Here is a 57,671-nt window from a genome sequence, read left to right as displayed (position 1 = left end):
TCAACTGTACAGTTATTGGAGAATTGGAAGTATAATCCCCATGAAGATCCGTCAAGCACATTGTTTTTAAATGCTAAATTGTTTGCGTTCATTGCATATACTAAAGCATTTGAATAGGTTGCGGAACTGTTTGCTCCACCGGCAATTGTTAAGCCGTTAATCACGACATTATCTGCTTTGACAATGTATAATGTAGCAAGGTTTCCAATTGCATATCCTCCATCTGCTGTTGCTTTAGTAATTATTTCAGGAGTATTATCTTTTGAAGGATTGTCATATCCTATTAATTTAGCTCCATTACCGTTTATTGTTATGCTTTTGTTAACATAGATACAGATGTCTGTATATGTTCCATCTTCGAAGTTTAAAGTATCTCCATCGTTCATACTATTAATTGTATCTTGGATAGTTTTACTATCAGACCCTGCCTTAATAGTATGTTGTGAAGAAGTTTGAATATCATTTGAAGCATCTGCTTTTGAAATTGCTATATTGTCTGTTTCTTGTATAGTTGCATCATCTGCATCTGCTGCAAGGTTATTATTTATGTCTTGAGCAAATGAAGAACTTGAACCTAAGAAAACTACAAAAACTAGGAATATAGCTAATATAAAACTCTTTTTATTCATTATTTCACTCTTTTTTTAATTTTTATCATTGCTATGTTATTTTTGTAAATATAATAATCATCGATAAGCAACTTATTTTATATTGTGTTTTTCATCATATTTAAATTAAAATGTCTTAATTATTACATATAACATTGTTAATATTATTAAAAACTAATTTAATGGATTAATAATCGTTTATTTCGTTATTTTTTGATAAAGTTTATATATTCAGAGGTAGTAAATATTAAATTGTAAAATCAATATAAATGTTAATTTAACTCGTTGTTTTTAAAGGACAACAAATGTTTTTTTAATATTAAATTTTAATCAATAGTTAAATTAGTTCATATTAATTATTCTAAAAATTAATTGCGGCTGTTTGGCTGATAAAAATTTATTGTATTGATTTAAAGTACATATCGGAGAGATAATATGAATAAATTTGCGAATATTTTATTCATATGCTTAGTCGCTTTGTTCGCAGTATCATCTGTCAGTGCTGCAGAAAATGATACTGATATCCTAATGAGTTCAAACTACCAAATATCATCAAATACATCAAATGATGATATTCAAGTCATACTTGACAATGCGCAAGATGGAGATACATTTGAATTCACTGATAAGGAGTATAAGAACATTTCTTTGGTAGTGGATAGGAAAGTAAATATCATATCCAAAGAGAAATCGGTAATTTATACTTCAAGTCAAATAAGTGATAAAGCAAAAAGTCTTAATATGGACAATTCTTTCGGATTTTACTTTACATCCAATAGTTGTGGAAGCATATTATCAGGAATAAAATTGATTGCTTCTAATAGTGATTATGGGATTGTTGCGGATTCAGCGGATAATATAACAATAAAAAATTGCGTTATAACTGGTGGAAAGGATTGTGTATTTGTAAATAATTCAGATGGAATTAAACTACTAAATAACAATATTTCAAAAGCTAAAGAGAATGGGCTTAAAATCAATAATGTAAGCAATTCTTTAATATCAAAGAATACCATGTCTTACAATGGAAGATCTGGAATTGAAACATCCAATATTTATTATTGTAATATAACCAACAATACGGTTCACCACAATAAGTTCAATGGAATTTCTCTATTCAATAAATCCATGGGAAATAAGATCAAATTTAATTTGGCTTATGATAATCCAAATGGTATTTATATCAATTCACAATCCAGCAATGATGTGATAAATTCCAATACATTCACTAAAAATCGTCGGGATACTGACTATGAATTGGGAGCATTCGAATCAGGTAATGGGTTGTTGTTTGGTGCGGACTTTAGAACATCAAAAGAGGGTAATCCTTCAAGACTCGAAGTTAAATATAATGTTTTAACCCACAATGAAGGTTACCAGGCTAAAAACAATCCTGATTTGCCAACATTTAAGCTTGGAGACAATTGGTTCGATTCCACTGATGATGCAGATACTTTTGTTTGCCCAATGCTTCTTGCAGGCATTATGAAAATGGGTACAATATCAGTTAAAAACGGTATTGGTCTTCAAATGTATGATACTGAAGGCAATGAAGTTAAGGAATTTGGAACCTTTGATACAAAGGTCAATGTTGATGGAAATCAGTATACTGCAAAATTTGTCAATGGAAAGGCGACAATTGATGCAAACTTGGATCCTGATAAAGAATATGACATTGAAGTGATGATTGGGGATAAGCCGGTTAAATATACTTATAAGATGGCATCCGGTGAAAAAGATGATAATCAGGATGCTCAAACATCCCAAAATCAAGACGGCGAAAGGGGACTGGATGGATCTAGTTCACAAACCCAAGCGGATTCTGCAGCTGGCGGTTCGTCAAAAGGTAGTGGAAATTTACAAAATGGAACTTCAAATAGTGCTCATTTTGCCAATTCGGATAAATCAGGAGTTTATGGAACAAATGCTTCCGGAAATTACATGGATTCATCTGATAATGGTGAAAGTGCCCTGACTAATGGAGACATTGAAGCTGGCGATGCAAGTGATGGTGAAGTATCTGAAGAGGGAAAAGCATATGAAATTGTTCCTCCAAGCAAAATTTCAAAAGAAATCACCGATACATCAGGACTTGTAGTATTAAGCATTGTCTCCGTAATGGGGATGCTTATTTATGGGTACTGGCGTAAATCTGAGTTTGAATAAAATTTTCCTTTCTCTTTTTTTTCTTTTATTTTTATTAAGTGGTTTTTACAAATTATTAATTGATGACAGTTAAAATTCATTCTCTTAAAATCAATACGTCAAAAAACTTTGAGATTATTGACATCACTTCCAGAATCAACGAATTGATTGAAATTGATAAAGGAATAGTTTCTATATTTTCTAAACATTCCACTTCAGCTATTGTCGTTAATGAAAATGAAAGGGGATTGCTGAGGGATTTTGAAGCAGCAATGGATAACCTAATCACAGATAAATTTAGCTATCAGCATGACAGAATCGACAATAATGCAAGATCACATCTGAAGTCCTTTTTGCTTTCATCAAGCGAATGTTTGCCGATTAAAAATGGGAGATTGGATTTGGGCACTTGGCAATCAGTATTTTTCGTTGAATTAGATGGACCAAGAGCCAACAGAACAGTAACTTTGACAATGGTTGGTGAATAATTGAATAAATTAACAATAATTCTAATAGTTATAATTCTTATTTTGATAATTTTGATACTTGTTTTCAATAATTATGACAGTGTTCCTCAGTTGAGTAATTACTCCCAAATGGAAATAGATATGAGGAGACTGTGGTATTAAAAAATGAGTAAATGAGTTTAATTGTTATTAAACTCGATTTCAAAAGCAATTACTGGATATTCTAAAGTAAAGTTGGTAATGACTTCAGGTGACACTTCACCAAAGAATCCTTTAATTGTACCTTTTTGGGCTTCACCGGTTACATCGGCGGCTCTGCCTTCAATGAAGGTTTTATTTTCGCTGTCAGCTATTTCCATTGAATAACCTAAGTTTGATAAGACGCTTGTTACAATGGACTTGATTTCAGTAAAGTTAGCGGTTGAGTGACAGACCAATGCAGCTAATTTTTTGGAAGCTACGGTTTTGTTTTCTTTTGAGTCATCAAGATATAAGACATCCCCGATTTCAAATATTTTTTGAGGCAAATCTTCATGCTTGTTGTCTTCCAAGAATTCCATTAATGAGTTGATTAAGCTGGTTCTGATCATGGTTCTGTCAATTGTAATAGGTCTTGCAACTTGAACATGTGGTTCTTCAGGCTGGTTCATTTTTTCATAATGTGCTTCCTCATTTGTAAGCATTAAACTCATGACCTCCTGGAAACCGAGTGCAATCATCACTTCACGGATTGTAGATTCAGCCTTAAACCAATTGTTTTCATAAGCAACAGTATTAATGTCTGGAAGTTCTGCCACCACATCGTTGATGTGGTATTGGACAGCAATATTTTCAACAATATCAACTTCATGCAATATGTCTACTCTGTATGCTGGAATGATGGCTTTGACTTCATTGTCATCAATAATTTCAGCATCAAAACGTGCTTTCAGCAATAATCCTTTGATGTCTTCAGCGGTAAGGCTGGTTCCACCAATCAATTCATTTGCAGTATCAACATGCACGTTCATCTCCTGCGGAGTTAAATCAGGAGTTAAGATGGTTTTATCTTCGTATCTCACTTCCATGGATTTGATTTGTCCTCCGACTTCTGCAAAGGATGAGCAAATGATATTCAATGCCTGGTTGACTGCTCTTTCGTCAGTACCGGTAACATCAACAATAATGTTTTTGGTATCTTCCTTAAGTTTTGTCAACTCTCCGTTAATGATTGGAGGCATTGATAAAACATTATCGTCTTTGTCTAAAATCAAAGGATATTTATCAAAGTTTTCAATTAAATGAGCATAATCCTTACCTTTGTCATGTTCGGTTAGGATTTCATCAGGAGTCATTTCTGTGTCTTTTTCCAATGGAACAAATGAATTGGCATCTTTTGGTGTTGCAATGTATTTGAATGGTCCTTCAACCACGTCCGCATTGTGAATACCGATAGCTACTTTCTTCCTGTCTCTTCCAATAACCCAGTGGAGGTTTTCTTGGAAATCCATCACATATTTTAGTTTATCGCCAGTAAAATCAACATTATCAATTTTTGCAAAGCCAATAAATGGCCTTATTTCTGCAACGTCCTTGTCTACAGTAACATATTCGCCGGATTCCTCAACCTTATAATCTGGAAAACCAACTTCCTGACCTATAAAACCTTTAAAAGATCTAGCCACTCCTTCAACAGACAGGTTGTCCGGTCTGTTCGGGAAGAATTCCACTTTGATTTCTTCATCATCAAAGTCTTCAATATCACTAGACATCATAGGTAAAGTGTCTATCAGTTCATCTTTATCCATATCTATTCCTAAATCTTTTAAATCTTGGTATTTGAATGTTATAACTGGCATTTAATAACTCCATTAAATATTTTTTTAAAATCCAAAGAGTAAAATGAAAAATATAGACTCTACAGCAAAGTGAAGAGCTCTATGTTCTAATTCACCCATATCCCGTATGAATACAGTATGGGTTACATCTATTACAAAATGAATTAGGGCCGCTAGAATTCCAATGGTTGGATTTAAGAAAACTATTGAAACGACAACAAAATGGAATCCTGCTTCCATTATTTCATGCACCACCCAAGTCTGCCATGTGGAATGTGTGGATTGTTGGATTAGGCCACCTAACAATATGTAAAAGTTATTTAAAACTTTCCACATTAGTGTGGTGTGCAATAAATCGCTTATAGCTAATACAATAGCAACATAAAACCATAGTAAATTCATTTTTCAACAGTCCTTTTAATAAATTGATAATATTAATAATTTGATTTTATTATATAATATACTTATCTATATTTGATATTTTTACTTAATATTTTTAAATAAGAAACTACATATCTAATAATATTATTTTTACTTATACTTATTAGGAGAAAATATATGTCAAACCAAGAAATTCCTAAAGACTATGATTTTAAAAAAGAAAAAGAATGGGAGAAGAAATGGGAAGATGAAAACGTCTACAAATACATTGGAGACGGATCTCGTCCTAGATATGTTATCGATACTCCCCCACCATATCCAACAGGAGCAATTCATTTAGGACATGTCTTAAATTGGGTTTATATGGATATGGATGCAAGATACAGAAGACAAAAAGGATTTGACGTGTTGTTCCCACAAGGATGGGACTGCCACGGTCTTCCGACTGAAGTAAAAGTTGAAGAAACTTATAATATTAATAAAAATGATGTTTCAAGAGCCCAATTCAGACAATACTGTATTGATTTAACAGGCAAGAACATTGCAAGCATGAAAAAGGACATGAAGGCAATGGGTTATTCACAGGACTGGACTCGTGAGTTCGTTACAATGACTCCTGAGTACATGAGAAGAACACAATATTCATTTTTAAAAATGTACGAAGATGGATTGATTTATCAGGGAATCCACCCTGTAAACTGGTGTCCTCGTTGTCAAACAGCTATTGCTTTTGCAGAAGTTGAATACGGTGACAACACAACATTCTTAAATTATGTTAACTTCCCTCCTGCTGTGGAAGATTCATATGATGACATCGCATCATCACAGGCATCCGGCAAGCAAGCTGACCCTAAAACCGAAGGAATATTGATTGCAACAACCCGTCCTGAATTGATGTCTGCATGTGTTGCTGTAGTAATTCACCCTGAAGATGAAAGATACACTCACCTTTTAGGCAAATATGTGGAAGTTCCATTATCACATCAAAAAGTAAAAATCATTGCAGATGAGGAAGTGGACCCTGAATTCGGTACAGGTGCAGTAATGATTTGTACCTTCGGGGACAAGACTGACGTAAGCTGGGTTCAAAAATATGATTTGGAAATCATCAATGCAATTGATGAGACAGGTACATTAACATCTGCCGCAGGAAGATATGAAGGAATGGACTTGCAAACCTGTAAAAAACAGACAATTGAAGATTTGGACAGTGAAGGTTACCTCTTAAAACAGGAAGAGGTTGACCAAAATGTAGGGCAATGCTGGAGATGTAAAACCCCTATTGAGATTCTTGTTAAAAAGCAATGGTTTGTAGCGGTAAGGGACTTAATCGATAAGACCAAAGTCGCAGCAGATGAAATGAAATGGGTGCCTGACCACATGAAATCCCGTATGCTAAACTGGGCAGATTCCATGGAATGGGACTGGTGTATATCAAGACAAAGAATATTTGCAACTCCAATTCCAGTGTGGTACTGTAAAGACTGTGGAAAGGTAATTTTGCCTGACGCAGAAGATTTGCCTATTGATCCAACTGTAGATAAGCCAAAACATGCATGTGAATGCGGATGTGAAGAATTTATCCCAGAAGAAGATGTGCTTGATACTTGGATGGATTCATCAATTTCACCATTGTCCATTGCAGGTTGGCCTGATGAAGATTATGTAAATCATTTCCCATCCAATCTCCGTCCACAAGGACACGATATCATCCGTACATGGGCATTCTATACTACTCTCAGATGTATAGCATTGACCGGCCAAAAGCCATTTGACGACATTGTAATCAATGGTATGGTATTCGGTGAAGATGGAAACAAGATGAGTAAATCAAGACCAGAATTCGTAGTAGGTCCTGAAGAGGTAATTGAAAAGTACGGTGCTGACCCGTTAAGAACTTGGGCAGCCAACAGCGTACCTGGATCTGATGTAATATTTGATTGGAAAGACATCAAACATGGATTCAGATTCCTGAGGAAATTCTGGAATGCATTCAGGTTCATTAGCATGCAAATCTTTGATGAAGAAGTATCATATGATGACGTTAAAGATAATTTGGGACCAATCGATTTATGGATTTTATCAAAGCTTAACAATTTGAATGTCACTGTTGATAAGGCGTTTGCTGATTATAACTTTGCAGAAACTATTACTTCCATTGAAAGGTTCTTCTGGCACGATTTCTGTGATGAATATATTGAAGCTGTAAAATACAGATTATACACAGACGTATCCGACGAATCAAGAAGAGCTGCAAAATACACCTTAAGAACCGTTGTTGAAACATCCCTTAAATTATTAGCTCCAATTGCTCCATTCTTTACAGAAGAAGTATACCAATACTTCTCAGATGAGTCAATCCACAAAACTTCATGGCCTGAAGTTTATGATGAGCTAATCAGCGAAGAGATGGAAGTTAAAGGTGAAACTGCTGTTGAATTGATTGATGAAGTAAGAAGATTCAAGTCAGCTTCAAAAATCCCATTAAATGCGGAACTGGCTGAAGTAAATGTATTTACTTCCGATGATTCATTAGTTGATATATTTAATGAATTCGGAGACGATATTAAAGGTACTTTAAAAATCAATGATTTAGCAATCAGCCAAGGAAAACCTGAAGTTCATGAAAAAATCATTGAGGTTGAACCGGACATGTCCCAAATCGGACCAACATTCAAAAAGGATGCCGGTAAAATCATAGGCTATTTGAAATCAACCGACATTGATGAGATAGGTTCCGTTTTAGAAGAGAACCATGAACTTACAATTGGTGAAATTGTAGTGCCTGAAGATATGTTAAATATCAAAAAGGAGATTGTTGGAGCATCCGGTAAAAAAGTGGATATCTTACAATCCGAAAACTTAGACATGATTGTTGAAGTAATTAGATAATTACTTCCCCTATTTTCTTTTTTTAAAAAAATAAGTTAAAAGCTATTAATGGATAATAGCTATTTTTAATTTTTCTGGTTAAATGGTATGAATATTTACTGCATTCATTTTAACTTCATTTTTAGCCTTATCGAAGCCTTCTTCAAGATAGAAGCTGACGCTTGTCATTTCATGGAGTTCATCATTGCTTCCTTTAAATTCATATTTTTTAAAGTAGTATGACTTGCCGTCTTCAGCTTGGATGAATCCTGCCTTTCCATGAGGCAAGATCTTGCTGATTATACCGTATTGGATTTCCTGATTTTTGTATTTCAAATCATTCCAGAATCCTTTAAGTTCCTTTTCGATTTTCCAATATTGGGTATTTTCCGTGTCAAGGCCTGCATTTTCTATTTCCTCGGTTAGTCTATCATCAATGTTCCATTCTTTGTTGAGTCTGATGCTGTATTCTAAATATCTATGTTTTAAAGCCTCTTCAGGATACTCATCTTCAATCAAATCAGCAATCAAGGAATATACATTCACTTTGCTTTCGCTTGGAGCTGGTGTCAGAACCCCATCAATTGCATAATTTAGGGAATTTTCAAAGTCCCCTTTGAAATAATAGCTGTTGGCTATTTCAGCCTTCATGTACCAATCAGGTTTTTTGGCAATCATTTTCTTAAGGTAATCGATTGCTTCATCATATTCCCCAAGTTCGTTAGCGCATTTGGCCAATCTCCAATTAAACCAGGTATCGTCAGTCAATTCTTCTAATTCGAGAGCCTCTTTTGATAATTCATAGCAGGTATCGATATCATCAAGCTTCAAAAGTGCCTTTGTTAATTGGCTGTAGTATTTTTCCTTGTTTGAAGGATATTTTCTTCCGTTAAAGTCGCTGGCCTTTTCGCTTAAATAATCTGGATTGATTTTTTCTGCCCACATTACAACTTCTTCAAAGTCGTTGTTTTTGTTTAATAGTTCAAGAACTTTTAAAACAGTTAATGTATATGGACAAGGATATTTACTGTCTTTGGACTGATTTTGCTGTTTTTTAACTTCAGTGATTAACTCGGCATTTTCTGTTATTTCATCAAGATCATCATTATTCTTAATGTATTTGTTGTATAAAAGCCAGCTAAAAGAAGTCTTGTCAAATTCAGAGAAACCTTCTGGTGTTTTTTCCCAAAATTCCCTATAGATTTCTTCCGCTTCGTCAATTTTGTTTTCCTTTTTGAATCTTTGTGCTAATTTCAATTTTTCTTTGGTAACGGCATCCATAATAACACAACCTAAGTAATATATAATTTGTTATTATATTATTTACACTTTCAGTTTTCAGGTGGGTTGGTTGGTGATGGTTAGATTAATCGGTTAGATTATTGTTATTCTAACTTTCTTGGTAGCTTTTGCATAGTATTTGCTTCCTTTGTAGGTTACTGAAGCATTAAACTTGCCTTTTTTGGTTAATTTTTTGATTTTGAATGTTGCTTTTCCTTTGCTGCTTGTTTTTGCATAATATGTTTTTCCTTTAACTTTTAGGCTGACGCTCACTTTTTTAACCGGTTTTCCTTTGCTGTTCTTTAAGATCACTGTATATTTTTTGGTTTTCAATGATTTTTTGAATTTTTTTGCTTTAGCTGTGATTTTTGTTTTTTCCTTGCTGATTGTTATCTTAACTGTTTTGCTGACAGTGTAGTAGTTTGAGTTGCTGGCCTTAATGACAAGGTTCCTTTTACCAGCCTTTGCGGTTTTAAGCATTTTTGCAGTCAATGTAATTGTGGCAACACCTTTGGATTTTGTAGTGGCTTTTCCTATGGTTTTGCCATTCAATATGAATGTTACTTTTGCCCCGGAAACTAAGTTGTTTTTAATGTCCTTAACGGTAACGGAGTATTTGCCACCATAGTTGATTACATAAGCTTTGTTGCTTGCAGCAACTTTTATATTGTCTGAAACAGAGATTGGACCAATTTTTTCTGGAGAAACATTTTTCAATTTGATTGTAGCATTTTCCTTTAAACTTATATGATTTGTTTTTAAAGTTGCTGTATTGCCTTTAAATTGTGAATTGTTGATTTCTAAATTTCCGCAGGAGTATATCGCTCCGCCTTCATAAGCATTATTGTTTTTAAAAGAGGATTTGTTGACTGTTCCGGTTTCATTAAAGTAAACTGATCCGCCCATGAGTAAGGCCTTGTTGTTGGTGAAATTACAGTTTGTTATTGTCCCGTTACTGTCGAAATAAATTGCTCCACCGCTTATTTCAGCAAGATTGCCAATAAATGAAACGTTTTCAATTTTTCCGTTTTTAATGGCTATTGCACCACCATAAAGGGCATGATTGCCTACAAAGTCACCGTTAAATGATACATTTTCAAAACTTTCAAAGAAGTTTACTCCTCCTCCGATATTTGCATTGTTGTTGATGAAATTACAATTCAATGTTATATTGCAAGGAGTTTGCCTATAGTTTATGCCGCCTCCGTTTTTAGCTGCAGTATTGTTAATAAACTCACAGGTTAATATGCAATTGCTTGATATGTCCTTGAATGTTATTCCTCCGCCATTGCCGTTTATTTCATCAACCTGTCCTAAAGCGGTGTTGTTGATGAAGCAGCCTGTGAAGTTATTGTTGTTTGTGGTGTTGTGGAAAAAGATTGCACCTCCACATGATTTGGCTACATTAAATCTGAAATCACAATTGAATTTATTGTTGTTTGCTTTGTTGTAAAAGAAGATTCCTGCACCATAGATTCCGTAATTGTATCTGAAAATGCTTTCAAATTGATTGTTTTCGGCCAGATTATAGAAAAATATTGCTCCGCCGCTGGCTTTGTTTGCACGGTTGTCATAAAACTCGGATGCAATTGTGTTGTTGGAAGATTTTCCTTTGACATATATTGCACCACCTGCCCTTTCAGCAACATTGCCTTCAAAGTATCCATTTATTGTGTTATTGGAGGTTTGACTATTAAGATATATCGCGCCGCCGTTATATGCGCTGTTATTAATGAATGTTGAATTGATTTTGCAATTTGAAACGGAATTTTCGATGAATACTGCCCCACCTGATTTATTTGCACTATTATTATAAAATGTGGAATTTAATATGTTTAAATTGTTAAGTGAGGATATTGCTCCCCCAGTTCCATTTGAATATCCATTTATGAAATTTATGTTTTTCATGGTGATGTTGTTTGAGGTTATATTGAATATTCGGGCTTGTCCCGCTCCGTCAATTGTGTGTCCTGCTCCGTCAATTACAATATTGTCTTTAGTGATTTGTATTCCATCTTTGTAATCTGAATCGTTGGAATTGTATTTATAATCCTTTTGCAATGTTAAGTTTCCGCCAGTTGTGATTTTGCCAATCTCATCATTCAGATCTGTGAAATCACAGATTTCGACGCTATTTTCTAATGTTAAATGATTTTGATTATCATAAACGCCAGTATCATTTGTAATGTTGTCGTGTGCATTTGCTGCCGAAATGGACATTATAAGAAAGAACATTAAAACCAATAAAAATTTTTTATTCAACATATCCTCCCCTTTAAGAATATAATATACTTTTTGTTTCAAAGCATATTAAAATAATGAATAGTTTGCAAAGCTAATAAGTTTGAAGTTAAGAGAGCGAATTTGGATATTGAAATTCGCTGTCGTTTACAGTTCATGTTAACAGTTATTATTGTTAAATGGTCTGAATAATCATTTTGAATTAAATAATTAGTATAATAAGACTCCAAATAAAAGTAATGAGCTGATTAATAAGAATAGAATATTTTTCAAGTACATATTTTCTCTAGCGTGCATATTATCACCTAATTTATCAATGATTTTTTTAAATTCAAAGTATAGGTTATAATATGAAACCCTCAATATATAAAGATTCTCGAATGTAAGTGCTCACTTACATCTTTAATCAACAAAAAAAGAAAAAATAAAAGTTTATTTAAAAAAATAATTAAAATTAAGCTTTAATTCCATTATATAATATGTCCAAGAAATGATTGCCGTATTGGTCTGTTTCAACGCTAGGCTTCATGTCATATATTTTCCATAAGATAATGGATTGAAATGTTATACTGAAACACATTCCCGCCAACACTCTGCAATCTACGGGCCTGATTTTTCCTTTTTCAACCTGTGATAGGAAAAACTCTTCTAATTTATCGATTACAGTCGTGGTGATTCTTGAAATCAATTGTTTTCTCTCAGGAGTGTCTCTAACTTCTTCCATGGCTATTCTGATAATGCTGAAATCACTTTCTGAAAGGTCCAAAAGGCCAATGAAATTGCTTTGAAGGTATCCTTCGATTTCATCCTCATCATTAAATTCAAAAATCTCCGCTAATTTCTCAAGAAATATTTCAAGATAGTGCTCCTTTGTAATTTCAACCAGATTGTTTTTGTTTTGAAACTTTCTAAAAATTGTTACTTCATTCACGCCCGCTTCGGCAGCTATTTTTTTGGTAGTTGCTTTGGTCAAACCCTCTTCTTGAAGGATAGTGAATGTTGCCTGTATAATTTTTTCATCAGTGCTGTTGAAATCGTTCATTGTTACAACTCCCATTATTGCAATAAAGGTATAAATGCAAAATTAAATTAGTTATTTAATAATCTATTTTAAATATATTAAAAATATATGGTAATGTTTTTACTTTCTCAATTTTTTTATAATATTGTTGGATTCAGTCAATATCATTTTCAATTTTTCTAATAACTTTTGCAGGGACTCCAAGAGCCAGTGAATTGTCGGGAATGTCTTTAGTAACCACTGCACCTGCACCAACAACCACATTATTGCCGATGTTTACTCCGGGAAGAATTGTCACGTTGGCACCCAACCAAACGTCATTGCCGATTCTGATTTCCGATGCATGGCCCAAATGCTCACGCCTTTTTTTAGGGGATAAAGGATGGCCAACGGTTGTTATTGTAGTATTCGGACCAATCATCACGTTATCTCCAATGTATACTTCTTTTATATCAAGGATTGTCAGATTGAAGTTTCCAGTAAAATTGTTGCCTATGAAAATGTTTTTGCCGTTGTCGAAGCAGAATCGTTTAGCAATCCATACTTTTTCACCTACTGCACCCAAAATCTCGCTCAACACTTCATGCTGCTTTTCCAGGTCATCTTCATCAAGTGAATTGAAGATATTGGCATTTTCGATTGCATGTAGTTTCATTAGAGATATCTCTTCATCATCATAGCAGTATTCAAGTCCGGCTTGCATTTTTTCCATTTCGTTCATAGTTAAATATATTATAATTTAAATTAAAAATATTATTTGATAAAATGATTCTTAAAGTAAAAAATATTTCAGAAATCGGAGGAACCGTAAAGGCACCTCCTTCCAAAAGCTATTCACACAGGGCAGTTATTTTAGCTTCTCTTGCAAAAGGTAAATCAAAGCTTTATGATATGCTTTACTCTGAAGACACATTATCTTCAATTAGGGTTTGTGAAGCTTTAGGTGCTCAAATAACAAAAAATGGAGATTATTTGGAGATAGTAGGAACAGGCGGTAACTTGCATAACTCTTCATCTGAACCAATCGATTTGGCGAATTCTGGAACTACTTTAAGATTGATGACTTCAGTAGCCGCTTTGAGCGATAATGAAGTCATATTGACAGGTGATGATTCCCTCAAGACCCGGCCAATGGGATTGCTTATGGGTGCATTGTATTCATTGGGTGTTGAAACGGAATCATTGAATGATAATGACAAGGCACCGATTTTAATTAAGCCGGGCTACCTTGGAGGTGAGACCAATATTTATGGAAATGTCAGTTCCCAATTCATTTCTTCAATTCTAATTTCCGCTCCTTTGTCTGAATTGGGAGTTTCATTGTATGTTTTGCCCGAATTCAAATCAAAACCTTATGTGAATATGACATTGGACATTATGAGGAAATTCGGTGTCAGGCCTATAAAAATTTATTATTTAAAGCATGACAACTGCGATAAAGAGGTCAAAAGCTGCAAAATTGATGAATTTAAAGTAATGAAACAGGATTATGTTGCCTGTGATTACACCGTTGAAGGAGATTACTCTTCAGCATCTTATTTACTTTCATTGATTGCCATCAATGGTGGAAAGGCTAAAATCAAAAATTTATTTAGGGATTCCAAGCAAGGAGATAAGGTAATTCTAGATATTCTCCAGCAGATGGGCGCCACTATTGTAAGGGGTGATGACTATGTTGAAATCGCATCAAACGGAAATCTGAAAGCTATTGATGTTGATTTGTCAAATGCTCCTGATTTATTGATTACCGTCGCTGTTTTGGCGGCTATGGCTGAAGGAACAACAAATATCACTGGTGTTGCCCATGCGAGAGTTAAGGAAACTGATAGGATTGATACGACTTGCCGTGAACTTGAAAAGTTAGGCTGCAAATTAACAGAATATGAGGATGGAATGAGCATAACTGGAGGAGTAGGTTCAGGAGTTGTTGATTCCCATGGAGACCACAGGCTAGCCATGGCATTTTCCCTGATCGGATTGAAGCATGATATTCAAATTACAAATGGGGAAGTATTTGATGTTTCCTTCCCGAATTTTATTGAATCTATGTCTGAACTCGGATTTGAATTGGAGTTGGTTGAATGAATAAAGAGGAACGTGTAATTAAGCTGGTTGAAATTTTAGACGATACATTTGAAATTAGAACATTTTTAGACCATGATCCATACCAAGTTTTAATCAGGACAATTCTCTCTCAAAGAACTAGGGATGAAAATACCGATCAGGCCACAAATAATTTGTTTTCTAAATATAAGGATATTTATGAAGTTGTTGAAGCTCCAATTGATGATATTAAGGAATTGATTAGGCCTGCAGGTTTTTATAATGTTAAAGCTGCCAGAATTGTTGAAGTTTCACAGATTTTGATTGACCAGTATGGAGGGGAAGTTCCAGATACTGTCGAAGAGCTGGTAAAGCTTCCTGGTGTTGGCAGAAAAACAGCCAACTGCGTAATGGTTTTTGCCTTTGAGCTTCCTGCAATTCCTGTTGATACTCATGTTCACAGGATTTCAAATAGACTAGGTTTGGTTGATACCAAAGACCCTGAAGATACCGAGGTTGAATTGTGCAAAATCGCTCCGGAAGAATTATGGATTAAATTAAATGATTTGATGGTTCAGTTTGGCCAGAATATCTGCAAGCCAATCGGTCCTCAGTGTGAAATTTGTCCATGCACTGACATTTGCGACTATTTTGAAAATAATGTTTAATAATTTTTTAGTCATACCAAAACATTTATAAACTAAAACAATGTTATATAACAATAGTTATAATAACATGTGTTATAACTTTAAAATAAGCTTTTTTAATATTAAAATATAAAATAAATAAATTAGTTAAGGAGATAAAAATATGGCGAAAGTTCCAGAATTAAAAAGAGGAGTATATGATAGTATTACTGATGCTATTGGAAACACTCCAATTGTAAGATTAAATAATCTAACAGAAGGATTAGAAGCGGAAGTTGATGTAAAAATTGAATCATTCAACCCAACTGGAAGTGTAAAAGACCGTGTTGCTGTTGCAATGATTGAAGATGCGGAAGAGAAGGGCTTGCTCAAACCAGGTGCTACAATCATCGAACCGACAAGTGGAAACACAGGTATTGGCCTTGCATTTGCGGCAGCTGCTAAAGGTTACAAGTTAATATTGACCATGCCTGAAACCATGTCCATTGAAAGAAGGAAATTCTTAAGTGTTTTAGGTGCTGAAATTGTATTGACTCCTGGTTCAGAAGGAATGGGTGGAGCTATTGCAAAAGCAAATGAATTAAATGAAGAGACTCCTGATTCCATTATATTGGGTCAATTTGACAATCCTGCTAATGTAAAAATCCATGAGGAAACTACTGCTCAGGAAATATTAAGAGATACTGAAGGAAAAGTTGACATTGTTATCGGCGGTGTAGGTACTGGTGGAACAATAACCGGAATTGGAAAAGTCTTAAAAGAAGAAGTTCCAGGTGTTAAAATTGTAGCAGTGGAACCTAAAGACTCACAGACATTAGGTAAAGGTGAAAAAGGACCTCATAAAATTCAAGGAATCGGTGCAGGTTTTGTCCCATCAATATATGATGAAAGCGTAATTGATGAGATTATTCCAGTTGCAAATGAGGATGCTGGAAACACCTTAATTGCACTTGCTAAAAAAGAAGGTATCTTTTCAGGTATTTCATCTGGAGCTGCAACTTGGGCTGCTTTAGATTTGGCTAAAAAAGAAGAAAATAAAGGTAAAAGAATTATAGCAATTTTACCAGATAACGGTGAAAGATATCTCTCCGTAGATTGGTTATTTGAATAAGAATAAGTATATATACCATATGTTATATAAAATTAAAGTATAAAATAATTGAGGTTTATCGATGTTCAATGATTTAAGGGCTGAAATCCAAGCTATTAAAGATAAAGATCCTGCGGCCCGTAGCACTCTGGAGATTTTTTTGTGCTACCCTGGATTTTATGGATTATTGATGCATAGAGTTAGCCATTGGTTGTGGAATCATTCTTTAAAGCTGCTTGCACGTATGAACTCTAATTTAGCTAGATTTATTACAGGCATTGAGATCCACCCTGGTGCAACATTCGGTAAACGAGTATTTATTGACCATGGTATGGGAGTTGTTGTTGGAGAAACTGCAATTGTTGGTGATGATGTATTGATTTATCAAGGAGTAATTCTTGGTGGAACAAGTACAGAAAAAACTAAAAGACACCCTACTATTGAAAGAGGAGTTATCATAGGTGCCGGTGCTAAAGTGATGGGTAATATTACAATCGGTGAATATTCTAAAATTGGGACCGGTGCAGTTGTTTTAAAGGATGTTCCTCCTGAATCAACATGTGTTGGTGTTCCTGGACGTATTGTTAAATGTAAAGGCGTATCTCACGATAAAGTTGATTTAGATCACAATAAACTTCCAGACCCTGTTGCAAAAGCAATTAGAACCCTTGAACAACATCTCGAAGAAACTGATAAGCACATCCAAATTTTATATGATAAGAATGAAATTTGTTTTGCGAGAGATATTAGAGATGAACAAGAAGAGTTAGAAGATTTATTCAAATGAAGTGATGAAAAATGAAACCACCTTGCGAAATTGTAGTTTGGTATGTTATACCGGCTATTAGGTCAGAATTAGCTAAAGAGCTTTTGAACTTAGGAATGAAACAAAAAGATGTTTCTGAACTTATGGATATAACTCAACCTGCTGTATCACAGTACATTACTGACAAACGTGGTAGTGGAATTAAACTTAACGATGATGTTCGTGGAATGATTCATGAATTTGCTCGTGAGTTATCTGTTGGCGAAGCCACAAAAGCGCAATTAATTCCAAGAACCTGCAATATTTGCCATCATGTTGAGATATCCGACGTTTTGAAACAACTTAATATTGACAAATCTGACCTTGGTGAGGATTGTCAATCTTGTTTAGGTTCTGAAGTAAATTAAAAAATATTGGAAATAATAGTAAACTATTTAAACTATCAATTACCAATATTTTATTATACTTTAATTTTAAGTGGCAAGTTTACCGAGTGGCTAGGTGTGTGGCTGCAGACCATAATACGGGGGTTCAAGTCCCTCACTTGCCTTTTTTAATTACTATTTTTTGAGGTTATTTTTTATGGACGTCTATTCAACTTTAACTCGCAGTAAAGAGAATTTTGTGACTATTAATAAAAATAGAGTTAACTTATTTGTTTGCGGTCCAACAGTTTATGATGATGCTCATATTGGACATGGAAGAACATACATTTCTTTCGATACTATAAAAAGATATTTGGAATACAAAGGATATGCTGTATTCTACATTCAAAATATCACTGATATTGATGACAAGATTATCAACAGATCAAAAGAAAGCGGAATTCCAGCAAATGAATTAGCTCGCAAGTTTGAAAAAAGATACATTGAAGACATGAATAAATTAAATGTAAACGGCGTTAATTTATTTGCAAGAGCAACCGATCACGTTGATGAAATCTTAGACCAAATTCAAAGATTAATTGATAAGGGTTTCGCTTATGAAACCGAAGACGGAGTCTATTTTGAAATAGATAAATTCCCTGAATTCGGTAAATTATCCAACAGAAATGTTGAAGAATTGGAATCTCACAGAGACATTGCAGAGACCACTAAAAAGAATCCACAGGACTTTGCGCTCTGGAAAAAACGTGAAGGTGTGGATGAACCAACTTGGCCATCCCCATGGGGTGACGGAAGACCTGGATGGCACATTGAGGATACTGCAATTACCGAATACTACTTCGGACCTCAATATGATGCTCACGGTGGCGGACTCGATTTGATTTTCCCGCACCACGAAGCGGAAATTACACAGATGGAGGCTGTTTCAGGCAAAGCTCCAATGGTAAAATTCTGGTTGCACACTGGATTTTTAAATGTTAATGGAGAAAAAATGTCAAAATCCTTAAATAACTTCATTACAATCCGTGAATTATTAAAAGATTATGCTGCCGAAACATTCAGATTCTTTGTACTTTCAACTCACTATAGAAGCCCAATTGACTTTTCCAAAGATTCACTCCACCAATCTGAAAAAAGTTTGGATAGGATTAGAAAATATTATGAGCTTTTGGATGTTGAAGTGGGTGAGGAAATTAATGAAAGTGATGTGTTGGCTCCTCATAAAAAAGAATTCTTTGACAGTATGGATGATGACTTTAATACTCCAAAGGCTATTGCGGCAATCTTTGGATTAATCAATGATACTAAAAATGATTTAGATTCATATTCTGATGAAGATAAAGTAGCTATTAAAGCATTCTTAGATGATGCGGCACATATTTTTGGTGTTAGCTTTGAAGTTGAAGAGGTAAATGCCGGGTCTGATGATTTACTTGATTTAATTTCTGATGTTAGATCTGAACTAAGAGCTAACAAACAATATGATTTATCTGATAAAATTCGTGAAAACCTACAGTCCTTAGGTTATGAGATAAACGATTAAGGAGATTTTTCTCCTCTTTTTTTTTAATTTTTTTTTGAATTTAATAAATTTTTCAATGACAATCTTTAAATACTAAAAATAACATATGTTATGTTGGTATAACATAAGTTATAATTAATTTTACTGTTCTTTTTTTAGGTATACCAAAACATTTATATATAAAAAATAACTATTGTTATATAGTGAATATAACACGTGATATATTTTACTGAAATTCATATGTATTTAAAGACTCAGATGAGGCTGCAAGAAGATTCGCCCTTCAAGAATTTGGACAAATTTACTCCAGATTAACTAACCCTACCAGTGATGTTTTCGAAGCAAGAATTGCTGCTATTGAAGGTGGTAACTCAGGTATTTCAACATCAAGTGGTCTTGCAGCAATTTCATATGCAATATTAAATGTAACCGAACCTGGAGACAACATCGTATCTGCAGACAACCTTTACGGAGGAACATACCAATTATTCAATTACACCTTCAGAGATCTTGCAAGAGAAGTAAAATTCGTCAACTCACAGGACTTACAAGCATTTGAAGATGCAATTGATGAAAAGACCAAGGCAATATATGTGGAATCTATCGGAAATCCAAAATTGGATGTTCCTGATTTTGAAGCTCTTGCGGAAATCGCACATTCACATGACATTCCATTAATAGTTGACAATACTGTTGGTGTAGGATTAGTAAGGCCACTGGAACATGGTGCTGATGTTATTGCAGCATCTGCAACCAAATATGTCGGGGGTCATGGTACTGCAGTTGGAGGATATATTGTGGATTCAGGTAAATTCAACTGGGGAAACGGTAAATTTGCAAACTTCACTGAACCGGACCCAAGTTACCATGGAATCGTATTTTGGGATTCCTTTGGAGATGTGCCTGAACTTGGAAACCTTGCATTTACCGTAAGGATAAGAGCAAGACTTTTAAGGGATCTCGGTGCAACCCAAGCTCCAGTTCATAGTTTCATATTCTTACAAGGACTTGAAAGTCTTGATGTTAGGGTAAAAAGACACTCAGAAAATGCACTTAAAGTGGCAAAATTCTTGGAAGCTCATCCGAAAGTTAAATGGGTAAACTATCCAGGTTTAGAATCTCATCCAACTTATGAAATCAATAAAAAATACTTGAAAGACAATTTTGCAGGTATTTTAGGATTTGGTGTTGAAGGTGGGGAAGAAGCAGGTAGAAAGGTCATTGAAAAATTAGAATTATTCTCAATTCTTGCAAATATCGGAGATGCAAAAAGTCTTGCAATTCACCCTGCAAGTACAACACATCAGCAATTAACTCCAGAAGAGCAAGAAGCAACAGGTGTTACACCGGACTTTATCAGATTATCCATAGGTTTAGAGGATGTTAATGATCTAATTGATGATTTAAGTCAAGCACTTGACAGTCTTGACTAAACTTACATTTTTGTTAATTAAAAATAATAGAAAAATTTAAAAAAAGACAATTGGGAGATGGAGAATGTATTTAGATAATTCAGCAACTACACAGGTTAGCAAAGAAGTTTTTGAAGAAATGAAACCATATTTCATGGAAGAGTTCGGTAACCCCTCAACCCTTTATAAATATGGTCGTGAATCAAAAAAGGCATTGGATTTGGCTCGTCAAAGAGTGGCTGATGCACTTAACGCTAAACCAGAAGAGATTATCTTCACAAGCGGAGGTTCAGAATCAGATAATATGGCCCTTAAAGGTATTGCTTTCAAATATCTTAATCAAGGTAAACATATCATTACCACTGAAATTGAACATCCCGCTATAAAAGATACCTTAAAATTTTTAGAAGGATTTGACTTCAGAGTCACTTATTTGCCAGTATATGAAAATGGAATCATCAAAGTTGAAGATTTAGAGGAAGCAATAACCGATGATACAATTTTAATTACAATTATGCATGGTAACAATGAGATTGGAACCATTCAACCAATTGAAGAAATCGGTAAGATTGCACGTGAGAAAGGCATCATATTCCACACTGATGCAGTTCAAACTTTTGGTAAAATTGAAGTGGATGTTGAAAAACTAAATGTAGACTTGCTATCTTTATCTTCCCATAAGATTAATGGTCCAAAAGGTGTTGGAGCAATATACATCAAGAAAGGGGTTCGCCTTATACCTCTTATACACGGCGGAGGTCAGGAAAAAGGAATCCGATCAGGAACTGAAAATGTGCCTGGAATTGTCGGATTTGGAAAAGCATGCGAATTGGCAGCAAATCAATTGGAAGAACACCAAGAAAAATTGTCTTCCATTAGAGATGAGCTAATCGACAAGGTGTTATCCACAATCCCTGAAGCGCATGTTAATGGAGACATGGAAAACAGATTGCCAAATCTTGTCAACTTCAGATTTAAAGCTATTGAAGGAGAATCCTTAATTCTTTTATTGGATGCAAAAGGCTATCAGGCGTCAACTGGTTCTGCTTGTTCATCAAACAAATTAGAAGCATCTCCTGTTCTAACAGCTTTAGGCCTTGATCCTGTTGATGTTCATGGTTCTTTAAGAATTTCTTTAGCACCTGAAAGCGATAAGTTTGATGTTGATGAATTTGTAGATACTGTCGCACAATCCGTTTCAAGATTAAGACAAATGTCTCCTTTATGGAATCAGGATATAGATTATGACGGAGTAATGTGTAAAAAACACGGCGATGACTGTAGGATGTGTTAAAAATGGATTATTCAGAAAAAGTAATGGATCACTTTGCAAACCCTAGAAACTGTAGAAAAATGGAAGATGCAAATGGTGTCGGCACTGTCGGAAACCCGACCTGTGGAGATTTAATGACAATTTACATTAAAGTTGAAGATGATGTAATTCAGGATATTTCCTTCCAGACATTTGGTTGCGGTGCAGCTATTGCAACAAGCAGTATGATTACTGAAATTGCAGTTGGAAAAACAATTGATGAAGCTTTACAAATATCTAGAAACGATGTTGCAGACGAATTAGACGGTCTTCCACCTGTAAAGATGCATTGTTCAAACCTTGCAGCAGACGGTCTTCAGGCAGCTATTGAAAATTATCAAGAAAATAATCAATAGTAATAAATACTTTGTCAAATAAAATAACTTTAACTTAATAAGGAGATGTTTTATTATGGTAAAAATTTTAAAATGTAATGACTGTGGAAGTATTGTCCAACTTTTAGCTAAAGGTGATGAAAAAGCATGTTCTGAACATATGCTCGCATTCCCTATACAAACTGAAGGTGAAAAATCACCTAAACACAAACCAGTAGTCGAACTCGACGGCAACAAAGTAACCGTTAAAGTCGGTGAAGCTGCTCACCCAATGGATGACGACCATTACATTCAATTTGTACTAGTTGAATCCAATTGTGAACAATACATCAAACACTTTAAACCTGGTGATGCTCCAGAAGCAACTTTCACTATAAACTGCACTGAAGACATGAAAGTATTAGCATTCTGTAATTTACACGGTCTTTGGTCTGCAGAATAAGTTTAAAATTCATTTTTAAACTTCTCTTTTTTTATTTATTTTTGTCATGAAAAATTTTAATAACATCTTTTTACACAAATAATATCGTGTCTAGTTATAGCAAATTAATAATTTTTGTTGCAGTTTTACTGATTATTTCGGCAGCGGTCGTGCTGATTGACAGTTCAGTAGACAGTATAAATAAAACCATGCCAGATATTAGCGATTCAATTGTTAATGGTGACAATGATTATAATGAAGCCGTTATTTTAGTGAACAGTAGAAGTTTCGATGAATCAAGGAATAAGGCGATATCTGCAGGCAATAATTACAATGATAGTTTGGATAAGCTAAATGATATTAAGAATAATTTTTCATCTGATGTAAACGATATTCAAGATGAGTATATTGATACTGTCATTCGTGAATTGGAGTTAAAGCTCCAGGCCGTTGATAAATTAAAAGAGTCAATAGATTGTTTTGAAGTTAATTCAAATTATACTGGAACAAATTATGCTTCAGAGGCAAATGATTTAATTTATGAAGCAACTAAGTATCAAGATCAGCGTGATACATTAGTTAAAGAAAATCCAAAATTATTTAAGGGAAATTCATTATTTTGATAAGGGGTTTTAAATTGAAGACTAAATGTCCAAAATGTAAAGGAATAGGATCAGTTGTAGTGGACTATAAGGAATGCGAAGCCTGTGGAGGAACTGGTTTTGAAGAAGATGCTTTCGATATAGGAAATCATTTTAAAGGTGTTAACAGCAATGCCCGGGCAAAATTTGACCTAGGCGGTGAAGAGGATATTCCATGTGAAGCATGCAATGGTAAAGGGCAAGTCGAAGTTTTTGAGGAATGCCCTCAATGTCATGGAACAGGTCAAATCAATGTTTGCAGAGATTGCGGCAAGCTACTCAGCGAAGAACATGATTTGTGTGAGGACTGCAAGGAGAAAAGGAAGGTTGAAAAAATGAAACATGATGAGTTTGAAGCTCGCCGTAGAGCTGCCCGCGATGTATACGTTTTAGATTCAATGTGTCAAATGAAAGATATTGATAAGGATAGATTATACAGGGGAAAAATTACAAGAATAGAACGCTATGGTGCTTTTGTTTCATTGAACAATAATGTATGGGGACTGATGAGAGGTGAAGTTGACCATTATCATGTCGGTGATGAGATTATCGTATTCATAACCTCAATCAAATCAAGAGAAGGAAAGATTGATTTTGCACCGGCTCATGTTGAAGAGTATAACCTTAAGAGAATGACAATTTCAGTTCCAAGAACCCTAATCAATAAGCTTGAAGAGAAAAAGGGAAAAATTGTTAGAATTGATGGTGAAGTGCAGCAAATTCAACAGACTTCAGGCCCTACAATATTCATAATTAGTGATGAAAGCGGAACCGCTGAAATTGCAGCTTTTGATAAGGCTGGCGAGAGGTCATATCCTGAAATAGAACTTGGAGATGCGGTTCAGGTTATAGGTGAAGTCAACGAACATGGTGGAAAAACACAGATTGAGTCATCTTCAATGATAAAGCTTAGTCAGGAAAACTCCATCAAGCTACATAAATTAATTGACGATGCATTAAATAAGAAAGCCGAACCACAACATGTTGATTTCTTGGTCAAAAGTGATGTTTTAAACAGACTTAAACCAAAAATGAGAGAGGCTGCACAAAAGATTAGAAGAGCAATACTCGATGGCAGGACTATATTAATTAGACATCATAATGATGCTGATGGAATCTGTTCTGGAGTTGCAATGGAAAAAGCAATTATTCCATTAATAGAAAAGGAAAATCCAAGCAATGATGCTCAATATTATTATTTCAAAAGGTCTCCAAGTAAAGCTCCGTTTTATGAATTGGAAGATGTTGTTAAGGATTTGTCATTCGCTCTTGAGGACCAGGAAAGGCATGGCCAGAAATTACCTCTTATTGTACTTTTAGACAACGGATCCACTGAAGAGGATATAGTTGCATTAATGCAGGCCAAAATTTATGATATTGAAGTGGTTGTAATAGACCACCATTCACCTGGCGACTTATTAACAAAAGATGAAAGGGATGGCGAAATATATGGAGCCACAGTTGCAGTTGATGAATATGTTGACACACATGTCAATCCATATTTGGTTGGAGGAGATTCACAGTTAACTGCAGGATGTCTTGCAACAGAAGTTGCACATCTCATAAACCCTAATGTAAAAGATTTAATTAAGCATTTGCCAGCAATTGCTGCATTGGGAGACCGTGCTGAATGCGGTGAGGTCTATCAATATTTAAAACTTGCAGAAGAAAAAGGATTTAGCAGAGAACATTTGGCAAAAGTGGCTGAATGTGTCGATTTTGAAGCTTATTTCTTAAGATTTATGAATGGTAGAGGAATAATGGACACCATTTTAGCTGTAGATAACTTGGATAAACATCCTAAAATGATTGATGCTTTATATAAGGAATATCAAAGACGTGTCGATACTCAACTTAAAGCAGCTCTTCCGAACATTAAAAGAACCCAACTTGAAAACGGAATTTACTTCAATCTTATCGATGTTGAAAAATACGCACATAAATTCACATTCCCTGCTCCAGGTAAAACCTGCGGTTTTGTCCATGATAGGATAATTAAAGAATTGGGCGAGGATAAACCGATTGTAACATTGGGCCATGGTCCTGATTTTGGAGTATTCAGAGCAACCGACGCTGTCAATGAGCAATACGGTTTCAATGTAAACGAGATTGTAACTACCATGATTGAAAGGGTTCCTCAAGCAGGCATTGACGGAGGAGGCCATGAATGTGCGGGGTCCATTAAATATATTGAAGGGCTTGGAGAAGAAGTTTTATACAAAGTTGTAGAGGAAGTTCAATCTTTATCTAAAAAGTGAAATCTAGATTCAAATGGTTTTAGAGAATTATTGTAAAAAGTGCGGTCATAGAATACTTCCAAATGAACCTTACTGTTCCAAATGTGGGTCAAAAACAATTTATCCCGCAACCAATGACGATTGTGTATTCATACCGCCGATTCATGATATCGGATTTTTTGATTTTGATATTGATTTTTCTCCATATATATTATCAAAGAGGGATGATTTCAAGTATGAAATATGTTCCTGCGGCTATTTGAATCATGTTGATAATGAATATTGTTATATGTGCGGAGCTAAAAGAGCTCCAAGTAAACTATCCAGGATTTTAAAAAAGAAATCCAAACCTCAATTTTCCATAGACAACATACTGTGCGAATGTGGAACAGTGAATCCTAAAGACAACATATTTTGTGAGATGTGCGGTAGAAAATTACGCAATGAAAATGTGGATTCAGACAATTACAGCAATTTTAATTTGGAATTCAAAGACTCAAAATTCTGTTTTTGCGGTGAAGAAAATGAGAAATTCGCTCAATTTTGCCGTAACTGCGGATTGCCGTTGCAGAACTATGGTCAGTTAAACGACTCCGCAATATTGTGCACATGCTCCACATTGAATGAGATAACTTCATCCTTTTGTACAGAGTGTGGAGCCAATTTAAACAATGAGAATTCACTTATCGTCTGTGTTTGCGGATATAAAAATCCCCTAAGTTCTAAATTCTGCAGAAATTGTCAAAGGCCACTTAATCCTCAAAGGATAATAAAATCAAAAATTGTTTGTTCCTGTGGTGAAATTTTGGATTGGGATACTGAATTTTGTCCAAATTGCGGCAATAATGTTAAGAATAGAAAGTTGTTAAGAAAATCAGTTAAAAACATTAAAAATATTCTTAGGCAGTGATTCAATTGAAAACATGTGACATTTGCGGTACTTTAAATCTCAAAGAAAATAATTATTGCACTCATTGCGGCAATAAATTCATAACAGAGCATATTTGTCCTTTCTGTGGTGAAGTTAATCTTGATTATGCTACCCACTGCATCAAATGTTTAAAGCAGATCAATCCCCTCTCCATAGATGATTTTGACGTTTTGTTCAGTGAATTTAATGAAAATCTATTACTGAATGCCGAAATAAGTGATGAAAAGTACAATGAGCTATTGTCCAATTTGTTTTTAAGAGCGGAATATGTTTATGTTTATGGGGATTCCGTAAAAGAGAAAATCTTCAATTTAGCTGAGATATTTACCCCCTGCAAACCTAAGGCAAGAGGTCCGGAAAGGGGATTCGTATTTTTAGGAAATTGCATTTATTATGATGACAGGCTCGATGATTCGGTTCAAATTGCAACTGTCATTCATGAACTGGCCCATTATCTTTTATTCAGCATAGTTGAATCATTGTTATGCGATATTTTCAAGGTCAACACATCAACAACCTTGCAAAGTTTTGTCTGGTATTTTTTAACTTTGCATGAATTCAAAATAATGAATGAATACTGTGCACATACCGTCGAAGGCAGATTTATACCATACGGATATCAGAATTACGGTTCATTCAACGAATTGGTTAAGCAAACAAATTTGGACAAAGATTCAATCAATACTATGATGATGTTTGGAAACAATTTCGCTAATGAAATCATTGTTTATCTTGAAAAATACATTGATGAAGGATTAAGGCAAGAAATAAAGCTACAATATAAGATGGATTTGAAGTCTCCAAGTTATGATTCAATTTATATTGAAACAAGTGAATGTTTCCCATTAAATGTTAAAAATAGTATTATTTTAAAAATGATGTATGATGTTTTAAAAGAATCGTCAGGCCCAGAAAATAGGGAAGAACTAGAATTAATAAAAGAGGGTATTGAAAGTAATTAATCAATATCTTTTTCCTCTTTCTCTTTAATGGTTTCCAATACTTCTTTTCCAGTATCGGTCAATCTGTATAACCTTCCTTTACGAGCTTCTTCATTAATACATTCAACAATCTCTTTACTTTTCAATTCGCTAAGAACTTTTGAAATATGATTAGTCCTAATTCCACTGTCTTTTGCGATGTTTGTTGGTATTTTAACTTCATCTCCAATGGATTTCAAAGTCTTTTCTCTATATTTGGAGATTAGTACATATGAGGTTAATTTCAAAAGCTCATCGTTTTGTTTACTCATAATAAAATATTATATTTATTATACTATAAAATGTTTTATAACAAATTATACACTTTTTAAATCAATTTATCTACATAATAAATTTATTATATGATGTTTTATAAAGTATTTAAATAACTGAATAGATTTTTAGATATTATGAGATGTAATCAATGTGGGTTTGAAAATAAGAAAGGTGCAAAATTTTGCACTAAATGTGGAAGTTCTTTGGGTGGTGTAATCGTCGACCCACCTGTTGAAAAATCTAATGACTCTTCAAAATACATAATTATTGCTTTAATTGCTATAATTATTTTATTGGCAGCGGTCATTGGCTATTTTGCATTATCTGGAAATGGTAATTCAAATCAAGCTACTGATGTAGCTTCTCCACAAAGTAACGTTTCCCAACCGGTTCAATCAGTTGAAAGTGAGGAGGAAAGTGCTCCTGCCAAAACTCAAACAGTCTCTTCGAATCAGGCAAGTGAAGCAAAGTCATGGGTGTCCATTGGAAGTTATTCAGGTTCCGGATCAGGTTCCAAGACCATTAGTGTTCCTAGCGGTAAAATAATGGTAAAGCTTTCAGCGTATCCTATCAAAAACTATGCTACAAATCATTTATATGTTTCAGGTTCAAACGGTGAATCTGGAGGTGTTGATTGGGGTTCAAAAAGTGCTGTTGAAACAAGGTCTGACTCTTTTACATATACTTCATCTTCTAGTGAGACATTTACAATTGATTATTATGAAACTGTGAGCTGGAACGTTGAATTCTATAGTTATCAATAGGGTGATTCCTTCACCTATTTCTTTTTTTTAAAAAATTATTAATATATAGAATAATAAAGTATTTACTATGTTTTTTGATTTGAATATTAAGGGAAGTAGCTTGGAAAATAATATTAAGCTTGCTAAGGAAGCTTCCAAATATGGATGGGATCATATTAATTTCTCATATAATCAAAACGAATTTTCAGACGGACTGAATTTTAGAGATGAACTAAATGAAAATTTAGAGGATATAATCGATTTTGACTATACTTTGGAAATCAAGTCAACAAACATTAACGAAATTAGGAAAATAACCAATAAATATAGAAACAAGGCATCCTGCATTTCAGTTGTCGGAGGAGATTTAAAGGTTAATAGGGCAGTAGTAGAAACAGTAAAGATTGATGTCTTATCAAGGCCTTATTTAAAGAGATTTGATGCGGGCTTAAATCATGTGCTTGCAAAGGAAGCTCTAAACAACAATGTCGCCATCGAACTTTGTTTCAAGGATGTTTTGAAAACTTACCTGTCCCATAGGTCAAAAACTCTTTCTAATTTTAGGGACATCTATGTGCTGTATAGGAAGTTTGGATTCCCATTAATCCTATCTTCAAGAGCGGAATCCGTTTTTGATATCAAAACCACTCACGACTTCATTGCTTTTTTTAAACAGAGCGGTTTGACTGATGATGAAATCAACATGTCCTTTGAAACTGCAGGAAATATCTTGGAATTTAATAAGAATAGGGATAAAATGATTTTTAAAGGTGTTAGGAGGGTAACTGATGAAGCTTAAAGTTTTACCGCCTACACTCAGGAAAAATAATAGATATCTGACAGTTGAGATTAAGGTGAAATCTTCCATTTCCAAGGATGATCTCGTTGCAATCGTATGGGATGGATGCGTTCGCTTTCAGGGTGAACTGAATACATCAAACTTTAATTTATGGGTTATGAGATTCTTTGAAATGGGAAAAACTGATGATTATTATTTGTATAAAGCCATTATCAGATGTCAAAGAGGTTTTGTTGATGATGTAAGGTCATCACTTGCTTTGATAAACAAGTACAATAATGATAGCATCTCCATTACTACCATAGGTTTGTCAGGTACAATCAAATCCTCTCAAAAATACATTTAATTACTTTTTGTTAGTTAAAAATAGAAAACTTTATAAATAATTTATTTATATAAATAACAATTGGATTTATGGAAAAAAGAATAAAAAAATATTTTAATTTTCTACAATGTAGTTATTAAAATTAAAATTTGCCTTTTCATGGAGATTTGGTTTTATTTTTTTATGTAGTCGAATTTGAAATTTATAAATATTTATAAAAATGTGAGGTATTATTTATGCAACCTTTACAAAACGCAGGATACGATAGGGCTATTACTGTATTTAGCCCAGACGGAAGACTATTCCAAGTAGAATATGCAAGAGAAGCTGTTAAAAGAGGAACTACATCTATTGGTGTTAAAAGTTCTGAAGGTATTGTTTTAGCTGTAGATAAAAGAACCACTTCAAAATTGGTTGAAGCATCATCTATTGAAAAAATCTTTAAAATAGATGAACATATTGGAGCAGCTACTTCAGGGCTTGTTGCTGATGCTAGAGCTTTAGTTGAAAGAGCAAGAGTTGAAGCACAGATAAATAAAATCACTTATAGTGAACCTATTCGCGTAACCAGTTTATCTAAAAAGTTATGCGACATGTTGCAGTTATACACTCAAAATGGTGGAGTAAGGCCATTTGGTTCTGCTTTAATCATTGGTGGAGTATATAACGGTAAATGCAAATTGTTCGAAACTGACCCAAGTGGTGCATTAATTGAATACAAAGCAACTGCTATTGGTTCAGGAAGAGCTGCTGCTATGGAAATATTTGAAGAAAAATATGAAGATGATTTAACTTTAGAAGGAGCTATTGAATTAGCATTAACCGCTATCAGTCAAGCTACAGATCATGAAACTACTTCAAATAATGTCGAAATAGCTGTTATTAAAATTGATGATGAAAAATATGTAAAACTCTCCAAAGACGAAGTGCAAAAATACATTGATGAAGTACTTGTCGTTGAAGAAGAGGAAGAAGAGGAAGAAGAAGTAGTAGAAGAATCAGAAGAAGCGGAAGAATCTGCAGATGATTCTGAAAAAGAAAATGAAGAATAATTCTTTTCTTTATTATTAGTTTAGGGGATGTTTCAATGGTAAATGTTGATGAAGCTATCATAGCTAAATATGAATACTGTGGTGAACACTTTGAGATATTGGTTGACCCTGATTTGGCAGCTGATTTTAGAAATCCTGATGGTCCAGATGTTGCCATTGAAGATCTTTTAGCTGTTGAAGAAATTTTCAAAGACTCCAAAAAAGGAGACAAGGCTTCTGATGAAGCCATGAATAAAATATTTGAAACTACTGATCCTATCGAAGTTTCTAAAATCATACTTGAAAAGGGAACCGTTCAGTTAACTGCCGATCAAAAAAGAAAAATGCAAGAAGATAAAAGAAGGCTAGTCATTAATAAAATAGCTAAAGAGGCAGTTAATCCGCAAAATGGTTTACCTCATCCGGTTCAAAGAATTGAAAATGCGTGCGATGAGGCAAAGGTCAAATTCGATCCTTTCACTTCTGTTGACCAGCAAGTTCAATCAGCACTAAAAGCCATCAAGCCGCTTATTCCAATCAGATTTGAAAAGGTTAAAGTTGCTGTTAGGCTTCCAGGAGCTGCTGCCGGAAAAGCTTACACTGCTATTCATGGATTTGGTGAAATAATCAATGAAGAATGGCAACAGGATGGCTCATGGATAGGCATTATTGAAATGCCTGGGGGTCTTCAAAACTCTTTCGCTTCAAAAATGGCGGAAATTTCAGGTGGAGAAGCAGAAACTCGAACTATCAAATAATTAAGTTTATGGGATTATTATGATATATGTGGAAAATAAAGATTTAGTTATTCCTGGTCAGATATTGGCTGATGAGGAATACTATTCAGGAAGAGGTACCTTTAAAGAGAATGGTAAAATTTGTTCTTCTTTAATGGGACTTGTTTCTTTGAGGAATAAGAAACTCAGAGTTATTCCTCTTAAAAGTAAATATGTTCCTAAGAAAGGAGATGTTGTAATAGGTAAAATCAATGATGTTAGATTCTCAATGTGGGATGTTGACATTAATTCACCTTATTCAGGAATTTTACCAGCATTTGAAGTGTTTGGTCGTGAGAAAAAAGAACTCAACAAAGTTTATGATGTTGGGGATGTTCTATTTTTAAGAGTTGTCGATGTTGATGAAATCAAAAAGGCAAAACTCGGTTTAAAAGGAAGAGGAATGGGCAAATTCAAAGGAGGAATCATTGTCGATATTGCTCCTACCAAAGTTCCTAGGTTAATCGGTAAAAAAGGTTCCATGATTAACATGATTAAAGATAAAACAAATTGTAAAATCGTTGTTGGTCAAAATGGTCTCGTCTGGGTAAAAGGTGACGAAGACATGGAACAACTTACTAAAAATATAATTCACTTGATTGAAGCTGAAGCTCATACTTCTGGTTTAACTAATAAAATTAAAAACAAATTATACTTAGCTATTGATGGTGAATTGCCACCTGAAGAAGTGGATGAAGTTGAGGAAACTGAAGAAGAATTTGTTTTAGAAAAACCTAAACTTCAAAATTTTAAAGAAGAATTAGAACAAGAAGAAAGAGAAGCAGAAGAGAAAAAAGAAAAAGAGGATAAACCTAATATTGCTGAGGTTATAGAAGAATTAAAAAGAAAAAATAAGAATAAGAAAGATAACTCATTATCCTATGGTGATAACTCAAATAATTCTTTTATATTAAATAATAAATAATTCTTCGCAGATTAAGAGGTTGATATGATGTCAGAATTTATAAGAAAGGATGGTAGGAAATTTGATGAATTACGTCCTATTAAAATTGAAGCAGGTGTGCTTGAACGTGCAGATGGTTCAGCTTATTTAGAAGTTGGCGGAAATAAAATTTTAGTAGCTGTTTATGGTCCTAGAGAATCATATATCAGAAGATTGCTCGAACCGAATACTGGTGTTATTAGATGCAGATACAACATGGCGCCATTTTCAGTAGATGACAGAAAAAGACCAGGGCCTGATAGAAGATCCTCTGAAATCTCTAAAATTACAGCTGATGCATTAAGGCCAGCTTTAATGTTAGAAAATTATCCTCGTTCAATGATTGATATTTATATAGAAGTGATAGAAGCTGAAGGAGGAACCCGTTGTGCTGGAATTACAGCAGCTTCTGTTGCACTTGTTGATGCAGGAGTGCCTATGAAAGATATTGTTGTAGGTTGCGCTGCAGGTAAAGTTAATGATGAAATCGTACTTGATTTATCTGAATATGAAGATAAAGAAGGTCAAGCTGATGTTCCAATAGCTATGATGCCAAGAACCGGTGAAATTACATTATTACAAAGTGACGGTAATTTAACCGAAGAAGAATTCGCAAAAGCAATTGACTTAGCTATGGAAGGATGTCTTAAAGTTAGTGAACTTCAAAAAGAAGCTTTAATGAAAAAGTATTCTACAGAATAGTGAGTGGATAGTATGGATATAGTACCGGAAATTACAAGACAAAGTATTACAAACCTTGTCAAAAACGATAAAAGAGAAGATGGCAGGGCTTTAACTGAATATAGGGACATTTCTATTGAAACTAATGTTATTTCTAAAGCTGAAGGTTCTGCTCGCGTAAAACTTGGTGGAACTCAAGTGATGGTTGGTATTAAACCACAACTTGGAAGTCCATTTCCAGATACTCCTGATTTAGGAGTTTTAATGACTAATTGTGAAATGCTGCCAATGGCTGATCCAACCTTTGAACCAGGACCACCTAGTGATGATTCAATTGAACTTGCACGTGTAGTCGATAGGGGTATTCGTGAAAGTGAATTGGTTGAATTGGACAAATTATGTGTTGAAGAAGGAAAACATGTTTGGATGTTATTCATTGACTTGCACATTATCGACAACTGTGGAAACCTTTTCGATGCATGTGAATTGGCTGTAATGGCTGCTCTTAAATCTACCAAATTGCCTGTTGCAACTATTGTGGATGAAGAAGTGGTCCTTAGTGAAGATGAAACCTTTGATTTACCAATTAATAATGAATTAGCTTTATGTACTTTTGTTAAAATTGGTGATAAGATGGTTATTGACCCAACTTTAGATGAAGAAAGAGTAGCTAGTGCTCGTTTAAATGTTGGTGTTACAAAAGACGGTCACATCTGTTCCATGCAAAAAGGTGGAAAAGAACCATTAACTAAAGATGAAATTCTCTACTGTGTAAATACGGCAGTAGTAAAAGTAAAAGAGTTAATAGAAAATCTTTAAATGTCTTCTGGACGATTAAGATTTCTAAATTCTTTTTTTTCTATTTTTTTATTATCAATTAAAACAAATTTTGCATCTATTTTTTCTATTAGTCCTTTAATATGCAAAACATCTTCGTTGACTAATTTTTCAATTTTTGGAATCACATTTTTGTTATATATTGAATGAAGTGGCTCTGATGTCTTTAATTTGTTGTTTTCATCGTGATAAGGCACAATAGCTTGATAATTTTCTTCAATTTCTGAAAAAATTGTTTGTATATAATTTTTGGAAACGTACGGGCTGTCACAAGGCAATACTAATGCATAGTCGCTTTTGATTTTGGAAAGTCCGGTCATGATTCCAGGCATCGGCCCCTTATTTTTGATTTCGTCTTCTAGAAATGTGATGGCATAGGAGTAATCCTGCGGATTGATAAATTTCCCATATTTGTCAATCCGATCTTTATCATTTAAAACAATTATAGCTTCATTTATTTGGTGGTTTAGGGTGGAAAGAATGTGTTTAATCATAGGTTCATTTTGAATAATCATTGAACCTTTGTCACGACCCATTCTTCTGCTTTGCCCTCCACATAAAATAATGCAAGATTTAATATTTTCATTATTTTCAATTTCACTACTCATATTAAATCTCCATGCTGTTCATTCTTTTACATAGACATCCGCATTTTCATCAAATGGATTGGTACGAATAATCAATGCAATCATGTAAGGGTAATTTTTATGCAAGTATTTAAGATAGTATACCCATTCATAGACTAGTTTGTCATATACCCTTTGCATATCTCCGTTCAAGTGTCCGAAGTCAGTTTCATTGACTAAAGCCAAATCTTTCCTGTGCTCCAATTCTTCATCCAAATGAAGAATTGCATTAATCAAGCTGGTGAATTCCTCTTTTTCAAGTAAATTCGGGTTGTTGATTAGGTTAATGATGAATTCCCTTTTATTGACAAGCAAGTCTCTTAGGTTTTCCAGGAATTCTTCTCTTTCTTCTGGAGGCACATCTGCTCTGAAGTCAGTGCTTGTGCCTTTAAGTTCGGCCAATTTGTTTTCAAAATCTTTTTGATCCCAATTTTTGATTGACTTTAGGTTTTCGGTATTCACATTGTATTTGTTCACGGCACTTAGCTGGCTTATCAATTCATTTCCAACTTCAGAGAAAAAGGTGCTCATAAGCATATCAAGCTTCTCAAGCATGGCTTCTTTTTCTTTTCTTTCAATAATCTCATCAAGTAAGAATGCTACAACAAGTATATCAACAGGAATGAAACCTAAATGGGTCCAGATGTATGATATGATATGTTCAGCATCACCCAATACAAGGTAATTTGAGCCATAAATGATAATTATTAAAACAACCATCAATAATGAAAATTTAATTTTCCAACGTTTATGTTCATCCATTTTTAATCTCCAATTTTTTTATCTTTTTTTAGCGGTAATAATAGCTATTGGATTTTCACTAATCATCAAAATTCCACGATCAAGGACTCTGCCATGGGAAACATTTACTTCCATTATTTTTGGGTTATATCCTAAATCTTTAAGTTTATTAATCGCTTCGACTTTAGTGTCAACTAAAATAGCTGTAATAATGATTCTACCTTTTGAATTTAATTTTTCATGAACTATGTCCAGGATATTTTCAAGCTGTCTGCCACTGCCCCCGACAACGGCAATATCAATGTCATCAATATCCTTGAGGGCATTTGCCCCATCATCGTTAATTAATGTGACGTTATCTCCAAGACCAAACTTCTGAAGGTTTTTTGTGGTTATTTCAATAGCTTCTGGATTGGTATCGATGGATATTACTTCACGAGCTCTCTGTGAAAATTCACAGGTGATTCCTCCAGTTCCACATCCACAATCAACAACCTTATCCTCAGGAGTCACTCCTGACTTATAGACGATTATAGCTCTTATTGCTTCTTTTGTAGGTCCAGGCACATCACAGGATTTGATAAAATCCCCATCTTCTAACATTTATTCCCACCTTTTGTATATGTCGTTTTCAATTTTAAGAGAATCCAATATTTTTCCAACGATGAAATTGATTTGGTCGTCAACGGTATCATGGGTTGAATAGAAACCCGGCATCGCAGGCAATATTATGGCTCCCTCTTGTGATAATGTTAACATGTTTTGTATATGTATGCTTCTAAGTGGAGTTTCACGAGGAACAATAACAACTGACCTTCTTTCTTTTAAGCTAACGTCAGCAACTCTTGTAATGGTATTTGCACCATATCCATTTGCTATTGATGAGAGTGTTTTCATTGAACACGGCACGATTGCCAATGCATCAGCCTTAAATGATCCGCTGTTTATTGATGCAGTCAAGTCATTAAAATCATAATATGTATCTGCAAGATTAATCACATCCTCCACTTTGTAATCTGTTTCCGATTCAATTACAACTTTTGCGGCGTCACTGATGACCAATGAGCTTTCAATTTTCAATTCATTCAGAGCTTCAAGGAGCCTTATTCCATATATCACTCCGCTTGCCCCTGTAATTCCAACAACTATCATATTATCTCCTAAAATAGCTTAATTTGATCATAATGAATTCCATGGAATTTTTCCCTGTCGATTTCAGGTAAATCCAAGTAGTTTTCTAATTTGAATTTCTTAAATTTGGACCTTTCATCCTCATCCACATAAACGCTTATATCTGGAATGTTGAATCTGGCTTTGCTTAAAGCCCCTATAATATTTGATATTTCAGTTAAAGGGTATAACTTGCCATCAACGTTTACCTGTGTTTTCATTTCATCAAAACGAGGATATTCAGCAATATTGATGAACACGTAATCCTTGTCAATGTCATAGTCTTCAGCTATCTCTTCTTCAGCTTTTCTAAGGGCTTCTGGCTTGATTTTATACATCTTTTCAGGATATTTGAAATTGTCCAATCTGATGGTTTTTACTCTTTTCATGATGCGTCTTGTATCCAGCCTGTTCATTATGTCATTTACATAATTATTGTCGCAGTGTCTGAATATTCCGATTAAATCAGCATCATCATACTTGTAGATTTCATTTTCATTTATTATGCTTTCGTCAAATACCTTCTTAAGCGCTCTTCTAAACATTGAATTCACGATTCTTGTTGTGTGATGTTGATATACGCTCGGATACATGAAATATCTTGAAACAAGAGCTCCTTCGGCAGCTTGAACACCTTTGATATCTAAAATCAATCCGTCTTCAAGTTTCAGATTGGATATTATTCTTTCATAATCGATAATTCCATAGGCCACACCGGTATTATGGGAATCTCTTAATAGATAATCCATCCTGTCAACATCAAGTTCGCCTGAAACTATAGGGCCAAGGTATCCTTTTCCGTTTATGATGTCTACAATTTCTGAAACGTCAAATTTTTCCTCAAGCAGATCACGCATTGAGGTTTGAGTAACTACAAATTTGGTTAATTCTTCATGAGGTACGGATAAAACTCCTTCTGAGACATGTGAAAATGGACCGTGTCCAATATCGTGCAATAATGCTGAAGCTCTGATTAATTCGATTTCATCCTGTTCCAATTCAAGTTCTTCAGATAATTTTGAACCTAGATTCATGGTTCCGACAGAATGTTCAAATCTGGTATGGGTAGCTCCAGGATAGATTAAGCCTATTAGTCCTAACTGCTTTATTCTTCTTAAACGCTGGAATTGTGGCATGTCCATAATTCTTACTTCAAAAGGGTTTAAGTTAATATCTCCATAGACACTATCTCTGATAAATTTTTTCTTTTCACTCATTTTACCAGTCCTCATATTCCTCGAAGGTTTCATTTAAATGGTTATACGTATAATTAATATCTCCTATATCATCATCTATTGTTGTGTTTACGGTTGTGTTATTATTTGTGTAGTTCTTTTCAACTTTTGGTATTATTGTTGGAACTTTGTTAATGTAATTCGGTTCAAAAGAATCATTTTTAATTGGAATCAATTTGTATGAATCATTATCTTCAGTAATTGTTAGACTAGCAAAAGCACTGCTGACACCAAAGGAGATTAATGCAATAATGAAAAATACTATTAATTTTGCTTTAACTGAGTCTTTCATAATAACACCTTTTTTATTTTTATTAAAAATTTAACTATATTATTATTATTTATTTTAAAAGCTATTATTTAATTGTTTCTTAATTAATTGGATTTTGAAGTACTTTTTTTAGTTATTTTGAATAAAACTATATTATTTTTTCAAATTAGATATTGTTGGTTTAGCTTTTTATCAAATTGTTACTTTTTGTACATTGATTTTAGATTAACAAAAGATTTATATACAATGTTGTCAAATTAGTATATATCGGAATACTACTTCCGACAATAATTGCCGACTATTTCCGGCAAAATTAAAATGTATATTTGATAATTAAAATTAATGAGAAGATATAATGGTTGTTTTTAGTGCTGGTGACACTGCTTGGATTCTTATTTGTACTCTTTTAGTATTGTTAATGAGTATTCCAGCTGTCGCATTTTTCTATGGAGGATTAAGTAAACGTAAAAATGTTTTGAATACAATTTTTTTAACTTTTATTGCATTTTCAATAATAAGTGTAATATGGGTAATCTTCGGTTACCAATTTGCATTTGGAACAGATGTAAGTGGATTGATCGGTTCACCAACAAATTTCTTTTTACAGGGAATGGCTTTGGATGACCTTTCCGGTTCAATTCCAACATTATTGTTTGTAATGTTCCAATGTGCATTTGCAGGTTTGACCTGTGCAATAATGTCCGGAGCTTTAGTTGGAAGGATGAAAACAAAAGCTTGGGTTATTTTTGTACCATTATGGGCATGCCTTGTTTATGTTCCTATCGCCCACTGGGTATGGGGAGGAGGATGGCTGATGCAAATGGGAGCGCTCGACTTTGCAGGAGGCGCAGTAGTCCACATTAATTCAGGTATTTCTGCATTGGCTGTCGCATTAGTTTTAGGAAAAAGAAGAGACCCTTCATTAATTCCACATAATCTTGGTTATGCTGTTTTAGGTGCAGCACTTCTCTGGTTTGGATGGATGGGTTTCAATGGAGGATCAGGTCTTGCTGCAGATGGACTTGCAGCAAATGCAATCATAGTTTCCAATGTTGCAGCGGCAATGGGACTTGTTGTATGGACAATAATTGATACTTATGTTGTAGGAAAACCAACAGTACTGGGTGCAATATCCGGTGCGGTAGCAGGTCTTGTGGGAATCACACCTGCAGCAGGTTTTGTTGATGTCTTTGGAGCATTGGTTATTGGTGCCGTAGCTCCTATTATCTCTTACTTTGCAATCTATTATTTAAAACCTAAATTCGGTTACGATGACGCTTTGGATGTATGGGGAATACATGGTATGTCAGGAGTATGGGGAGCAATTGCAACAGGAATATTCGCTGTTCCAGCAATAAACGGTGCTGCAGGATTGATTGCAGGAAACCCAAATCAGGTTGTAATACAAATTATAAGTGTAATAGCCACCATAATATATTCATTCACAATTAGCTTTATCCTTGCTAAAATATTAGATAAGGCCATGAATGGTATAAGAGTAGAGGAATATGAAGAGATTGGAGGATTGGATTCAAATCTTCACGAAGAATCTGCATATAACTTTAGTTAGGTGATTAGATGAAAAGTATTGTTGCGATTATAAGACAAGAAAAATATATTGATGTTAAAAATGCCCTTCTGGCAGTGGGGTGTGAAGGTATGAATGTATCTGAAGTGAAAGGGAGAGGGAGTCAAAGAGGCATTAAGGAATCCTATAGGGGATCTAGTTATTGCATTGATTTGATTCCAAAAACACGTATTGAAATTGTCGTAAAGGATGATGATGTGGATGCGATTGTGGAAACAATTAAAAAGGCAGCGCATACCGGAAATATTGGGGATGGAAAAATATTCATTTATCCGATAGATAACGTAATCAGAATAAGAACTGGTGAAGAGGGGGACAGCGCTGTGTAGTCTCCTGTATGGCAAAAATAAAAAAGAATATCAATTCTTTATATCTCCCTAAGGAAATAGTGCGAATGCATTATTTCCTTCTTTTTTTTAAATTAATATCCTATAACCACTCCGCCGATATCTGAAATGTCGACCCATGTGGTTATGCCTTTTACTTCGTAAAGGTCACCATTAATGTACTCATATGAAATCTCTTTGTTGTCACTTATCAAATGAACATCATTGCCTCTAATATCATCAACTCTTTTAATAATTCCACCATATTCATCGGATTCAGCCACAACAATGTCTCCAACTTTAATATCATGGGTTTTATTCAAAAGGACTGGTTGTCCATCCTGCAATGTTGGAAGCATTGAAGTCCCGTCAACATATGCAATTATTGGAATCTGGTCAGGTCCAATACTTGAATCCACATTAATTTCAACATTTTCAAGCCCATAATGGTTGCAGATATCCTTAATCCCCGCCTTATATTCATTTATATCAGTTGTTGTGTCATTCATAACGTTTATGGTGTAATCGCATATGTTCTCATTTAATGCATTTACATCAATGTCTGAAATAGTATGTGTCTCTACACTAACGTTTTCACCATCATTGTAAATGTCAACAGTATCATTGATTAAAAAAAGCATTGCAAAAACAATCATTATAATGGCTATAACTAATGCCAGAATAATCTTTTTAGCCATGAAATCACTCATCCATGATGTTCAAATCCATATTCAAAAGAGCTTTCATTGTTTCAATATCGATTTGACCTGGAGCTGTCACATCTGTTCCTGAAGCAAAAGTAATCGGCGAATCAAATTTTGATGCCATAACTCTTGTGTAGCTTCCCAAATCACCCATTGAAATAGCAATTGTATCTTTGCAATGTGAAAGAACGGCGAGTATGGTTAACGTATCTTCCAGATTCTGAGGCATGAAAGCGACTTTTGCAATATCTCCCAACTCATGCTCCTTTTCAACGATATAAAGTATTTCATTCAAATCGGGTGTTTTTTCAAAATCATGATAAGAAACAATGGTTTTTACGCCACTGTCATGGATTTTGTTTATGTATTCATCATTACTTTGAAGTTCAATATCAACATAATCAACTAAGTCACAGCATTCAAAAAGAATATTGACTCTTTCCTCTTCGCTTCCCTTGAAAGATCCTCCTTCTGTGTTGATTCTATTGGTGGCTATCATAGGAAAATTAATTTCTTTGATTGTTTTTTTTATTTCATCGATATTAGGGTTTTTCAATGCATCAATTCTGAACTCAAGAATATCAGCACCTTTATCGATGCAATCGTTTGCCACTTCAATAACATCTTCATATTTTTTTTGAAAAATAGGAATTGCAATTTTAGTTTGAGAATACATTACTTATTATATTTAATATGCGTTATTTATTAAACTTTCTTAATATTTAAATAAATTAAATAACAAATAATATATCAATAAAATATGTATATTTTATTATTTGACTAATTAATTATTCAAGGTGTTAATTTGAAAATTACAGCAATTGGAGCCGACATATCCAAAAATGATGTGTCTTGTAGCTCAATGCTAGTAGAAACTATTGAAAAAAACCTTTATAAAGTTAAAGAATTAGGCGCAAGGGATGTTGCTTTGACAAATGTCACAGGTGATGATGTTGTTATCAGCGCATTTGTTGAAGACGAGCATCTTGAAGCCGTAAATGAAGGCATAGTTAATGTTTTAAAGATTAGTGCAGAAAATCAGGGGGATTTATCCGGAATTTCTGAAACTCCCGAAGGAGCTGGTGAAGGAATTTCTTATGCAGAAGCAAATATTAGGCCAGACAGATATCCTGATGCAATTGTCTTAGGTTTTGATACATATGGAGGCGAACCATTTGTGGCTGATGTTGCAAATTCAGCTATTGATGCTGCAAAGGGCATGAAAAATCTGACCGACATATCCGATTATATCGAGCCTAAAATAAGAGAAATACCTGGTGTTGGTTATGTCTCACCTGAAACCGATGACCCTGTTGTTGTAGCCACAATTGAAAATATTGAATCTGTTGGAGTAGTGGCTAGTGCAATGATAGGTGCTGCACTTGGAAATAAAAATGTTTATTTAGTTAAAAGAGGAACAACTTGCAATGTATTGCCTGGAAGCGTAATATTTTCAGCTACTGCATTTATGAATGGAAATGTAATAGACTTAGCTGTTCCATTTGAAAATAAAACAAGAATATTAAGATAGGAGTAGAATAGAATGATTTTATTAAACAAAGATACAAAATGTTTAGTTCAAGGAATTACCGGTAAACAAGGTTCATTCCACACAGAACAAATGTTAAATTACAATACTAATATTGTTGCAGGTATCACTCCCGGTAAAGGGGGACAAATGTTTTTAGATCAAGTTCCAATTTTTAATTCAATAGAAGAAGCAAAAGAAGATGTTGATATCAATGCTTCAATCATATTTGTACCTGCAAAATTTGCAAAAGATGCTGCATTTGAAGCAATAAGACATTTGGATTTAGTTGTCATCATATCTGAGCATATTCCTGTCCATGACAGTATGAAAATCATGGCATATGCAAAAGAAATGAATACAACAATTATTGGTCCGAATACTCCAGGAATCATATCTCCGGGCGTTGGAAAATTAGGTATCATGCCAACACACATATTTAAAGAAGGTAATGTTGGTGTAATTTCAAGAAGTGGTACCCTAACTTATGAAATTGCTAGTGAACTTACAAATGCAGGAATAGGTCAAAGTACTGCTGTTGGTATTGGAGGAGACCCTGTTACAGGGGATAATTACGTTGATATTCTTAAAAGATTTGAAAAAGACGATGATACTGATGCCGTTGTTTTAATTGGTGAAATCGGAGGAACTGCAGAAGAAAGGGCCGGTAAATATATTGCAGAAGAAATGTCAAAACCAGTTGTTTCATATATTGCAGGAAGAACCGCACCACCAGGTAAAAGAATGGGGCATGCTGGAGCAATTATTCAAGGAAGTTCCGGTACTGTTGCAAGTAAAACAAAAGCTTTGAATGAAGCTGGCGTTGATGTAGCAATCAAACCATCTGAAATCGTAGAGTTACTTAAAAAGGTTATGTAATGTCAAATCAAGAAATTATTGATAAACTATTAAACGGTGAAATGAAACTTTATCAGGTTGATAAAGAAGTTTCCGCCAAAGAGGCAACTGATATTAGAAGAGAATTTTTAGAGCAAAAATATGATTTGGAGTTACCGAATATCTCCAATTACACTCTTGATATGGAAAGGGCATCTGCCCGTAATATTGAAAACTCCATTGGAGTATTGCAACTTCCTATGGGTATTGCGGGACCATTAAAAATTAATGGAGAATACTGCAAAAGAGAAGTATTTGTTCCATTGGCCACTTCCGAAGGAGCGCTTGTAGCTTCAATTAATAGGGGAGCATCAACAATTACAGCTTCTGGAGGAGCAAATGCAAGAGTGGTGTCTGATATTATGACCCGTGCACCAGCAATCAAATGCGAAGGTGTTAGTGATGCTTTAAAAATCAGACAGTGGTTTATTGACAATTTCGATGAATTAAAAGACATTGCTGAAAGCACAACCTCTCATGGTAAATTAGTAAAAATTGACCCTATCTTAATTGTTGGAAGCTATGTTTATCCAAGATTCGTATTCTCAACAGGCGATAGTATGGGAATGAATATGGTTACAATAGCTTCTGAAAAAATCCTAGAAAAATTGGCACAGGAAACTAGTGCAATTCACATTGCATTAAGCGGAAATGTTTGTGTTGATAAAAAACCAGCTGCTATTAACATTGTTGAAGGAAGAGGAAAAAGTGTTGTAGCAGACATATTGATTCCAAAGGATATTGTATCTAAAAAACTTAAAACCACAGCAGAAGCAATCGTTGAGGTAAACACTGCTAAAAACCTAATAGGTTCAGCAGCCAGTGGAAGCATGGCATTCAATGCCCATTATGCAAATATGGTTGCAGCCATCTTTTTGGCAACAGGTCAGGATCCTGCGCATGTTGTTGAAGGATCATTAGGTATCACAACCGCAGAAAACAGAAATGGTGATTTATATTTCTCAGTAAACCTTCCTGATTTGCCTGTAGCTACTGTTGGTGGAGGAACTGGTCTTGGAGTTGCTCATGAAGGATTGGAAATCCTTGGTGTTGCAGGTTCAGGCAAAGCTCGTGAATTTGCAGAAATTGTCGCATGTACTGTTTTGGCAGGGGAATTGTCTCTTGTCGGCGCTTTGGCTGCAGGACACCTTGCAAGAGCTCATCAAGAACTTGGAAGAGGATAATATGGATGAGTTTCTAGATTCATTATATCCTGATTTAACTCTTGAGGATGATGATTTGCTAGATTCGTTGTATCCGGAATTAACTCTTGAAACTGATGATATAATAATGTCAATATCTGTAAAGAAAGATTATTCTCAGATTGAAGATTTGGATATGAGAAAAAAAGAGTTTATAAAAGACTTGCATGATTTTATAAACGAATTTGATGAAACTCCCGAATCTTTAGAATTTATGAGATATTTTGATGATTAGTATTTGGAATCTATCTTTTCAAATACTTTTTTTACATTTACTTTTGTTTCAAAACATCCTGTTTTTTCAAGCAAGACTCCTTGCGGACAGAAATCTGATAATAACATCATCATTTGATTCAAATCTTCATGGCAGGCAACACCTATGACTGCTTGGAATTTGTTTTCCATAACTATTTTTTTAACAAAGCTTGATCCAGGAACAATATACAATTTATATCCTAATGGTTCGGCCTTTTTCTTTATAGCTCCTATTGAACACAATCCGCATTCGGTACAGTTCAGACCTTCTTTTTGAAGTGTTGCAGGACAATCCTTGTGTCTTAAGCAGTGAGGCAGGAATATCAATGTTTTTTCAGTAGGAATCTGTCTGAATTTTTCTTTGTTGATTTCATCCCTAACCTTTATGGCAATATCGTCAATCAGATGGTCATCAAGCTTTAAAAAATGAGCTATTGTTTTAAATGGGGAATATAATAAATCCACTATATACAATAGGAATCTAGGAAATTTTATCTGATTTTTACGGGCTATTAAATAACCTAAAATAAGCACGATAATAAATAGAATCAAAATCAGGATAGCTAGAAAAACCACTAACTGACCTAAAAACATGTAGAATGAATCAAGAAATAACATTGTTTAACCTAAAATTCTTCAATTGTATAATTATCAAATTCTCTATTTAATTTAACTCCAGTCGGTGTTTTTACTATTTCAAGTCCGGATAAACTGTCACATGAACACAAAACATTTTGTTCGGGATGTGTTCCTGGAGTGATATTGCAATTAAGATTTACTTCATCGCCAATTGAAATAACTGTCTCTAAGCGTTTGGTTGATGGGTGGTCTTTGTTTAATATTACAAGTGGTGAAGATTCTTCACGACTAAGATAAGCTTGTGACCTTATTGCTCTTTTGTCTTTCTTAAAGTTTGACACCGCTATTATGTCATCGGATTCTAAAAATTGGACTATCTCTTCATTATCCTGTGTTGCAATGAATAACATTTTGTCTTCATATGCTACCTTGACAACACCAACCATTCCGGTTTCGCCTTCAAGAAAGAGTATTTCGTCATTTTTAAAATCAATATTCATAGTATCATTAAAAATAAAAAAAGAGAGTAAATAAATTTACTCTACAAGATCTACGTTGTCACTTTGACAGGATGGACAAACGACTTTTTTTCCAAGACCTTTAAAGGTATTTCCACAGTCTTTACAATGGTATTTTTTTGTTTTTAGTTTTTTTAAATCAATGTCGGCCATTGGCCCTCCGCTAGAACACATTTGAAATCACCTAACATATATTATATATTATATATTATTTAATTGTTTATTGCAATTGTTAATTTTTTCCAATATTTTTTCATCTTTAGTTAAATTATATATTAAATTATAAAAATACAAAGCCTGGCTGAATAATTTGTTGTCTTCATACTCTTTTGACAACTTGTCCATATTTTCCATGATGAACGGATTCGGGCCGATTTGGATATTCTTACCTTTAATTGTATCCAAACATTCTTCTAATGTCAAATCAAGAGTTTTGTCTTTTGATTGAATGTAGATGATTTCCCTATATGCAAGGGGACTCAAATCATATTCCATGCTGTACTTATACAATGCCAATGCAGTTTCCAGATTGTCTTCCTGAAGATAGTAATTGCCCAGGTTCCTATAGCATCTTGCAATATCCTGAGGATAATATGCGTATTTGAGAGCATCGGTAACGAACATGAAATACTTGTTTAATGTATAGGTATGTATTTTGTAGATTTCACTCAATTCAAGAATTATCCTTGATGAGACTGGATTTATCTTAATGGCTTTCTTAAGGTACTGTTCTGACTTTTCATATTGCTTGTCTTCAAGCAACAGGAATCCGTAAATGTAGTACAGGTCAAGCAAAGGATGGTTGTCAGGTATGATTCTAACTTCTTTTTTGGCACCTACATATGTATTGAACAGTATCTCTTCCAGGGGGTTTGTAAAAAAGTGATATTCACTTACTTTATCATCTTCAAACATGGGATAGAAGTTTGCCATGAAATCATCTAATTTGGATAATGCGATTTCATAGTTTCCGCTTTCAATATCATAGGATACGTCATTTAAAATATCCATTATGGGATTTTCTTTGTCTGAAAGTTCAATAAATTCATTTTTTTCATCTTCACTTAAGCAATCCCACATCATTCTGGAGATTTCCTTAATTATTTCCTTGTTATATGGATGATCTTTATATTTTTCAATTTGCCCGGACAAGTATCGTCGATTCAAATCATTATTTTCCCCCAAATTCAATCGGATTTCATTTATTATGTCTTCGTACATTAACACACCTGATTTAGTTCTATAAGTAATATTTTTATATAACTTCTAATCCATATTATATATGTATAAAAACTTAGTTTTATATTATTTTATTTAAAAATTTTAAAGGTGATTATGAAATGGCAAATCAACCAATTTTCATCCTTCCTGAAGGGACTGAAAGATATTCAAAAAGAGATGCTTTAAGAATGAATATCACTGCCGGTAAAGTTTTAGCAGGCATTGTAAGAACTACTTTAGGTCCTAAAGGTATGGATAAAATGTTAGTTAATTCATTAGGAGATGTGACTGTCACTAATGATGGTGCAACTATCATGGGAGACATGGAAATTGCACAACCTGCAGCAAGAATGCTTGTAGAAACAGCTAAAAAACAAGAAGAGATTGTTGGAGACGGAACCACTTCTGTTGTTGTTATCGCTGGTGAATTATTGGCAAAAGCTGAAGAGTTATTAGAAGATGGAATTGCAACTTCTATTGTAGTTAAAGGATATAGAAATGCAACCGCTAAAGCAGTTGAAATTTTAAATGAGATAGCAATTGATGCTGACGATGAAGAAACTCTTAAAAAAGTTGCTACCACTGCAATGAGTGGTAAAGGTTCAGACTATGCAAAAGAACACTTAGCAGACATTGTCGTCAAAGCAGCATTAAGAATTAAAGAAGATGGAAAATCTGACATTGATAATATCAATATCCAAAGAGTTTCCGGCGATTCTGTAGAAGACTCATTCTTAGCTGAAGGTGTTGTTATTGATAAGGCTCCTGTATCTAAAAACATGCCTAAAGATGTTAAAGATGCAAAAATAGCTATCATGAAATATCCTATTGAATTAAAAGACATGACTACATCCACTAAAATTGACATTACTTCTCCTGAACAGTTCGAATTATTCTTAAACAATGAAGAACAAATGGTTAAGGACTTAGTTCAAAAAGTCATAGATTCCGGTGCTAATGTATTGTTCTGTCAAAAAGGTATTGATGACTTAGCAGAACATTACTTGAAAAAAGCAGGCATCATGACCTTTAAAAGAGTTAAAAAATCAGATATGGAAAGAATCGAAAAGGCTACTGGTGCTAAATTAGTCACTGATATCGAAGACTTGTCTGAAGATAAGTTAGGTAATGCCGGTCACGTATATCTTGATAAAATATTTGATCATGAATTGACTTTCATTGAAGAATGTGAAAATCCAAAAGCTTCTTCCATTGTTCTTAGAGGAAGTACCCGTTACGTAACTGAGCAAATTTCAAGAGCTATTGATGACGCTTTGGGTGTTGTTGCAGCTACTATTGAAGAAGGAAAAGTTCTCATTGGTGGTGGAGCTTGTGAAATTGATTTAGTAAAACAGTTAAGGGAATACGGTGAAACCGTAAGTGGAAGAGAACAATTAGCTATTTTAAAATATGCTGAAGCTTTAGAAGTCATTCCAAGAACCTTAATTGAAAACGCTGGTTTAGATACCATTAACTTGATTGCTGATTTAAAAGCTGCTCATGAAGAAAACAAATTCATTGGTATCAATGTATTCGATGGTAAGGTAGTTGACATGAAAGAAGCAGGTGTAATTGAACCTTTAAGAGTTAAAATACAAGCTCTTCAATCTGCTGGTGAAGCTACTGAAATGATTTTAAGAATCGACGATATGATTGCAGCAAGAAATGCACTTAACTCTACCGGGCCTGATGAATCCGGTAATGACGATAGTGGTATGCCACCTATGCCAGGTATGGGCGGAATGCCTCCAATGTAAAATTTTTAATTTTACATTTTTTTATTTTTTTAATATTTTTTTGTAATATATTATACTCATTTTTTTAAACTTAAAGTAACATTTTTCAATACTTGATTAAAGGATAATTTTAGGGTTTTATCAAAAAAACACAATTGTTATCTTTTTTTGTTTATTCGTGCTTATTTTTCCATATTCTTTATTAAATGCGTTGTTTTTTCTTATAACTTATATTAATTCTATGTTTTTTAATTAGATAAGTTTTAATTATATGTTATTTTATATTATAATCCCTACAATTACTGTTTTAATTTTAGTAAATTAAAGTTTCTTTAAAAATTATTTCATATCTTTAAACGCTATTATAAATGAATTCAACCATATTTTTACTTAACTTTTAATTTTCATTAAGTTTTAAGCTTATTTTTTAAAATTAAACTTATTTAATCGGTTTTAGTAAATAAAAAGGTTTATATAAGGTATTTGCATATACATATTGTTGAAGTGAGATTGTTATCTCATGGACTGTTTAAAAAAATGTTATGGAGGTAAAATATTTTGAACAAACAATTATTACTCACTGTGCTTTTGCTACTCACTGTCGTATTATCAGTCAGTGCAATTTCAGCAAGTGAAGTAAATGTTACAGATTCGTATGCTACTAACTTAGTAGATGACACATCAGATGTATCAGGTCCTGTGGACAATGCTGCTGATTCATCAGTACTTTCTGTATCTAGTGATTCAAATGTTGATAATGATCCATCTAAAGTTTCTCTATCAAGTGAAGAAGTTTTAGAATCTGAAAATTCAAATACTTTATCAACTAACTCGGGTAGTAACTCTGTAAGTAGTGATGGTCAAGGCAATGCCGCTGGATCTCCAGAGGATAGCCAAGACAAGTTACAGGCATCCAATGCTACTGTTGACGTATCAAAGACTATTACTTCAAAAGATGTTACTAAATATTATAAAGGAAGTGCTCAATATTCCGCAACCTTTTTAGATAAAAACGGTAATCCATTAACCAATACCAATGTAAAGATCACTGTTAATAAGGTTACTTACACTAAAAAGACTAATGCGAAGGGGGTTGCTTCTTTAGCGGTTAATCTTAAACCTGGTACTTATAAAGTCGAAGCGGTCAATCCCGTTACAGGCTATAAGTTGATCAATAATTTCAAGATTTTGTCCACCATTACTGCAAATGATGTAACAAAAGTTTATACTGATGGCAGGAAGTTTTATGCAACTTTCCTAAATAGTAATGGAAAGGCTTTAGCTAATAAAAATATTAAGTTTAAGATTAACGGAAAGACTTATACTAAGACAACCAATGCTAAAGGTGTAGCTAGCCTTACAATGTACAACCTTAAAAAAGGAACATATAAGATGATTTCTTATAATGTTGACGGTTTAACAAAAACCAACACTGTTAAGGTAGTTACTTATACCACTTCTGAACTTACTACTAGCGCATACACTTTCCTTAAAAGTGATAGTAAAACTATTAAAGTTACTTTACATAATGGTTTAGGATATGCTCCTGGTGCAGGTAAAATTATCAAGTTCACTGTCAATGGTAAAACATACAGTGCGAAAACCAACAGTAAAGGTGTAGCATCACTCATATTACCATCTTTGAATGCAGGCACTTATACTGTAAAATATAGTTTCGCTGGAAATAATTTCTATAAGGCATCAAGTGCTTCTAATAAATTATATATTCTTCCAAGCAAAACTGCAAAATTTACAGTAAAGAGCACTACAACTTTTGGTAAAGGTGCAAATACACCATTCAAGGTTGCCTTAACATCAGGCACCGTTCCATTAGTAAAGAAAACTGTAACCCTTACTATTAAAGGCAAATCATATACTAAAACCACAGATAGTAACGGTATTGTATCATTGCCTATAGATTTAGCTGTTGGTAAATACACCATTAGTTATTCATTCAAGGGTGATTCTAAAGTAAATTCAAAGACTGAATCTTCTTCAATTACTGTGAAAGAAAGAGCAGCAACTAAACTTACTTGGAAAAGTGGAACTTCATTTTATCAAGGTGCTCAAACTTATAAAGTGTTATTGCAAGATGCTAACAGTAAAGCTTTAGCAAACAAGGTTGTTAAATTAACCGTAAACTCAAAAACTTATTCAGCTACCACAGCATCCAATGGATATGCTACATTTAATGTAAATGTAGCTCCGGGAGACTACACAGTTTCCTTTAGTTATTCTGCTGATGGTGATAATGTCAATGCACCAAGTTCTAAAACTGCAAAGATTAGTGTTGAGAAAAAATCAACCACTGGATATGGATATTGGGTTTATGGAGACGATATGAAGAGCGTTAGCTTGAAAAATTTGGCATCTCAAGGTGCAACAGATTTATTCTTAAACTATGCAGCAATTTCTAAACATGGTCAATCAGCTGTCGAATCATGGATTTCTAGTGCTAACAAGTTAGGAATGAATGTTCACATTTGGATGCAGGCCTTTTATCAAGGTGGATCTTGGACTAATCCTGTAAAAAGCGGATCTCCAAATACTGCATTCTTTGAGAAAAAGATATCTGAAGCTAAAACCTATGCAAAAATCAAAGGTGTTTCAGGTATTCATTTCGATTACTTAAGGTATCCTGGTACTGCATATAAAACTACAGGTGGTACTGCGGCTATAAGTCAATTTGTAAAACAAGCAACTGAAGCTATTCATAAAATTAATTCAAACCTTATTGTTTCATGTGCATTGATGCCTGAAACAACAAGTAATGCATATTATTATGGTCAAGATTATTCTGCAATAAGCCAATATATGGATGTAGTTATTCCGATGATTTATAAAGGAAATTATGGAAAAACTTCAACCTGGATTACTACAACTACCAAATGGTTTGTGGATAATTCCAAAGGCGCTCAAGTATGGGCGGGTCTTCAAGGATATAAATCTGACAGTTCCGTTGTAAAATTAACTTCAAGCGAAATTAAAAAAGATTCTCAGGCGGCTTTAGATGGTAATGCTCCAGGTGTAATTATATTTAGGTATGGTGTAACCAATTTAGTGGATTTCAACTCTTTATCTGATAAATCCTCATCTCCATCCACAACTGGATCAATATCTCTTGCAAATATTGTTGCGGCCGCTAATTCCTTGAAAACCACAATAGATTCTAAAAATTCAATTCCAACTACTGTAAGTGTTGGCGGAGTAAGCTATTCTACTGCTCAATTCTTATATATGATGACTAAGGCTGTTGAAAACATCAAGTCAGGTAAAACTTCAACTCAAATTTTACCTGTAGCATCTGAAGTTCCTTCAAATCCTTCAGGTTCAGCCAAATCAGGTAATTTAACTACTAGTGATTTTGTTGATCTAGCAAAAAGAGTAAGCAATTATATTGCCAATAATGGTCAAGCTCCAAATTATGCTTCCTCTTCATTGGGAAATATTAAATATGACTCATTGGTGGATGCATTTGCTAGAATCTTGTCTTACTACAAAACCAATAGTAAATTACCGTCTTATGTAACTATTGGTGAAGATTCAAAAACAACTTCCGCTAAAACAATATCCATCAAGAATGTTATCACTGGTGCTTCCAATTTGAAAACATATTATACTAACAATAAGAAGTTGCCATCTACCGTAACAGCTGGTGGAATTACATTTACTTTACCGGAATTTTTATATGTAATGAGTCAGGCAATTTGTCAGATAGGCAATTCCAATACTAAGGATATTGATGTTATTAGTGGAGTTTCAGCTCCGGGCAATCCTTCCGGAGACTCAATCAGCTCTGCACAATTAACTGATGACAAGTTCTTAATTGTTGCAAAGAATGTTGCAAGTTACATTACCACTAATAAAAGAGCTCCAAATTATGCTTCCTCAGCAGTAGGTAAGATAATTTATTCTGAACTTGTTGATTCATTCTCACGCATATTGGCATTTTATGGTACAGATAATCGTTTACCTAGTTATGTGACAATTAGTACTTCATCTTCATCTTCATCAAGTGCAGTCACCGCAAGTGGTTCAGGTCTAAATGAGAAAAACACCATTTCTGATCTTACTGCATACTTGAAAGCATCTACCAATTGTCAAGTGGATAACTCTAAGATCAAATCTCTTGTTGATAAATTAACAAAAGGTTTGACTACAGCTACACAAAAGGCTACTGCGATATATAATTATGTAAGGGATAGTATATCCTATAGTTTCTATTATGATACTAAATATGGTGCAGTAGGTACCTTAGACGCTAAAAGAGGTAACTGTGTAGACCAAGCACATTTAGTGGTAGCAATGTTTAGAACTGCGGACCTTCCGGCAAGATATGTTCACGGAACCTGCAGATTCTCAAGTGGAAGCACTTATGGTCACGTATGGGCACAAGTTTTAGTTGATGGTAAGTGGACTGTTGCTGATGCAACTAGTTCTAGAAATTCTCTTGGAAAAGTAGCGAATTGGAATACTAATTCATTTACTCTTAAAAGTATTACATCAAGTATTTCATTCTAATTCTACTTTTTTTTATTTATTTTTTGTAAATTTTTTTTGGCTTTTTTGTTAAATTTAATCCTCTCCTATTTAGGTGTACCAAAACTTTTTTATACTTTAACCTATAAAAGTTAAAATGATTATTTTATATTAGGTGAATTTCATGGCGGAGGATAAAATAAGTGAAAATATTGAGGAATATCTCGAAGTTCTCTATCGTAATGGAAACAATGGAGAACAGGTATCTACTACTCAATTATCAAAAGAGTTAGGCATTGCACCGGGCAGTGTAACACAAATGCTTAAAAAATTAGAAAATCTAGGTTATATCGGATACACTCCATATAAAGGAGCTACCTTAACAGATGAGGGTATGAAAATTGCTCAAAAAATTACAAGAAAACACAGAATCCTGGAAAAATTCTTGATTGATGTTTTAAAAATCAAAGAGGAAAATGTTCATGACCAAGCTTGTGAAATGGAACATACCTTGTCTGATGAAGCTGAAAGAGCATTGTGCACAATGTTGAATAATCCTGATGTTTGCCCTGACAACAATATTATCCCTGCTTGTAATTTTGATTTTGAAAGTTGTAATCAATGTTACTCTCAAAAAGACTTTGATCAAGTCATTGATAGGAAATTCAATTTGTTATCTATCTCAGAATTAACTTCAAATTCAGAAGGAATTGTCTCATTCATCCGTGGAAGCAATGAACTTTTAGAGGACATTTCCGAAATGGGTATTTCAGTCGGTTGCACTTTAAAATATGAAGCTAATGATAACGGTGCAAGCGATTATTATGTAGTTACATTAGACGATAAAGAGTTAAATATTCCAATAGAAATGGCTAATAATATTTTTATTAGACTTTAACTTTTATTCTCCTTTTTTTTACAAAAATTTATATAATATTTTCTTCAAACTATAAGCATTAAATATAACTTATTTCTTTTTACGGTGTTTTAATGCGTGGAAATTTATCCAATGATATAGTATCTATTAAAATTGAAGAGGGAAGCAAAAGGCCAATAGCCTTACATGAAAAAAGTTTGTTCGGTAAAATTGAAGCTGATACATTGAACCTTTCTTTAATTGAAGCTTGTTATTTGTTGGAGAAGGGTCGCTTGGATATTTATGAGGATGATATTGAATGCACTGTCGGTTATCTTATTGATATTTTAAAAGAGCAGGGCCTTTATGGAAAATATATTGTTTACCGTGATTTAAAGGACCGTGGTTTTGTCATCAAAACCGGTTTTAAGTATGGAGCCGAATTCAGATTGTATAATCGTGGAGGCGGTCCGGGTCAAAGTCACTCAGATTATCTGGTTAAGGTAATGTTTGAAAATTATGAAATTGATTCCCTTGACTTTGCAAGTTATATAAGGGTAGCTCACGGTGTTAATAAGAAATTTTTATTGGCAATTGTTGATGATGATTTTGACATTACATACTATAATGTCGAATGGACAAGACCTTAATTTAAACAAAGGAATAGTTTATATTTTCATGTAAATCTTAATTATTATAATAATTCTTAATCATGAATGTAATTTAACGTGTTTGTTGGTGATAGTATGGCAGATTTAATTGATCCATGGGCATCATTTAGCCTAGATTATGATAAATTAGTTAATCAGTTTGGTATTGGAAAAATTTCAGATATACTGGATGATATTGAAAATCCCCAAAGATTGATGAAAAGGGGAGTAATATTTGGACATAGGGAATTCGATGAAATTAATAAGTTAATCAATCAGGATAAGGATTTTGCAGTTGTAACCGGTATGATGCCAAGTGGCCAAATGCACATTGGCCATAAGATGGTTGTCGATCAACTTAAATGGTACCAGCAAAAGGGTGCAATGTTGTCACTTCCGATTGCTGATCTTGAATCCTATGCTGCTCGCGGAATGAGTTTTGAAAAAGGCCGTGAAATTGCTGTAAATGAATACCTGACAAACTGGATTGCATTGGGCCTTGACCTTGAAAAGGACAATGTCAATGTTTATCTTCAGTCTCAGAATAAGCTATTGCAGGATTTAGCATTTAAGGCATCAAGCAAAACTAATTTCAATCAGCTTAAAGCTATTTACGGATTCACTCCGTCTACAAATATTGCACATGTTCAGGCACCTCTTGTTCAAGTTGCAGATATTCTGCTTCCGCAAATAGAAGAGTTTGGAGGTCCGAAAAAGGTTGTTGTTCCTGTAGGGATTGACCAGGACCCTCATATCAGATTGACTAGGGATATTGCACAAAAGCTTCATGAAGATTTAGGATTTTTAACTCCTGCTTCTACATATCATAGGTTTTTGACCGGTTTGACTGGAGATAAGATGAGCAGTTCCAAACCGAATACTGCAATTTATCTCAATGATGAAACAAAAGACGCTGTCAAAAAGGTTAAGTCAGCAAAAACCGGTGGAAGAGAATCACTTAAGGAGCAACAGGAATTAGGTGGTGAAGTCGATAAGTGTGTTATTTACGAGATGCTGCTGTACCACTTTATTGATGATGATAATGAACTTGAAAAGATAAGGCAAGATTGCTTAAATGGAACTTTACGCTGCGGTGACTGTAAAGTCAGAACAGCTGAGTTAATGGAAGAGTTTATGGATGATTTAAAAGAAAAGCAAGTTGAAGCAAGAGAAATTGCTAAAACCTTAATTTAGTTAACTTTTATAAGATATGATTTAAAAAGATATAAAACGTGATTTTATGATAAGATGTGTTTCATGTGGAGAAGAATACGATGATGATGAAGTAATCTACACTTGTGAAAAGTGTGGGTCAGTACTCGAACTCGTCAATGAAATTGATGTTTCTAAAGACATTTTTGACGGTAGAAGAGATAATTTATGGAAATTTAAAGAATGCATTCCTGTAGATGAAACTAAAATCGTTTCCCTTGATGAAGGAGGAACACCATTCTGCAAATGTGATAAACTAGGTGATGAACTTGGTGTAAACTTATATGTTAAGGTGGAAGGTTCAAATCCTACCGGAAGTTTCAAAGACAGGGGTATGACAGTTGGTATGACCAAAGCGATGGAACTTGGTGTTGATACTGTAGGTTGCGCTTCAACCGGAAATACCTCAGCATCATTGTCTGCTTATGCTGCCCGTGCAGGATTAAGATGCATTGTATTCTTGCCTTCAGGTAAAGTTGCATTGGGAAAATTAGCCCAGGCAATGTTCCATGGTGCTGAAGTAATGTCCATAAATGGAAACTTCGATGAAGCTTTAGAAGCAATGACTGCTCTTGCATTAGAAAAACATCTTTATTTGTTAAATTCAATTAACCCATACAGATTAGAAGGACAAAAAACAATAGGATATGAAATTGTCCGTGATTTAGGATGGCAAGCTCCTGACAGAATCATTTTGCCTGTAGGTAATGCAGGAAACATTTCAGCCATCTGGAAAGGGGTTAAGGAATTCTATGATGCAGGATTCATTAAGGATCTTCCAATGATGACTGGTATTCAAGCTGAAGGAGCATGCCCAGTTACCAATGCATTTAAAAAAGGAGATAAAAGAGTTGTCCCTGTTGAAAATCCAGAAACAATCGCTACAGCTATCCGTATTGGAGCTCCTGTAAGTGATATCAAAGCGTTAAACGCAATTTATGATTCAAACGGATATTCTGAAACAGTAACCGACGAAGAAATACTCGATGCACAGAAGTTGCTTGCAAGAACTGAGGGTATTGGTGTTGAACCAGCTTCTGCGGCTTCAATTGCAGGTCTTAAAAAACTTGTTGATGAAGGTGTCGTTGATAAAGGTGAAACCATTACCTGCGTTGTTACAGGACACTTGTTAAAGGATCCTAATACGGCTATTGATGCATGCACTCAACCTACTGAGGTTGATGCCGATATTGACACATTAAGAAAAATCTTAATGAATAAATAATTTGAGCTTAAAATCTCATTTTATTTTAATTTTTTCTTTTAATTCGTATTTATTCGAATTTATATTACAGTTTTTTTGATTAAGCTAATGAATGAAAAACATTTGCGAAGATATTACTGTCACTTTATATGTTATGAAATTTTAGTTTTTTTTGTTGATATAATCAAAAATCAACACGAATAAACCAATATATTTATATATAAGCAAATAAAAACTATTATTATCAAATAAATGAGGTGTATAATTATGAGTGAATTACCAATTGCTCCTGTAGGAAGAATATTAAAAAATGCTGGTGCACAAAGAGTAAGTGATGACGCAAAAGTTGCTTTAACTGAAGCTATCGAAGATTACGGAAACGAAATCGCAGCAAAAGCTGTAGGATTTGCTCGTCACGCTGGTAGAAAAACTGTAAAAGCTGAAGATGTAAAATTAGCAATTAAATAGATTTGCTATTTCTCGAAGATAGTAAATTTATTTTACTATCTCTTTTACACTTTTTTTTAATCTAATTTTTTATTTATCAAATTTACTTATTTCTGCTTATTTTTAAAAACATTTATATACTATGTAAACCTATTTAATACTGTCTAGTTCTCTAGAATTATTTCATTAATTACTAAATTTTTATTTTTAGTTTTGCTAAAAATTATATGAAATTCAGAAGTATTTGTATTGAAAGTCTA

Annotated in this window: 57 protein-coding genes, 1 tRNA gene and 1 pseudogene (1 of these 59 running past the window's edge); 39 read left to right on the top strand and 20 right to left on the bottom strand. The window is 34.1% G+C overall.

Annotated elements, in window-relative coordinates; all coding sequences use genetic code 11:
* On the bottom strand, positions 1-629 hold the 5' end (the start) of the coding sequence (locus tag QZU81_RS06680; RefSeq protein WP_295590563.1) for a NosD domain-containing protein. The gene continues 2,344 nt to the left of window position 1, outside the view; the window shows 629 of its 2,973 coding nt (coding positions 1-629); its start codon is at positions 627-629; its stop codon lies off the left edge, out of view.
* A gap of 414 nt (positions 630-1,043) precedes the next feature.
* Between QZU81_RS06680 and QZU81_RS06675 the strand changes: the two genes are divergently transcribed.
* Both QZU81_RS06675 and QZU81_RS06670 read left to right on the top strand, forming a co-directional pair.
* Positions 1,044-2,774, top strand: coding sequence for a nitrous oxide reductase family maturation protein NosD (locus QZU81_RS06675; RefSeq protein WP_295590561.1), 1,731 nt, complete (start codon positions 1,044-1,046; stop codon positions 2,772-2,774).
* A gap of 62 nt (positions 2,775-2,836) precedes the next feature.
* Positions 2,837-3,241, top strand: coding sequence for a secondary thiamine-phosphate synthase enzyme YjbQ (locus QZU81_RS06670; RefSeq protein ID WP_295590560.1), 405 nt, complete (start codon positions 2,837-2,839; stop codon positions 3,239-3,241).
* 158 nt (positions 3,242-3,399) lie between these two features.
* Here the strand turns inward: QZU81_RS06670 and pheT are convergent, their stop codons facing one another.
* Together pheT and QZU81_RS06660 are read right to left on the bottom strand one after the other, a co-directional pair.
* Positions 3,400-5,058, bottom strand: a complete 1,659-nt coding sequence (gene pheT / locus QZU81_RS06665; protein WP_295590557.1) for a phenylalanine--tRNA ligase subunit beta — start codon at positions 5,056-5,058, stop codon at positions 3,400-3,402.
* A 24-nt stretch (positions 5,059-5,082) separates the two neighbouring features.
* Positions 5,083-5,439, bottom strand: coding sequence for a hypothetical protein (locus tag QZU81_RS06660; RefSeq protein WP_292823275.1), 357 nt, complete (start codon positions 5,437-5,439; stop codon positions 5,083-5,085).
* Between the two features lie 156 nt (positions 5,440-5,595).
* On the opposite strand from QZU81_RS06660, the gene QZU81_RS06655 reads away from it, so the two are divergent.
* Positions 5,596-8,310, top strand: coding sequence for a valine--tRNA ligase (locus QZU81_RS06655; protein WP_295590554.1), 2,715 nt, complete (start codon positions 5,596-5,598; stop codon positions 8,308-8,310).
* 78 nt (positions 8,311-8,388) lie between these two features.
* Here QZU81_RS06655 and QZU81_RS06650 read toward each other — a convergent pair whose 3' ends face one another.
* The 4 genes from QZU81_RS06650 to QZU81_RS06635 form a co-directional block, all read right to left on the bottom strand.
* The gene (locus QZU81_RS06650; RefSeq protein ID WP_295590551.1) at positions 8,389-9,570 is read right to left on the bottom strand and encodes a tetratricopeptide repeat protein; all 1,182 of its coding nucleotides are present in this window, start codon (positions 9,568-9,570) and stop codon (positions 8,389-8,391) included.
* A 93-nt stretch (positions 9,571-9,663) separates the two neighbouring features.
* A complete protein-coding gene (locus QZU81_RS06645) occupies positions 9,664-11,835 on the bottom strand; it encodes a hypothetical protein (RefSeq protein WP_295590548.1) in 2,172 nt (723 codons plus the stop codon).
* 430 nt (positions 11,836-12,265) lie between these two features.
* Positions 12,266-12,853, bottom strand: coding sequence for a TetR/AcrR family transcriptional regulator (locus QZU81_RS06640; protein ID WP_295590546.1), 588 nt, complete (start codon positions 12,851-12,853; stop codon positions 12,266-12,268).
* Positions 12,854-12,986: 133 nt separating this feature from the next.
* The gene (locus tag QZU81_RS06635; RefSeq protein WP_295590544.1) at positions 12,987-13,553 is read right to left on the bottom strand and encodes a sugar O-acetyltransferase; all 567 of its coding nucleotides are present in this window, start codon (positions 13,551-13,553) and stop codon (positions 12,987-12,989) included.
* Positions 13,554-13,597: 44 nt separating this feature from the next.
* Here QZU81_RS06635 and aroA point away from each other — a divergent pair, with 44 nt between their 5' ends.
* From aroA to QZU81_RS06560, 15 genes and pseudogenes are all read left to right on the top strand, one after another.
* Positions 13,598-14,917 (top strand): 3-phosphoshikimate 1-carboxyvinyltransferase, encoded by a 1,320-nt coding sequence (gene aroA / locus QZU81_RS06630; RefSeq protein ID WP_295590542.1) that lies wholly within the window; start codon positions 13,598-13,600, stop codon positions 14,915-14,917.
* On the top strand, positions 14,914-15,543 hold the full coding sequence (gene nth, locus QZU81_RS06625) for an endonuclease III (protein WP_295590539.1): 630 nt from the start codon (positions 14,914-14,916) through the stop codon (positions 15,541-15,543). The genes aroA and nth overlap by 4 nt, the downstream gene beginning before the upstream one ends.
* Before the next feature lie 142 nt (positions 15,544-15,685).
* Positions 15,686-16,633, top strand: a complete 948-nt coding sequence (gene cysK, locus QZU81_RS06620; protein ID WP_292851504.1) for a cysteine synthase A — start codon at positions 15,686-15,688, stop codon at positions 16,631-16,633.
* Between the two features lie 61 nt (positions 16,634-16,694).
* A complete protein-coding gene (cysE, locus tag QZU81_RS06615; RefSeq protein WP_292851507.1) occupies positions 16,695-17,399 on the top strand; it encodes a serine O-acetyltransferase in 705 nt (234 codons plus the stop codon).
* An 11-nt stretch (positions 17,400-17,410) separates the two neighbouring features.
* The gene (locus QZU81_RS06610) at positions 17,411-17,785 is read left to right on the top strand and encodes a transcriptional regulator (protein WP_295590535.1); all 375 of its coding nucleotides are present in this window, start codon (positions 17,411-17,413) and stop codon (positions 17,783-17,785) included.
* Positions 17,786-17,857: 72 nt separating this feature from the next.
* Positions 17,858-17,928, top strand: a tRNA-Cys gene (locus tag QZU81_RS06605).
* 32 nt (positions 17,929-17,960) lie between these two features.
* On the top strand, positions 17,961-19,307 hold the full coding sequence (gene cysS, locus QZU81_RS06600) for a cysteine--tRNA ligase (RefSeq protein ID WP_292823257.1): 1,347 nt from the start codon (positions 17,961-17,963) through the stop codon (positions 19,305-19,307).
* A gap of 212 nt (positions 19,308-19,519) precedes the next feature.
* Positions 19,520-20,719, top strand: a pseudogene (locus tag QZU81_RS06595) (O-acetylhomoserine aminocarboxypropyltransferase/cysteine synthase family protein); the annotation flags it as partial.
* A 64-nt stretch (positions 20,720-20,783) separates the two neighbouring features.
* Positions 20,784-21,992: a cysteine desulfurase NifS gene (gene nifS / locus QZU81_RS06590; protein ID WP_295590532.1), complete on the top strand. Its 1,209-nt coding sequence runs from the start codon at positions 20,784-20,786 to the stop codon at positions 21,990-21,992.
* A 2-nt stretch (positions 21,993-21,994) separates the two neighbouring features.
* Entirely contained in the window at positions 21,995-22,366 is a 372-nt protein-coding gene (gene nifU / locus QZU81_RS06585; protein WP_295590529.1) for a Fe-S cluster assembly scaffold protein NifU, read from the top strand.
* Positions 22,367-22,421: 55 nt separating this feature from the next.
* Positions 22,422-22,787: a desulfoferrodoxin family protein gene (locus QZU81_RS06580; RefSeq protein ID WP_292823249.1), complete on the top strand. Its 366-nt coding sequence runs from the start codon at positions 22,422-22,424 to the stop codon at positions 22,785-22,787.
* Positions 22,788-22,873: 86 nt separating this feature from the next.
* Positions 22,874-23,389, top strand: coding sequence for a hypothetical protein (locus QZU81_RS06575; protein WP_295590527.1), 516 nt, complete (start codon positions 22,874-22,876; stop codon positions 23,387-23,389).
* A gap of 14 nt (positions 23,390-23,403) precedes the next feature.
* A complete protein-coding gene (locus QZU81_RS06570; RefSeq protein WP_292851522.1) occupies positions 23,404-25,665 on the top strand; it encodes a DHH family phosphoesterase in 2,262 nt (753 codons plus the stop codon).
* 13 nt (positions 25,666-25,678) lie between these two features.
* Positions 25,679-26,554 (top strand): zinc ribbon domain-containing protein, encoded by an 876-nt coding sequence (locus QZU81_RS06565; protein ID WP_295590525.1) that lies wholly within the window; start codon positions 25,679-25,681, stop codon positions 26,552-26,554.
* 5 nt (positions 26,555-26,559) lie between these two features.
* Positions 26,560-27,537, top strand: coding sequence for a zinc ribbon domain-containing protein (locus tag QZU81_RS06560; RefSeq protein ID WP_295590522.1), 978 nt, complete (start codon positions 26,560-26,562; stop codon positions 27,535-27,537).
* Here the strand turns inward: QZU81_RS06560 and QZU81_RS06555 are convergent.
* On the bottom strand, positions 27,534-27,827 hold the full coding sequence (locus QZU81_RS06555) for a winged helix-turn-helix domain-containing protein (RefSeq protein WP_295590520.1): 294 nt from the start codon (positions 27,825-27,827) through the stop codon (positions 27,534-27,536). The genes QZU81_RS06560 and QZU81_RS06555 overlap by 4 nt on opposite strands.
* Positions 27,828-27,965: 138 nt before the next feature.
* On the opposite strand from QZU81_RS06555, the gene QZU81_RS06550 reads away from it, so the two are divergent.
* From QZU81_RS06550 to rrp42, 8 genes are all read left to right on the top strand, one after another.
* Entirely contained in the window at positions 27,966-28,595 is a 630-nt protein-coding gene (locus QZU81_RS06550; protein WP_292851529.1) for a zinc ribbon domain-containing protein, read from the top strand.
* Between the two features lie 67 nt (positions 28,596-28,662).
* On the top strand, positions 28,663-29,373 hold the full coding sequence (gene rnp3 / locus QZU81_RS06545) for a ribonuclease P protein component 3 (RefSeq protein WP_295590518.1): 711 nt from the start codon (positions 28,663-28,665) through the stop codon (positions 29,371-29,373).
* The gene (locus QZU81_RS06540) at positions 29,363-29,719 is read left to right on the top strand and encodes an Rpp14/Pop5 family protein (protein ID WP_292823231.1); all 357 of its coding nucleotides are present in this window, start codon (positions 29,363-29,365) and stop codon (positions 29,717-29,719) included. The genes rnp3 and QZU81_RS06540 overlap by 11 nt, the downstream gene beginning before the upstream one ends.
* A gap of 215 nt (positions 29,720-29,934) precedes the next feature.
* Positions 29,935-30,750, top strand: coding sequence for an archaeal proteasome endopeptidase complex subunit alpha (gene psmA, locus QZU81_RS06535; protein ID WP_295590515.1), 816 nt, complete (start codon positions 29,935-29,937; stop codon positions 30,748-30,750).
* A 35-nt stretch (positions 30,751-30,785) separates the two neighbouring features.
* The gene (locus tag QZU81_RS06530; RefSeq protein ID WP_292823227.1) at positions 30,786-31,487 is read left to right on the top strand and encodes a ribosome assembly factor SBDS; all 702 of its coding nucleotides are present in this window, start codon (positions 30,786-30,788) and stop codon (positions 31,485-31,487) included.
* Positions 31,488-31,506: 19 nt separating this feature from the next.
* Positions 31,507-32,430 (top strand): exosome complex RNA-binding protein Rrp4, encoded by a 924-nt coding sequence (gene rrp4, locus QZU81_RS06525; RefSeq protein WP_292851538.1) that lies wholly within the window; start codon positions 31,507-31,509, stop codon positions 32,428-32,430.
* 24 nt (positions 32,431-32,454) lie between these two features.
* Positions 32,455-33,150 (top strand): exosome complex exonuclease Rrp41, encoded by a 696-nt coding sequence (gene rrp41 / locus QZU81_RS06520; protein WP_292823223.1) that lies wholly within the window; start codon positions 32,455-32,457, stop codon positions 33,148-33,150.
* A gap of 12 nt (positions 33,151-33,162) precedes the next feature.
* The gene (gene rrp42, locus QZU81_RS06515; RefSeq protein WP_292851541.1) at positions 33,163-33,948 is read left to right on the top strand and encodes an exosome complex protein Rrp42; all 786 of its coding nucleotides are present in this window, start codon (positions 33,163-33,165) and stop codon (positions 33,946-33,948) included.
* Here rrp42 and QZU81_RS06510 read toward each other — a convergent pair.
* Genes QZU81_RS06510 through QZU81_RS06485 form a run of 6 tightly spaced genes read right to left on the bottom strand, consistent with a single transcriptional unit; the run spans position 33,945 to position 38,030 of the window.
* Positions 33,945-34,574: a molybdenum cofactor guanylyltransferase gene (locus tag QZU81_RS06510; protein WP_292851544.1), complete on the bottom strand. Its 630-nt coding sequence runs from the start codon at positions 34,572-34,574 to the stop codon at positions 33,945-33,947. The two genes, rrp42 and QZU81_RS06510, sit on opposite strands and share 4 nt — an antisense overlap.
* 18 nt (positions 34,575-34,592) lie before the next feature.
* Entirely contained in the window at positions 34,593-35,354 is a 762-nt protein-coding gene (locus QZU81_RS06505; protein ID WP_292851547.1) for a hypothetical protein, read from the bottom strand.
* Between the two features lie 18 nt (positions 35,355-35,372).
* Positions 35,373-35,936 carry a precorrin-6Y C5,15-methyltransferase (decarboxylating) subunit CbiT gene (gene cbiT / locus QZU81_RS06500; RefSeq protein WP_295590511.1) on the bottom strand — a complete coding sequence of 188 codons (564 nt, stop codon included), beginning with the start codon at positions 35,934-35,936 and terminating at the stop codon, positions 35,373-35,375.
* Positions 35,937-36,485: a UbiX family flavin prenyltransferase gene (locus QZU81_RS06495; protein ID WP_295590508.1), complete on the bottom strand. Its 549-nt coding sequence runs from the start codon at positions 36,483-36,485 to the stop codon at positions 35,937-35,939. It abuts the gene before it with no gap.
* A gap of 8 nt (positions 36,486-36,493) precedes the next feature.
* Complete coding sequence (locus QZU81_RS06490) at positions 36,494-37,720, bottom strand: HD domain-containing protein (RefSeq protein WP_292851556.1); 1,227 nt, start codon at positions 37,718-37,720, stop codon at positions 36,494-36,496.
* Between the two features lies 1 nt (position 37,721).
* Positions 37,722-38,030 (bottom strand): hypothetical protein, encoded by a 309-nt coding sequence (locus tag QZU81_RS06485; RefSeq protein WP_295590506.1) that lies wholly within the window; start codon positions 38,028-38,030, stop codon positions 37,722-37,724.
* Positions 38,031-38,364: 334 nt separating this feature from the next.
* Here QZU81_RS06485 and QZU81_RS06480 point away from each other — a divergent pair, with 334 nt between their 5' ends.
* Both QZU81_RS06480 and QZU81_RS06475 read left to right on the top strand, forming a co-directional pair.
* Entirely contained in the window at positions 38,365-39,579 is a 1,215-nt protein-coding gene (locus QZU81_RS06480; protein ID WP_292823207.1) for an ammonium transporter, read from the top strand.
* Between the two features lie 8 nt (positions 39,580-39,587).
* The gene (locus tag QZU81_RS06475) at positions 39,588-39,926 is read left to right on the top strand and encodes a P-II family nitrogen regulator (RefSeq protein ID WP_292823205.1); all 339 of its coding nucleotides are present in this window, start codon (positions 39,588-39,590) and stop codon (positions 39,924-39,926) included.
* A gap of 92 nt (positions 39,927-40,018) precedes the next feature.
* Here QZU81_RS06475 and QZU81_RS06470 read toward each other — a convergent pair whose 3' ends face one another.
* Complete coding sequence (locus tag QZU81_RS06470) at positions 40,019-40,621, bottom strand: S24 family peptidase (protein WP_292823203.1); 603 nt, start codon at positions 40,619-40,621, stop codon at positions 40,019-40,021.
* A 4-nt stretch (positions 40,622-40,625) separates the two neighbouring features.
* A complete protein-coding gene (gene aroD, locus QZU81_RS06465; RefSeq protein ID WP_295590502.1) occupies positions 40,626-41,303 on the bottom strand; it encodes a type I 3-dehydroquinate dehydratase in 678 nt (225 codons plus the stop codon).
* Between the two features lie 129 nt (positions 41,304-41,432).
* Between aroD and QZU81_RS06460 the strand changes: the two genes are divergently transcribed.
* From QZU81_RS06460 to QZU81_RS06445, 4 genes are read left to right on the top strand one after another with little or no spacing between them, the layout of a single operon-like run.
* Positions 41,433-42,158 (top strand): hypothetical protein, encoded by a 726-nt coding sequence (locus QZU81_RS06460; RefSeq protein WP_292851571.1) that lies wholly within the window; start codon positions 41,433-41,435, stop codon positions 42,156-42,158.
* A gap of 12 nt (positions 42,159-42,170) precedes the next feature.
* Positions 42,171-43,034 carry a succinate--CoA ligase subunit alpha gene (sucD, locus tag QZU81_RS06455; RefSeq protein ID WP_292823197.1) on the top strand — a complete coding sequence of 288 codons (864 nt, stop codon included), beginning with the start codon at positions 42,171-42,173 and terminating at the stop codon, positions 43,032-43,034.
* Positions 43,034-44,236 carry a hydroxymethylglutaryl-CoA reductase (NADPH) gene (hmgA, locus tag QZU81_RS06450; protein WP_292823195.1) on the top strand — a complete coding sequence of 401 codons (1,203 nt, stop codon included), beginning with the start codon at positions 43,034-43,036 and terminating at the stop codon, positions 44,234-44,236. The genes sucD and hmgA overlap by 1 nt, the downstream gene beginning before the upstream one ends.
* Complete coding sequence (locus tag QZU81_RS06445) at positions 44,175-44,489, top strand: hypothetical protein (RefSeq protein ID WP_292823471.1); 315 nt, start codon at positions 44,175-44,177, stop codon at positions 44,487-44,489. The genes hmgA and QZU81_RS06445 overlap by 62 nt, the downstream gene beginning before the upstream one ends.
* Here the strand turns inward: QZU81_RS06445 and QZU81_RS06440 are convergent.
* From QZU81_RS06440 to QZU81_RS06425, 4 genes are read right to left on the bottom strand one after another with little or no spacing between them, the layout of a single operon-like run.
* On the bottom strand, positions 44,486-45,127 hold the full coding sequence (locus QZU81_RS06440) for a DUF116 domain-containing protein (protein WP_292823193.1): 642 nt from the start codon (positions 45,125-45,127) through the stop codon (positions 44,486-44,488). The two genes, QZU81_RS06445 and QZU81_RS06440, sit on opposite strands and share 4 nt — an antisense overlap.
* Before the next feature lie 8 nt (positions 45,128-45,135).
* Positions 45,136-45,588, bottom strand: coding sequence for a hypothetical protein (locus tag QZU81_RS06435; RefSeq protein ID WP_292823191.1), 453 nt, complete (start codon positions 45,586-45,588; stop codon positions 45,136-45,138).
* A 36-nt stretch (positions 45,589-45,624) separates the two neighbouring features.
* Positions 45,625-45,780, bottom strand: coding sequence for a hypothetical protein (locus tag QZU81_RS06430; protein WP_197031816.1), 156 nt, complete (start codon positions 45,778-45,780; stop codon positions 45,625-45,627).
* A gap of 27 nt (positions 45,781-45,807) precedes the next feature.
* Positions 45,808-46,827 carry a hypothetical protein gene (locus tag QZU81_RS06425; protein ID WP_295590494.1) on the bottom strand — a complete coding sequence of 340 codons (1,020 nt, stop codon included), beginning with the start codon at positions 46,825-46,827 and terminating at the stop codon, positions 45,808-45,810.
* Between the two features lie 119 nt (positions 46,828-46,946).
* On the opposite strand from QZU81_RS06425, the gene thsA reads away from it, so the two are divergent.
* From thsA to QZU81_RS06390, 7 genes are all read left to right on the top strand, one after another.
* A complete protein-coding gene (gene thsA / locus QZU81_RS06420) occupies positions 46,947-48,584 on the top strand; it encodes a thermosome subunit alpha (RefSeq protein WP_295590492.1) in 1,638 nt (545 codons plus the stop codon).
* A 537-nt stretch (positions 48,585-49,121) separates the two neighbouring features.
* Positions 49,122-53,084, top strand: coding sequence for a pseudomurein-binding repeat-containing protein (locus QZU81_RS06415; protein WP_295590490.1), 3,963 nt, complete (start codon positions 49,122-49,124; stop codon positions 53,082-53,084).
* 142 nt (positions 53,085-53,226) lie between these two features.
* On the top strand, positions 53,227-53,940 hold the full coding sequence (locus QZU81_RS06410; protein WP_295590488.1) for a metal-dependent transcriptional regulator: 714 nt from the start codon (positions 53,227-53,229) through the stop codon (positions 53,938-53,940).
* A 92-nt stretch (positions 53,941-54,032) separates the two neighbouring features.
* Positions 54,033-54,548 carry a tRNA-intron lyase gene (endA, locus tag QZU81_RS06405; RefSeq protein ID WP_295590486.1) on the top strand — a complete coding sequence of 172 codons (516 nt, stop codon included), beginning with the start codon at positions 54,033-54,035 and terminating at the stop codon, positions 54,546-54,548.
* 96 nt (positions 54,549-54,644) lie between these two features.
* A complete protein-coding gene (locus QZU81_RS06400; RefSeq protein WP_295590484.1) occupies positions 54,645-55,742 on the top strand; it encodes a tryptophan--tRNA ligase in 1,098 nt (365 codons plus the stop codon).
* 46 nt (positions 55,743-55,788) lie between these two features.
* Positions 55,789-56,985 carry a threonine synthase gene (gene thrC / locus QZU81_RS06395; protein ID WP_292826090.1) on the top strand — a complete coding sequence of 399 codons (1,197 nt, stop codon included), beginning with the start codon at positions 55,789-55,791 and terminating at the stop codon, positions 56,983-56,985.
* 246 nt (positions 56,986-57,231) lie between these two features.
* The gene (locus tag QZU81_RS06390) at positions 57,232-57,432 is read left to right on the top strand and encodes a histone family protein (RefSeq protein WP_067042909.1); all 201 of its coding nucleotides are present in this window, start codon (positions 57,232-57,234) and stop codon (positions 57,430-57,432) included.
* Positions 57,433-57,671 lie beyond the last annotated feature (239 nt).

It is taken from the genome of uncultured Methanobrevibacter sp., from assembly GCF_902770715.1.
Classification (GTDB): domain Archaea; phylum Methanobacteriota; class Methanobacteria; order Methanobacteriales; family Methanobacteriaceae; genus Methanocatella.
Note: the sequence above shows the minus strand (reverse complement) of the source record. Positions and strands in the feature narration are given on the sequence as shown.

Bases quoted from the DNA above. Each gene is read 5' to 3' on its own strand.
- QZU81_RS06390 (WP_067042909.1), top strand. From the start codon at position 57,232: ATGAGTGAATTACCAATTGCTCCTGTAGGAAGAATATTAAAAAATGCT.
- QZU81_RS06540 (WP_292823231.1), top strand. From the start codon at position 29,363: ATGAAGCTTAAAGTTTTACCGCCTACACTCAGGAAAAATAATAGATAT.
- rnp3 (WP_295590518.1), top strand. From the start codon at position 28,663: ATGTTTTTTGATTTGAATATTAAGGGAAGTAGCTTGGAAAATAATATT.
- cysE (WP_292851507.1), top strand. From the start codon at position 16,695: ATGTTCAATGATTTAAGGGCTGAAATCCAAGCTATTAAAGATAAAGAT.
- QZU81_RS06610 (WP_295590535.1), top strand. From the start codon at position 17,411: ATGAAACCACCTTGCGAAATTGTAGTTTGGTATGTTATACCGGCTATT.
- QZU81_RS06480 (WP_292823207.1), top strand. From the start codon at position 38,365: ATGGTTGTTTTTAGTGCTGGTGACACTGCTTGGATTCTTATTTGTACT.
- rrp42 (WP_292851541.1), top strand. From the start codon at position 33,163: ATGGATATAGTACCGGAAATTACAAGACAAAGTATTACAAACCTTGTC.
- QZU81_RS06435 (WP_292823191.1), bottom strand. From the start codon at position 45,588: ATGAATATTGATTTTAAAAATGACGAAATACTCTTTCTTGAAGGCGAA.
- QZU81_RS06645 (WP_295590548.1), bottom strand. From the start codon at position 11,835: ATGTTGAATAAAAAATTTTTATTGGTTTTAATGTTCTTTCTTATAATG.
- rrp4 (WP_292851538.1), top strand. From the start codon at position 31,507: ATGATATATGTGGAAAATAAAGATTTAGTTATTCCTGGTCAGATATTG.
- QZU81_RS06635 (WP_295590544.1), bottom strand. From the start codon at position 13,553: ATGAACGAAATGGAAAAAATGCAAGCCGGACTTGAATACTGCTATGAT.
- sucD (WP_292823197.1), top strand. From the start codon at position 42,171: ATGATTTTATTAAACAAAGATACAAAATGTTTAGTTCAAGGAATTACC.
- nifS (WP_295590532.1), top strand. From the start codon at position 20,784: ATGTATTTAGATAATTCAGCAACTACACAGGTTAGCAAAGAAGTTTTT.
- QZU81_RS06485 (WP_295590506.1), bottom strand. From the start codon at position 38,030: ATGAAAGACTCAGTTAAAGCAAAATTAATAGTATTTTTCATTATTGCA.
- QZU81_RS06650 (WP_295590551.1), bottom strand. From the start codon at position 9,570: ATGGATGCCGTTACCAAAGAAAAATTGAAATTAGCACAAAGATTCAAA.
- QZU81_RS06675 (WP_295590561.1), top strand. From the start codon at position 1,044: ATGAATAAATTTGCGAATATTTTATTCATATGCTTAGTCGCTTTGTTC.
- QZU81_RS06550 (WP_292851529.1), top strand. From the start codon at position 27,966: ATGAGATGTAATCAATGTGGGTTTGAAAATAAGAAAGGTGCAAAATTT.
- QZU81_RS06440 (WP_292823193.1), bottom strand. From the start codon at position 45,127: ATGTTATTTCTTGATTCATTCTACATGTTTTTAGGTCAGTTAGTGGTT.
- aroD (WP_295590502.1), bottom strand. From the start codon at position 41,303: ATGTATTCTCAAACTAAAATTGCAATTCCTATTTTTCAAAAAAAATAT.
- QZU81_RS06475 (WP_292823205.1), top strand. From the start codon at position 39,588: ATGAAAAGTATTGTTGCGATTATAAGACAAGAAAAATATATTGATGTT.
- QZU81_RS06555 (WP_295590520.1), bottom strand. From the start codon at position 27,827: ATGAGTAAACAAAACGATGAGCTTTTGAAATTAACCTCATATGTACTA.
- endA (WP_295590486.1), top strand. From the start codon at position 54,033: ATGCGTGGAAATTTATCCAATGATATAGTATCTATTAAAATTGAAGAG.
- thrC (WP_292826090.1), top strand. From the start codon at position 55,789: ATGATAAGATGTGTTTCATGTGGAGAAGAATACGATGATGATGAAGTA.
- cysK (WP_292851504.1), top strand. From the start codon at position 15,686: ATGGCGAAAGTTCCAGAATTAAAAAGAGGAGTATATGATAGTATTACT.
- QZU81_RS06580 (WP_292823249.1), top strand. From the start codon at position 22,422: ATGGTAAAAATTTTAAAATGTAATGACTGTGGAAGTATTGTCCAACTT.
- QZU81_RS06430 (WP_197031816.1), bottom strand. From the start codon at position 45,780: ATGTGTTCTAGCGGAGGGCCAATGGCCGACATTGATTTAAAAAAACTA.
- thsA (WP_295590492.1), top strand. From the start codon at position 46,947: ATGGCAAATCAACCAATTTTCATCCTTCCTGAAGGGACTGAAAGATAT.
- nifU (WP_295590529.1), top strand. From the start codon at position 21,995: ATGGATTATTCAGAAAAAGTAATGGATCACTTTGCAAACCCTAGAAAC.
- rrp41 (WP_292823223.1), top strand. From the start codon at position 32,455: ATGATGTCAGAATTTATAAGAAAGGATGGTAGGAAATTTGATGAATTA.
- pheT (WP_295590557.1), bottom strand. From the start codon at position 5,058: ATGCCAGTTATAACATTCAAATACCAAGATTTAAAAGATTTAGGAATA.
- cbiT (WP_295590511.1), bottom strand. From the start codon at position 35,936: ATGTTAGAAGATGGGGATTTTATCAAATCCTGTGATGTGCCTGGACCT.
- QZU81_RS06530 (WP_292823227.1), top strand. From the start codon at position 30,786: ATGGTAAATGTTGATGAAGCTATCATAGCTAAATATGAATACTGTGGT.
- QZU81_RS06505 (WP_292851547.1), bottom strand. From the start codon at position 35,354: ATGGATGAACATAAACGTTGGAAAATTAAATTTTCATTATTGATGGTT.
- QZU81_RS06655 (WP_295590554.1), top strand. From the start codon at position 5,596: ATGTCAAACCAAGAAATTCCTAAAGACTATGATTTTAAAAAAGAAAAA.
- QZU81_RS06490 (WP_292851556.1), bottom strand. From the start codon at position 37,720: ATGAGTGAAAAGAAAAAATTTATCAGAGATAGTGTCTATGGAGATATT.
- QZU81_RS06510 (WP_292851544.1), bottom strand. From the start codon at position 34,574: ATGAGTAGTGAAATTGAAAATAATGAAAATATTAAATCTTGCATTATT.
- hmgA (WP_292823195.1), top strand. From the start codon at position 43,034: ATGTCAAATCAAGAAATTATTGATAAACTATTAAACGGTGAAATGAAA.
- nth (WP_295590539.1), top strand. From the start codon at position 14,914: ATGAATAAAGAGGAACGTGTAATTAAGCTGGTTGAAATTTTAGACGAT.
- QZU81_RS06565 (WP_295590525.1), top strand. From the start codon at position 25,679: ATGGTTTTAGAGAATTATTGTAAAAAGTGCGGTCATAGAATACTTCCA.
- QZU81_RS06400 (WP_295590484.1), top strand. From the start codon at position 54,645: ATGGCAGATTTAATTGATCCATGGGCATCATTTAGCCTAGATTATGAT.
- QZU81_RS06470 (WP_292823203.1), bottom strand. From the start codon at position 40,621: ATGGCTAAAAAGATTATTCTGGCATTAGTTATAGCCATTATAATGATT.
- QZU81_RS06425 (WP_295590494.1), bottom strand. From the start codon at position 46,827: ATGTACGAAGACATAATAAATGAAATCCGATTGAATTTGGGGGAAAAT.
- QZU81_RS06640 (WP_295590546.1), bottom strand. From the start codon at position 12,853: ATGAACGATTTCAACAGCACTGATGAAAAAATTATACAGGCAACATTC.
- QZU81_RS06670 (WP_295590560.1), top strand. From the start codon at position 2,837: ATGACAGTTAAAATTCATTCTCTTAAAATCAATACGTCAAAAAACTTT.
- psmA (WP_295590515.1), top strand. From the start codon at position 29,935: ATGCAACCTTTACAAAACGCAGGATACGATAGGGCTATTACTGTATTT.
- QZU81_RS06410 (WP_295590488.1), top strand. From the start codon at position 53,227: ATGGCGGAGGATAAAATAAGTGAAAATATTGAGGAATATCTCGAAGTT.
- QZU81_RS06660 (WP_292823275.1), bottom strand. From the start codon at position 5,439: ATGAATTTACTATGGTTTTATGTTGCTATTGTATTAGCTATAAGCGAT.
- aroA (WP_295590542.1), top strand. From the start codon at position 13,598: ATGATTCTTAAAGTAAAAAATATTTCAGAAATCGGAGGAACCGTAAAG.
- cysS (WP_292823257.1), top strand. From the start codon at position 17,961: ATGGACGTCTATTCAACTTTAACTCGCAGTAAAGAGAATTTTGTGACT.
- QZU81_RS06495 (WP_295590508.1), bottom strand. From the start codon at position 36,485: ATGATAGTTGTTGGAATTACAGGGGCAAGCGGAGTGATATATGGAATA.